Origin of the sequence: Paraburkholderia aspalathi, from assembly GCF_900116445.1 — a bacterium.
In the GTDB taxonomy this organism is placed as follows: domain Bacteria; phylum Pseudomonadota; class Gammaproteobacteria; order Burkholderiales; family Burkholderiaceae; genus Paraburkholderia; species Paraburkholderia aspalathi.
Map to the genome: position 1 here is coordinate 230686 of NZ_FPBH01000006.1, position 57671 is coordinate 288356.

General features: G+C 62.3%; 53 protein-coding genes and 2 tRNA genes (2 of these 55 only partly in view). 29 read left to right on the forward strand and 26 right to left on the reverse strand.

Features of this window, described 5'->3' with window-relative positions; translation table 11 throughout:
* Positions 1-324, forward strand: partial view of a pyridoxal phosphate-dependent aminotransferase gene (locus BM438_RS12745; RefSeq protein ID WP_093634611.1) — the final stretch only. The gene continues 831 nt to the left of window position 1, outside the view; only the last 324 of its 1155 coding nucleotides appear in the window; its start codon lies beyond the left edge, outside the window; its stop codon occupies positions 322-324.
* A 94-nt stretch (positions 325-418) separates the two neighbouring features.
* Positions 419-1213: an ABC transporter substrate-binding protein gene (locus tag BM438_RS12750; protein ID WP_093634612.1), complete on the forward strand. Its 795-nt coding sequence runs from the start codon at positions 419-421 to the stop codon at positions 1211-1213.
* Position 1214: 1 nt separating this feature from the next.
* Here BM438_RS12750 and BM438_RS12755 read toward each other — a convergent pair whose 3' ends face one another.
* On the reverse strand, positions 1215-2594 hold the full coding sequence (locus BM438_RS12755) for an FAD-dependent oxidoreductase (protein ID WP_093634613.1): 1380 nt from the start codon (positions 2592-2594) through the stop codon (positions 1215-1217).
* The gene (locus BM438_RS12760; protein WP_093634614.1) at positions 2591-3250 is read right to left on the reverse strand and encodes a PadR family transcriptional regulator; all 660 of its coding nucleotides are present in this window, start codon (positions 3248-3250) and stop codon (positions 2591-2593) included. The genes BM438_RS12755 and BM438_RS12760 overlap by 4 nt, the downstream gene beginning before the upstream one ends.
* 213 nt (positions 3251-3463) lie before the next feature.
* Between BM438_RS12760 and BM438_RS12765 the strand changes: the two genes are divergently transcribed.
* On the forward strand, positions 3464-4306 hold the full coding sequence (locus tag BM438_RS12765) for an AraC family transcriptional regulator (protein ID WP_093634615.1): 843 nt from the start codon (positions 3464-3466) through the stop codon (positions 4304-4306).
* A gap of 21 nt (positions 4307-4327) precedes the next feature.
* Here the strand turns inward: BM438_RS12765 and BM438_RS12770 are convergent, their stop codons facing one another.
* From BM438_RS12770 to BM438_RS12780, 3 genes are all read right to left on the reverse strand, one after another.
* Entirely contained in the window at positions 4328-4915 is a 588-nt protein-coding gene (locus BM438_RS12770) for a LysE family translocator (protein WP_093634616.1), read from the reverse strand.
* Between the two features lie 86 nt (positions 4916-5001).
* Positions 5002-5742 (reverse strand): UPF0149 family protein, encoded by a 741-nt coding sequence (locus BM438_RS12775; protein ID WP_093634617.1) that lies wholly within the window; start codon positions 5740-5742, stop codon positions 5002-5004.
* A 135-nt stretch (positions 5743-5877) separates the two neighbouring features.
* Positions 5878-5953, reverse strand: a tRNA-Lys gene (locus BM438_RS12780).
* Between the two features lie 202 nt (positions 5954-6155).
* Here BM438_RS12780 and BM438_RS12785 point away from each other — a divergent pair.
* Entirely contained in the window at positions 6156-6560 is a 405-nt protein-coding gene (locus BM438_RS12785) for a PaaI family thioesterase (protein ID WP_028197697.1), read from the forward strand.
* A gap of 44 nt (positions 6561-6604) precedes the next feature.
* Positions 6605-7480 (forward strand): patatin-like phospholipase family protein, encoded by an 876-nt coding sequence (locus BM438_RS12790; protein WP_093634618.1) that lies wholly within the window; start codon positions 6605-6607, stop codon positions 7478-7480.
* A gap of 46 nt (positions 7481-7526) precedes the next feature.
* Here the strand turns inward: BM438_RS12790 and BM438_RS12795 are convergent, their stop codons facing one another.
* Positions 7527-8540: a D-2-hydroxyacid dehydrogenase family protein gene (locus BM438_RS12795; protein ID WP_093634682.1), complete on the reverse strand. Its 1014-nt coding sequence runs from the start codon at positions 8538-8540 to the stop codon at positions 7527-7529.
* 377 nt (positions 8541-8917) lie between these two features.
* Between BM438_RS12795 and BM438_RS12800 the strand changes: the two genes are divergently transcribed.
* On the forward strand, positions 8918-10786 hold the full coding sequence (locus BM438_RS12800; protein ID WP_093634619.1) for a phosphoenolpyruvate carboxykinase (GTP): 1869 nt from the start codon (positions 8918-8920) through the stop codon (positions 10784-10786).
* A 341-nt stretch (positions 10787-11127) separates the two neighbouring features.
* Positions 11128-12228, forward strand: a complete 1101-nt coding sequence (locus BM438_RS12805; protein WP_093634620.1) for a LysR family transcriptional regulator — start codon at positions 11128-11130, stop codon at positions 12226-12228.
* Positions 12229-12375: 147 nt separating this feature from the next.
* Here the strand turns inward: BM438_RS12805 and BM438_RS12810 are convergent, their stop codons facing one another.
* The 3 genes from BM438_RS12810 to dprA form a co-directional block, all read right to left on the reverse strand.
* On the reverse strand, positions 12376-15051 hold the full coding sequence (locus tag BM438_RS12810) for a DNA topoisomerase III (RefSeq protein ID WP_093634621.1): 2676 nt from the start codon (positions 15049-15051) through the stop codon (positions 12376-12378).
* A 249-nt stretch (positions 15052-15300) separates the two neighbouring features.
* Positions 15301-15678 (reverse strand): thioredoxin family protein, encoded by a 378-nt coding sequence (locus BM438_RS12815; RefSeq protein ID WP_093634622.1) that lies wholly within the window; start codon positions 15676-15678, stop codon positions 15301-15303.
* 90 nt (positions 15679-15768) lie between these two features.
* Positions 15769-16890, reverse strand: a complete 1122-nt coding sequence (gene dprA, locus BM438_RS12820; RefSeq protein WP_093634623.1) for a DNA-processing protein DprA — start codon at positions 16888-16890, stop codon at positions 15769-15771.
* Between the two features lie 243 nt (positions 16891-17133).
* Between dprA and def the strand changes: the two genes are divergently transcribed.
* The 14 genes from def to BM438_RS12890 all read left to right on the forward strand — a co-directional run bounded on the left by def (position 17134) and on the right by BM438_RS12890 (position 29863).
* Positions 17134-17637, forward strand: coding sequence for a peptide deformylase (gene def, locus BM438_RS12825; RefSeq protein ID WP_054037103.1), 504 nt, complete (start codon positions 17134-17136; stop codon positions 17635-17637).
* Positions 17638-17666: 29 nt separating this feature from the next.
* On the forward strand, positions 17667-18653 hold the full coding sequence (fmt, locus tag BM438_RS12830; protein ID WP_093634624.1) for a methionyl-tRNA formyltransferase: 987 nt from the start codon (positions 17667-17669) through the stop codon (positions 18651-18653).
* 113 nt (positions 18654-18766) lie between these two features.
* On the forward strand, positions 18767-19408 hold the full coding sequence (locus BM438_RS12835) for a LysE family translocator (RefSeq protein ID WP_093634625.1): 642 nt from the start codon (positions 18767-18769) through the stop codon (positions 19406-19408).
* Between the two features lie 103 nt (positions 19409-19511).
* Positions 19512-20369, forward strand: coding sequence for a zinc metalloprotease HtpX (gene htpX / locus BM438_RS12840; protein ID WP_093634626.1), 858 nt, complete (start codon positions 19512-19514; stop codon positions 20367-20369).
* 167 nt (positions 20370-20536) lie between these two features.
* On the forward strand, positions 20537-21976 hold the full coding sequence (gene rsmB, locus BM438_RS12845; protein WP_093634627.1) for a 16S rRNA (cytosine(967)-C(5))-methyltransferase RsmB: 1440 nt from the start codon (positions 20537-20539) through the stop codon (positions 21974-21976).
* Positions 21973-22572 (forward strand): DUF4390 domain-containing protein, encoded by a 600-nt coding sequence (locus BM438_RS12850; RefSeq protein ID WP_054037187.1) that lies wholly within the window; start codon positions 21973-21975, stop codon positions 22570-22572. The genes rsmB and BM438_RS12850 overlap by 4 nt, the downstream gene beginning before the upstream one ends.
* A complete protein-coding gene (locus BM438_RS12855; protein WP_093634628.1) occupies positions 22562-24976 on the forward strand; it encodes a sensor histidine kinase in 2415 nt (804 codons plus the stop codon). Before BM438_RS12850 ends, BM438_RS12855 begins: the two co-directional genes overlap by 11 nt.
* Positions 24977-25666, forward strand: coding sequence for a response regulator transcription factor EsaR (esaR, locus tag BM438_RS12860; protein ID WP_093634629.1), 690 nt, complete (start codon positions 24977-24979; stop codon positions 25664-25666).
* 97 nt (positions 25667-25763) lie between these two features.
* A tRNA-Phe gene (locus BM438_RS12865) sits at positions 25764-25839 on the forward strand.
* A gap of 425 nt (positions 25840-26264) precedes the next feature.
* A complete protein-coding gene (gene queC / locus BM438_RS12870) occupies positions 26265-26996 on the forward strand; it encodes a 7-cyano-7-deazaguanine synthase QueC (protein WP_063494462.1) in 732 nt (243 codons plus the stop codon).
* Between the two features lie 85 nt (positions 26997-27081).
* Positions 27082-27714, forward strand: a complete 633-nt coding sequence (gene queE / locus BM438_RS12875) for a 7-carboxy-7-deazaguanine synthase (RefSeq protein WP_093634630.1) — start codon at positions 27082-27084, stop codon at positions 27712-27714.
* A 9-nt stretch (positions 27715-27723) separates the two neighbouring features.
* The gene (queD, locus tag BM438_RS12880) at positions 27724-28167 is read left to right on the forward strand and encodes a 6-carboxytetrahydropterin synthase QueD (RefSeq protein WP_093634683.1); all 444 of its coding nucleotides are present in this window, start codon (positions 27724-27726) and stop codon (positions 28165-28167) included.
* A gap of 212 nt (positions 28168-28379) precedes the next feature.
* Complete coding sequence (locus BM438_RS12885; RefSeq protein ID WP_093634631.1) at positions 28380-29162, forward strand: HpcH/HpaI aldolase family protein; 783 nt, start codon at positions 28380-28382, stop codon at positions 29160-29162.
* On the forward strand, positions 29159-29863 hold the full coding sequence (locus BM438_RS12890) for a tetratricopeptide repeat protein (protein WP_093634632.1): 705 nt from the start codon (positions 29159-29161) through the stop codon (positions 29861-29863). Before BM438_RS12885 ends, BM438_RS12890 begins: the two co-directional genes overlap by 4 nt.
* A 128-nt stretch (positions 29864-29991) precedes the next feature.
* Here BM438_RS12890 and rodA read toward each other — a convergent pair whose 3' ends face one another.
* The 5 genes from rodA to BM438_RS12915 form a co-directional block, all read right to left on the reverse strand.
* Positions 29992-31140 carry a rod shape-determining protein RodA gene (gene rodA, locus BM438_RS12895; RefSeq protein WP_054037121.1) on the reverse strand — a complete coding sequence of 383 codons (1149 nt, stop codon included), beginning with the start codon at positions 31138-31140 and terminating at the stop codon, positions 29992-29994.
* Positions 31141-31150: 10 nt separating this feature from the next.
* Positions 31151-33487, reverse strand: a complete 2337-nt coding sequence (gene mrdA, locus BM438_RS12900; protein WP_093634633.1) for a penicillin-binding protein 2 — start codon at positions 33485-33487, stop codon at positions 31151-31153.
* A gap of 141 nt (positions 33488-33628) precedes the next feature.
* Positions 33629-34141 carry a rod shape-determining protein MreD gene (mreD, locus tag BM438_RS12905; RefSeq protein ID WP_054037125.1) on the reverse strand — a complete coding sequence of 171 codons (513 nt, stop codon included), beginning with the start codon at positions 34139-34141 and terminating at the stop codon, positions 33629-33631.
* Positions 34138-35244 carry a rod shape-determining protein MreC gene (gene mreC, locus BM438_RS12910; RefSeq protein WP_093634634.1) on the reverse strand — a complete coding sequence of 369 codons (1107 nt, stop codon included), beginning with the start codon at positions 35242-35244 and terminating at the stop codon, positions 34138-34140. The genes mreD and mreC overlap by 4 nt, the downstream gene beginning before the upstream one ends.
* A gap of 153 nt (positions 35245-35397) precedes the next feature.
* Positions 35398-36441 carry a rod shape-determining protein gene (locus BM438_RS12915; protein ID WP_004189550.1) on the reverse strand — a complete coding sequence of 348 codons (1044 nt, stop codon included), beginning with the start codon at positions 36439-36441 and terminating at the stop codon, positions 35398-35400.
* A gap of 380 nt (positions 36442-36821) precedes the next feature.
* Between BM438_RS12915 and gatC the strand changes: the two genes are divergently transcribed.
* From gatC to BM438_RS12940, 5 genes are all read left to right on the forward strand, one after another.
* Complete coding sequence (gene gatC / locus BM438_RS12920) at positions 36822-37121, forward strand: Asp-tRNA(Asn)/Glu-tRNA(Gln) amidotransferase subunit GatC (RefSeq protein WP_093634635.1); 300 nt, start codon at positions 36822-36824, stop codon at positions 37119-37121.
* A 43-nt stretch (positions 37122-37164) separates the two neighbouring features.
* Complete coding sequence (gatA, locus tag BM438_RS12925) at positions 37165-38652, forward strand: Asp-tRNA(Asn)/Glu-tRNA(Gln) amidotransferase subunit GatA (RefSeq protein ID WP_093634636.1); 1488 nt, start codon at positions 37165-37167, stop codon at positions 38650-38652.
* 5 nt (positions 38653-38657) lie between these two features.
* On the forward strand, positions 38658-40133 hold the full coding sequence (gene gatB, locus BM438_RS12930) for an Asp-tRNA(Asn)/Glu-tRNA(Gln) amidotransferase subunit GatB (protein WP_093634637.1): 1476 nt from the start codon (positions 38658-38660) through the stop codon (positions 40131-40133).
* A 121-nt stretch (positions 40134-40254) separates the two neighbouring features.
* Complete coding sequence (locus BM438_RS12935; protein ID WP_093634638.1) at positions 40255-41094, forward strand: PPK2 family polyphosphate kinase; 840 nt, start codon at positions 40255-40257, stop codon at positions 41092-41094.
* A gap of 54 nt (positions 41095-41148) precedes the next feature.
* Positions 41149-41928 carry an exodeoxyribonuclease III gene (locus BM438_RS12940; protein WP_054037130.1) on the forward strand — a complete coding sequence of 260 codons (780 nt, stop codon included), beginning with the start codon at positions 41149-41151 and terminating at the stop codon, positions 41926-41928.
* Positions 41929-41988: 60 nt separating this feature from the next.
* On the opposite strand, the gene BM438_RS45495 is transcribed toward BM438_RS12940, so the two are convergent.
* The 7 genes from BM438_RS45495 to argB all read right to left on the reverse strand — a co-directional run bounded on the left by BM438_RS45495 (position 41989) and on the right by argB (position 49337).
* Positions 41989-43242, reverse strand: a complete 1254-nt coding sequence (locus tag BM438_RS45495) for a M48 family metallopeptidase (protein WP_167378382.1) — start codon at positions 43240-43242, stop codon at positions 41989-41991.
* A gap of 50 nt (positions 43243-43292) precedes the next feature.
* On the reverse strand, positions 43293-44687 hold the full coding sequence (locus BM438_RS12955) for an AmpG family muropeptide MFS transporter (RefSeq protein WP_093634641.1): 1395 nt from the start codon (positions 44685-44687) through the stop codon (positions 43293-43295).
* Positions 44688-44701: 14 nt separating this feature from the next.
* Positions 44702-45310: a methionine biosynthesis protein MetW gene (metW, locus tag BM438_RS12960; RefSeq protein ID WP_054037137.1), complete on the reverse strand. Its 609-nt coding sequence runs from the start codon at positions 45308-45310 to the stop codon at positions 44702-44704.
* Complete coding sequence (gene metX, locus BM438_RS12965) at positions 45307-46452, reverse strand: homoserine O-succinyltransferase MetX (protein WP_093634642.1); 1146 nt, start codon at positions 46450-46452, stop codon at positions 45307-45309. The genes metW and metX overlap by 4 nt, the downstream gene beginning before the upstream one ends.
* 300 nt (positions 46453-46752) lie before the next feature.
* The gene (gene slmA, locus BM438_RS12970) at positions 46753-47457 is read right to left on the reverse strand and encodes a nucleoid occlusion factor SlmA (protein WP_093634643.1); all 705 of its coding nucleotides are present in this window, start codon (positions 47455-47457) and stop codon (positions 46753-46755) included.
* 18 nt (positions 47458-47475) lie between these two features.
* On the reverse strand, positions 47476-48228 hold the full coding sequence (locus BM438_RS12975) for a pyrimidine 5'-nucleotidase (RefSeq protein ID WP_054037146.1): 753 nt from the start codon (positions 48226-48228) through the stop codon (positions 47476-47478).
* 209 nt (positions 48229-48437) lie between these two features.
* Positions 48438-49337: an acetylglutamate kinase gene (gene argB / locus BM438_RS12980; RefSeq protein WP_054037147.1), complete on the reverse strand. Its 900-nt coding sequence runs from the start codon at positions 49335-49337 to the stop codon at positions 48438-48440.
* 265 nt (positions 49338-49602) lie between these two features.
* Between argB and BM438_RS12985 the strand changes: the two genes are divergently transcribed.
* A complete protein-coding gene (locus BM438_RS12985; protein ID WP_093634644.1) occupies positions 49603-49824 on the forward strand; it encodes a cysteine-rich CWC family protein in 222 nt (73 codons plus the stop codon).
* A gap of 43 nt (positions 49825-49867) precedes the next feature.
* On the opposite strand, the gene BM438_RS12990 is transcribed toward BM438_RS12985, so the two are convergent.
* Positions 49868-51505: a tetratricopeptide repeat protein gene (locus tag BM438_RS12990; protein ID WP_093634645.1), complete on the reverse strand. Its 1638-nt coding sequence runs from the start codon at positions 51503-51505 to the stop codon at positions 49868-49870.
* A gap of 128 nt (positions 51506-51633) precedes the next feature.
* Here BM438_RS12990 and BM438_RS12995 point away from each other — a divergent pair, with 128 nt between their 5' ends.
* Complete coding sequence (locus tag BM438_RS12995) at positions 51634-52944, forward strand: ATP-binding protein (RefSeq protein WP_093634646.1); 1311 nt, start codon at positions 51634-51636, stop codon at positions 52942-52944.
* Positions 52941-53483: a response regulator transcription factor gene (locus BM438_RS13000; protein ID WP_093634647.1), complete on the forward strand. Its 543-nt coding sequence runs from the start codon at positions 52941-52943 to the stop codon at positions 53481-53483. The genes BM438_RS12995 and BM438_RS13000 overlap by 4 nt, the downstream gene beginning before the upstream one ends.
* A gap of 156 nt (positions 53484-53639) precedes the next feature.
* Here the strand turns inward: BM438_RS13000 and hslU are convergent, their stop codons facing one another.
* The 4 genes from hslU to BM438_RS13020 form a co-directional block, all read right to left on the reverse strand.
* Positions 53640-54986 (reverse strand): ATP-dependent protease ATPase subunit HslU, encoded by a 1347-nt coding sequence (gene hslU, locus BM438_RS13005; protein WP_093634648.1) that lies wholly within the window; start codon positions 54984-54986, stop codon positions 53640-53642.
* 9 nt (positions 54987-54995) lie between these two features.
* Positions 54996-55532, reverse strand: coding sequence for an ATP-dependent protease subunit HslV (gene hslV, locus BM438_RS13010; protein ID WP_028197737.1), 537 nt, complete (start codon positions 55530-55532; stop codon positions 54996-54998).
* 316 nt (positions 55533-55848) lie between these two features.
* Positions 55849-56268, reverse strand: a complete 420-nt coding sequence (dksA, locus tag BM438_RS13015; protein ID WP_054037155.1) for an RNA polymerase-binding protein DksA — start codon at positions 56266-56268, stop codon at positions 55849-55851.
* Between the two features lie 671 nt (positions 56269-56939).
* Positions 56940-57671 carry the 3' portion of a CobW family GTP-binding protein gene (locus BM438_RS13020; RefSeq protein ID WP_093634649.1) on the reverse strand. The gene runs 366 nt beyond the window's last position, so the window shows 732 of its 1098 coding nt (coding positions 367-1098); the start codon falls outside the window, past its right edge; the stop codon is at positions 56940-56942.

The following is a 57671-nucleotide window of genomic DNA, read 5'->3' on the forward strand; positions in this document are numbered from 1 at the left end:
GATGCGCTGGCCAATCGCGAGAGCTACCTCGGCCTGTCCGCGTTCTATCAGAAGAAGCGCGATCTGCTCGCCCATGCGTTGCGCGAGTCGCGCTTCGAATTGCTGCCGAGCGAAGGCAGCTTCTTCATGCTCGCGCGTTTCCGCGGTTTCTCCGAGGAAAGCGATAGCGACTTCGTGCTGCGCCTGATTCGCGATGCGCGTGTCGCGACGATTCCGCTGTCGGCGTTTTATACCGACGGCACGGATTCAGGTTTGATCCGCCTGAGCTTCTCGAAAGACGACGCGACCTTGATCGAAGGCGCGCGACGTCTGTGCGAAATCTAATTTGACAGCAGTATGATCGTCGCGCGGTCGCGTCGTTACGCATCAGCGCGCAGCATGCTGCGTTACAACAATATCGAAGGAAAAGGGACCCGTTATGAAATTGCTCAAGCCTCTCTTGGCGCTGGCCTGCGCATTCGCGTCGATCGCTGCATCGTCAGCCGCGATCGCCGCCGACACCTCGACGCTGCGTTTCGGACTCGAGGCGCAGTATCCGCCGTTCGAATCGAAAGGGCCGAACGGTGAGTTGCAAGGTCTCGACATCGACGTCGGCAATGCCGTGTGCGTCGCTGCGCACATGACGTGCAAATGGGTCGAAACCTCGTTCGACGGCTTGATTCCCGCGCTGCAAGGCCGCAAGTTCGACGCGATCAACTCAGCGATGAACGCCACCGAGCAGCGCCGTCAGGCGATCGATTTCACGACGGTCGTGTATCGCGTGCCGACGCAACTGATCGCGAAGCGTGACAGCGGTTTGCTGCCGACGCCGGAATCGTTGAAGGGCAAACGCGTCGGCGTGTTGCAGGCGTCGATTCAGGAAACCTTCGCGAAGGCGCATTGGGAACCGGCGGGTGTCACCGTCGTGCCGTATCAGGATCAGAACCAGGTCTATACGGATCTGCTGGCGGGCCGACTCGATGCGACGCTCGTTCTCGCGCCGGCCGGTCAGACGGGATTTCTGTCGAAGCCTACCGGCAAGGACTACGCGTTCGTCGGGCAGCCGGTGCGTGATGACAAGATTCTCGGCAGCGGCATCGCTTACGGGATCCGCAAGGGCGACACCGCGTTGCGTGATCAGCTGAACGCAGCGATCGCGAAGGTTCAGGCCGACGGCACGGTGAAGACGCTGGCGGCGAAGTATCTCGGCAATATCGACATCACGCCGAAGTAACTTATTGACCGTATTGCTGATCGTGCGCGGCGGGTGCCGCATTGCGATCGACGCCGCGAAATTCGTTCTCGGCGTCGATCATGCGGCGCTTGAGCATCGGCACGTTGTTGACTACGCGCAAGCTCGTGCGCATGGCGCTCAACGCCATTCTTCCGACCACCGGCCGATGCAACGCGCCGCGCGCGTCGAACTGCTTGCGCGATTCCGCGACCGCATGAAAACCGTAGCGGCGCATCTCCTCTTCGTAACCCGCGACGGCGTCGTAGCCCGACAGCTTGCCCTGTTGTGCGTCGGCTAGACGCGCAGCGAGTAGTGCGGCATCGCGCAGTGCGGTATTCGCACCGACGCCGCGTCCCGGCGTCATCAAATGCACTGCATCACCCAGAACCGTGACGTTGGTGGTCGGCCATGCATCGACAGGCACCGACGTGCGCACATCGACGCTGAAGGTGGTGGAAGGATCCGATGCGCGAATCAGGGCGCGCAGATTGGGATGCCAGCCATCGGTGATCTGCGTCGCGAGCGCGAGTAACGCGGCCGGTCCGAGCGATTTGGGATCGGCCGGCAAGTTGTGCAGTGCGCCCCAGACACCCCACATCAGATAGTCGCGCGTGTTGTCGTAGAGCAATCCGGGCCAGCCCGAGAGCAACTCGGCGTCGCTGCTGCCGATGCCCTCCTTCATTCCGCCGCCGTCCGCGCGCCACGGAAATTCCATCACATGGATGATCCCGCCATAGCCCTTCGGCGCGTTGATCAGCGTCATGCCGTCGAGCACCTTGGGCGGCAGCAGCGCGCGTGATGTTTCGTCCATCGGCACCTTCGCGCCGATGCTGACGATGCCGGTGTTTTCAAGCTTCGCGTGCGGCAGGAGTTGGCGACGCACCTTCGAACGCGCGCCGTCCGCACCGACCAGCAGATCGGCAGTCACATGCGTGCCGTCCGCGAAATGCGCGGTGACGCTGCCGTCGTCGTTCTGCTCGTACGACGTGAACGTCTTGTCGAAGTGCACTTGTGATTCGAGACCTGTCAGCAGGACTTGCCTGAGCGTCATCCGGCTGACCGATTTGCCGCCGCTCATCGATTCGTCTTCAAGCGGTAACGTGAGCAATTCGGTCATGCGCTCGGTCAGGATGTTGAAGCGGCCGGGTGTACGCGCGCAGGTCGCGAGAAAGGTCGCATAGAGTTCGGGCGGAAGACACGCTTCCAGCGACGCGAGCCCGTGCGGATTGATGCCGACGCGATAGCCCTGCAAACCGTCCGCGCGCGTGCGGTCGCGTTCGTAGACATTCACGTTGATGCCGGCGCGCTTCAAGCCGTGCGCCAGACAGAGGCCGCCCGTGCCGGCCCCGATCACGATCACCTCCATGGGTTCACGACTCATGACTTCGCCTCCTTCTTTGCGGCAGGTTGGACAAGCCGGTACTTGTATTCACCGGCCGGCAGCGTGAAACGTTGAGCGATTTCTTCTATCCATTCCTGGCTCCAGGTGAGCGTGCCAGCTTTCAGATCGGTCACCACGCTGCGAACCCATTCCAGCTCGACAACGAGTTGCGCGCGCACGAGTTCAACTTCGAGCAGGAACAGCCGCGGCACTTCCATCTGGGTGGCTTGTGCGGTGGCTTCATCGAGCCGGGCCAATTCCCGCTCAAGCGCGCCGATGCGGGTATCGAGCTGACGGCACACGTCTTCGGGCGAGAGCAGCGGCAGAAGCGAGAGCGCGGCCGGAAAGGCCGGGAAATCGCGGGTGCGCTGCGCAAGCTGTTCGCGCAGCCAAAGACGCCCGGTGTCACGGCCGGCTTCGGTGATTTCATAGACCGTGCGTTCGGGGAACGCGCCGTCGCGCTCCGTCTCGCGGATGGCGATCAGATCGCCGCGCACCAGGCGATCGATGGTCTGGTACAGGCTGTTGCGCTGGCCAACGTTGATGACCTCGTCCTTGCCGCGTGCCTTGATGAGCTGCTGCATCCGGTACGGATGCATCGGCGCTTCGGTAAGCATGGCGAGGACGGCGAGGGCGAGCGGAGAGTGGCGGACCATGGTTAAAGTGGCTGCAGGCTAGTCTTTGTTTGTCTAGTCATAATATAACTATGTGTTTTGAGATTGGCAAGCATGGAATTCCGGGATTTCCTGGGGATACGATGCGTTCGACGCTGGTCCGAGGCGGTTTGGACCGTTACGATGTGGTTCGCGCCGACTGTGCCGCGGCGACGAAGTTGCGACGGAATAAAGCGCCTGACCGAGGAGCACGAGATGAGCGGGACGAATGACCGGAGTGATTCAGCGGTGATGGCGGCGCCGAAATTCTGGCGCGATGACGCGTTGCCGTTCATCGAGGCGCGTTCCATCGAAGACGGCCGCGAGGTCTGCTATGCCAAGCACTCGCACGAGACGTTCTCGATCGGCGCCGTCACCGGCGGCCGTAGCGTGTATTTGAATCGTCACGCGAGTGAATGGATCGGCGCCGGTGCGGTCGTGATGATGAATCCGGACGACGTGCACGCGTGCAACCCGGTTGCCGACGAGCGCTGGTCGTATCGGATGCTGCATGTGGACGTTGATTGGCTCACGGGTCTGCAACACGACCTGGGTTTCAGCGACAACCACGCGTTTCGCGCTTTCTCGCAGACCATGACGACGGACCCGGCGTTGTTCGACGGTTTGAACCGTCTCTACGCGATTCTCGTCGACGATGACAGCGAGCCCATGCGCAAGGAAAGCGCAGCGCTCTCGTTCTTCTCGGAAGTCCAGCAAAAGTTGAATCCGGCGCCCTTGCCGGATCACGATGCGAGCGGCCAACTCGCGCGCGCCGCGGAATTCATCGCCGAGAATTGCACCCGTCCGCTGAAGCTCGAGGATGTGTGCGAGGCGGCTGAGCTATCCGCTTCGCACCTGATCCGCGCATTCAAACAGCGTTACGGCATGACGCCGCACGCGTATCTGATCAACCGACGCATCCAGTTCAGCCGCGCGCAACTCCGGCGCGGCCACCCGATCGCGGACGTCGCGCTCGATGCGGGCTTTGCCGATCAGGCGCATTTGCAGCGGACCTTCAAGCGGCTGGTTGCGGCGACACCGGGGCAGTATCGCAGTTGAATTGCGGACGCGTGTTTCGCGTCACGCTATCAGCAGATACAACGCGCTAGCCGCGAGCAAAGCCGCCATCACACGATTGAAAAACCTCACGCGCTTCGGCTCCTGCAAGTATCGACGCAGGAACGTGCCGGCATACGCCCAGCTGGCAATCGACAGATAGCAAACCACGAAGTACACGACGGTGAATTGCCAGACGAGCCGGCCGTCGCCATCGGCCGCGTAGGCACCCATGCCGGCTAGCGACGCGAGCCACGCTTTCGGATTGAGCCATTGCATCGCTGCGCCGTAGGCGAAGGAGGGTCCGCGGGTGGGCTTGTCCGCGCCGAGCTTGCCGTCATCAACGGCGAGTTTGTAGGCCATGTAAAGCAGGAACCCGACGCCGGCCCATTTGACGATGTCGATCAGATTGGGGAAATGCGCGAGCAACTCGTGCAGACCCAGACCGATGAGCAACAACAGCAGCGTGAACCCGACGGTCGCACCGGTCACGTGCCGCATGCTCGCGGAGAATCCATGTTGCGCGCCGGCGCTAAGCGCGACGACATTGACAGGCCCGGGAGAAATCGACGATGCCAACGCGAACGCGGCCATGGAGAGTAAGACGGTCATCTGATGCCTCGATACGTGAGTGCGCAGGATTTGCGGCGCTCAACGGTATCGTGCAGCGGGGTGGGGTGTATTGAAGGAAATGACTTTCAGTGAAGCTCCGCCGCAGCGCCGCAGCATTTCTTGAATTTCTTGCCGCTGCCGCAAGGACAGGGGTCGTTGCGTCCGACTTTGGGTTCAGTGCGCTGCATCGCGGCGGAGAGCTTTCGCTCATGGACTGCCTGACGGTGGGGCAGCCAGAAACGATAGATCGCGGCGATGCTGGCGGGAATCTGTTTGGTGAGGACTTCCCGCTGTTCTGCCGTGGCGATCAACTGCTGCTCTTCCGGCAGAATCTCGTCCGAGCCCATCAGATACAGCGGATTCAGCCATTCCCGGCCCTGCTCGTTATCGAACAGCGCTTGCCAATCTGCCCGAACCAGCATGAGGCCTTCCATGAAGCCCAAAGCCCACGCTTCGCCGTCGAGGTATTCGCGGTCGCCTATCCGCCTAAAGGCAAGCACTGGTTCGAAATCGTCCGGGTCGTCTTCGAGGCTGGTGATGATGCCGTTCATGTCCCGCAAGATCAGTCCGAGAATATGCTGCGCCTGATCCGTTGTCTCGAATTTGGGAGCGTCATCCTCGTTCGGGCCCCAGACTCGTGGCAGCCAGTAACTTGGCGGTACGGTAGTGGGGCCGATGGCCAAGGCGGTCAGATAGCCGTCCAGGCCCATGATTGTTAGGGTCTCGTCCGACGTCTGGTCGGAAGTCAGAAAGTCATCGAGTTCTTCGAACTCTTTTTCGGAGAGCGGGGCACCCAGATCCCCGGGGCGTAATTTTGACTTGGACATAGTGCGATTCCGGCGTTTTGGATCGTGGGTTCCCGATGGCATGTCGGGGGAATGCGGAGCCGGTATTTTCGCACCGCACCGGCGCTGAAAAGCAAAAAGCCCAGTCGCAAGGACCGGGCTTTTTGTTGAATGCTTTGGTGGGGCGTGAGTGACTCGAACACTCGACCTACGGATTAAGAGTCCGCTGCTCTACCAACTGAGCTAACGCCCCCAACAGAAGCGAAATTATGCCGAAACTTTCCGAGATTGCCAAGCCCCTTTAGCAGATTTCTTAAAAAATCTGGAAGGGCGGCGACCCGGCACTCGAGCTGCCAGCCTTGAGGCAGCGGGAAGGCGCGCGGTTCTCCGTGCCGGTATCATGTCGCGGATACCTGCCGCGCGAAGCGTCGCGCGGCTTTCGACCGGGGACCGCCATGGATGATAAAGAGATTAACGAGCTGCTCGACCGCATCCTCGCACCCTGGGTCCGCGCGCTTACGCTGACTCCGGTCAAGGTCGACGAAGAAAGTGCGACCTTGCGCCTGCCGTTTTCCGGTGGACTGCGCCACTCCGGCGGCGTGATCTGCGGCCAGGTATTCATGGCGGCCGCCGACACGGCAATGATCGTCGCGATTTCGGCCGCGCTCGGCGGTTTCAAGCCGATGAGCACCGTCTCGCTCAACATCAGTTTCATGCGCGCGGTCCGCAACGGCGACGTGCTGATCACCGCGCGCGTGCTGCGCATGGGCCGTAATCTCGTGTTCGGCGAAGTCGAGTTATTCGACGAAGCCGGCAACATGGCCGTCCACGCCACCACCACCTACGCGCTGCTCGACTGACACCTGAAACGGGCCAGCAAGCTGTATTAGAGGAAAAAGCCAAGATGTTCGATCAGGTCGTATTCGCCGGCGGCGGCAATCGCTGCTGGTGGCAGGCGGGATTTTGGGACGTGGTGCAGCCGGAGCTGGATATCCGTCCGCGCGTCATCGCCGGCATTTCGGCCGGCGCCGCCACTGCGTGCATGCTCTACACGCGCGATTCCGACTGGGTCATGCGCTACTACGAAGACGCGCTGCGCCACAACACTCGCAATGCCTACTGGGGCAATCTGCTGCGTGGCGAATCGGTTTTCCCGCACTATCGGATCTACCGGCAGGCGCTGCTCGATATCTATCGCGACAAATTTTCTACGCTCGCCGACGCGCCCGAAATCCGCATCGGCGTGTCGCACCTGCCGCGCTGGCTTGGCGCGCGCAGCGCCGTTGCCGCGGGCCTGATCGCGTACAACATCGAGAAATACGTGCGCAAAACGCTGCATCCGACCTTGGGTCAGACGCTTGGCTTTCATCCGGAATTCGTGCGCGCGCAGGATTGCGCGAGCGTCGAGGACCTCGCCGATCTGATCCTGCAATCGTCGAGTACGCCGCCGTTCACGCCGGTTTTACGGCGCAATGGCCGGCCGGTGCTCGACGGCGGGATGGTCGACAACGTGCCGGTCGGCGCGCTCGACGCCGATGCGCCCGGCAACGTGCTGGTGATGGTCACGCGTCTTTATCCGCGGCCGCAGATGTTCGTCGTGCCGCACGGCGTGCAGCAACGGCTCTACGTGCAGCCGTCGCGCAAGGTGCCCATTTCGAGTTGGGACTACACGAGCCCCTCGCAGATGGTGCACGCGTACAACCTCGGCCGCGCCGACGGCGAGACCTTTCTGGAACGCATGCCCGATCTGCTGGAAGCCGGCGCGCACGAAGCGCGCTGAGGTGAACTGAGGTGAGCAACGGCGGGCGCGAGACTAACGCCGAAAATTAACGCCGGCGCCCGCCCTGCAACGCTTCCGGATTCGCCACGCTGGACGTATCGCCGGCGTCGAAAGCCAGAATGTTCTGGAATGCAGCGGTGAAATACAGCTCGTAGCTCTCGCGTTCCACGTAGCCGATGTGCGGCGTGCAGATCACGTTCTCCATGCGCAGCAGGCTGTAGCCCTGCAGAATCGGCTCGCTTTCGTAGACGTCGATCGCGACCATCCCCGGACGGTTGTGCGACAACGCATTGACGAGCGCATTGTCGTCGAGCAATTCGGCCCGGCTCGTGTTCACGAGCAACGCGGTCGGCTTCATCCGCATCAGGTCTTCCTGCTTGACGATGCCGCGCGTGTCGTCATGCAGTCGCAGGTGCAACGACAGCACGTCGCTCTGCTCGAACAAGGCCTCGCGGCTCTCGGCCACGCCAAAGCCGTCCGCGCGAGCCGCTTCACGCGAATGCTCGCGGCCCCAGATCAGCACGTTCATGCCGAATGCCTTGCCGTACCCGGCAAGCAAGCGGCCGATCTTGCCGTAACCCCAAATCCCCAGCGTCTGGCCGCGCAGCACCTGGCCCAAACCGAAGTTCGGCGGCAGCGCAGATGTCTTCAAACCGGACTGCTGCCAGGCCCCTTGCTTAAGGTTTGCTACGTATTGCGGAATCCGCCGTTGAGCGGCCATGATGAGAGCCCACGTCAGTTCGGCCGGCGCGGTCGGTGAGCCGCTGCCTTCCAGCACGGCAATGCCGCGCTCGGTACAAGCTGCCAGATCGATATGGCTGGAGACTTTGCCGGTTTGGCTGATCATGCGCAAACGCGGCAATTTATCGAGTAGTTGCGAGTTGATGCGGGTACGTTCGCGAATCAGGACGAGTGCATCGACTTCGGAAAGGCGGCTCGCCAGCTGGCCGAGACCGCGGACGGTGTTGTTGAAAACCTTGACCTCATGGTCGGCCAGCAGTTGAAAGCAGTCGAGCTTGCGGACGGCGTCCTGGTAATCGTCGAGGATGGCAATCTTCATGGTATGTGTCTTGCGGTGCACCATAGCGGTGCGGAACCGAGTGTTATGCTGACTGTCCCACCATGTGACCCAGGTCACATGCCGGTCTGGCTGAATGCCTTACTGTAGAAGCTGCCGCGTAGAACGGCAGCGCCACGGCAAGGCCGATTGACATCGTTTTTAACAGTTTGTTGCGTGTTGAGGCAAGTCGCTTTACAGACGGTTGCAGACGACCGTCGGCTGGAACCTCCGTGCAACAGGCTGTGTAGCCCATGATGACCTGCACAAATTACGCGTCGGCTTGCAGGAATGTCGTCGCGATGAATTGAACGCCTCTCGCATGCAGCGTCACTGGGCTTGTACCGTTTTTCTATTGCTTTCAAAACGGAGACAGGTCGATGAATCATCCCTCATTCGAAGGACAGCCCACTATCGAGGCGTCCGCAGGGGCGCCCGAGTGGGTCAAGCACCGAAAACTGATCGAGTGGGTCCAGCGCGTTGCCGCCGTGACCCAGCCCGATCGAATCGTCTGGTGCGACGGTTCACAGGAAGAGTACGACCGCCTGTGTGCCCAGATGGTCGAAGCCGGCACCCTCAAGAAGCTCAATCCCGCCAAACGTCCCAATTCCTATCTCGCATGGTCCGATCCGTCGGACGTGGCGCGTGTCGAAGATCGCACTTACATCTGCTCGCAGCGTCGTGAAGATGCCGGGCCAACCAATAACTGGATCGAACCGGCTGAGATGCGTGCGACGCTCAACGGCCTCTTCGACGGCGCCATGCGCGGCCGCACCATGTACGTGGTGCCGTTCTCGATGGGGCCGCTCGGTTCGCCGATCGCGCACATCGGCGTCGAGTTGAGCGACAGCCCGTACGTGGTCACCAACATGCGCATCATGACGCGCATGGGTCGCAAGGTGTACGAGGTGCTGGGCGAAGATGGCGAGTTCGTGCCGTGCGTGCATTCCGTCGGCGCGCCGCTCGCGGCGGGCGAGAAAGACGTGCCGTGGCCGTGCAACGACACCAAATACATCGTTCATTTCCCCGAATCGCGCGAAATCTGGAGTTACGGCTCGGGCTATGGCGGCAACGCGTTGCTCGGCAAGAAGTGCTTTGCGTTGCGTATCGCGTCCACGATGGGCCGTGCCGAAGGCTGGCTCGCCGAACACATGCTGATTCTCGGCGTGACGTCGCCGCAAGGACAGAAGCATCACGTCGCGGCGGCGTTTCCGTCGGCGTGCGGCAAGACCAACTTTGCGATGCTGATTCCGCCGGAAGGCCTGAACGGCTGGAAAATCTCCACGATCGGCGACGATATTGCATGGATCAAGCCGGGTAAGGACGGCCGTCTCTACGCGATCAACCCGGAGGCGGGGTATTTCGGCGTCGCGCCGGGCACAAGCGAAAAGACCAACTTCAACGCGATGGCCACGCTGAAGGAAAACGTCATCTTCACGAACGTCGCGCTGACCGACGACGGCGACGTCTGGTGGGAAGGCATGACCGACGAGCCGCCCGCGCACCTGATCGACTGGCAGGGCAAGGACTGGACGCCGGCGAGCGCGAAGGAGAGCGGGCGCAAGGCCGCGCATCCGAACGCGCGCTTCACAGCGCCGGCTTCGCAATGTCCGTCGATCGATGCCGACTGGGAGAACCCGGCGGGCGTGGCGATTGACGCGTTCATTTTCGGCGGCCGCCGTTCGACGACCGTGCCGCTCGTCACCGAAGCGCGCAACTGGGTTGAAGGCGTCTACATGGCGGCCACCATGGGCTCGGAAACGACCGCAGCGGCGGCGGGGCAGCAGGGCGTGGTGCGCCGCGACCCGTTCGCGATGCTGCCGTTCTGCGGCTACAACATGAGCGACTACTTCGGCCACTGGCTGAAAACCGGCGAGCGTCTCGAGAAACTGAACGCGAAGCTGCCGAAAATCTTCTGTGTCAACTGGTTCCGCAAGGGCGCGGATGGCAAGTTCGTCTGGCCGGGCTTCGGCGAGAACATGCGCGTGCTGAGTTGGATGGTCGGACGTATCGAAGGCAAGGCGCAAGGTGAAGAACACGCGTTCGGCGTGTCGCCGCACTACGAAGACCTCGACTGGAGCGGCCTGGATTTCAGCCGCGAGCAATTCCAGCAGGTAATCTCGGTCGACGACGCAGCCTGGCGCGCCGAACTCGCGCTCCATACCGAGCTATTTGACACGTTGCAGCAAGGTCTGCCGCCGGCTTTGGCAGAGACCAAGCTCGCACTCGAAGGAAAGCTCGCTGCCTGATTAGGTGAGTGGTCACTTCGCACGGAAGCCGCCTTCGGGCGGTTTTTCTTTTCCGATCCGGCCCCGCATTGCGACTTTTTAGCATTTCACAATGCCGGACGACCGTTGCATCTGTTCGAACAAAAAAGGCAGTGCAAGCTGCGCTGCAGCAGATTGTTGCTCTTGTCGGAACAATCGAAGGTCGTGCCCCGCACTGGGGAACACAGTCGCACAAATTTCGACAATATTTCGTCTTTCGCGGGCAACTTCTGCACGATTTCGCGAGTCGTAGGAGAATTCCAAGTTCGCTTCACTGGTTTTCACTAATTGTCAGGAAGCTGTAACACGGCAGGAGTTGTCTTATGGATCATTTGCAGTCGATGCGAGTTTTCGTCAAAGTGGCGGATCTCGGCAGTTTTGCCCGCGCTGCGAGCGCGATGGATATTTCCAACGCAGTTGCCACCCGTCACGTTGCCGATCTCGAAGGCCGTCTTGGTACGCGGCTGCTCAATCGCACAACCCGCAGCTTGTCTCTGACCGAATCCGGTCAGGTTTATCTCGAGCGCGCGCGCCAGATTCTCGACGAACTGGAAGACGTCGAGCAGATGGTGGTCGCGCGCAATCACGAACCCGTCGGCACGTTGCGGATAGTTGCGCCGGTCGTGTTCGGGTTGCATAACCTCGCGCCTGTGCTGCAAACCTACGCAGAGCGCTATCCGAAAGTCATTCCCGATGTCACGCTGGTCGACCGTCAGGTTGATCTGGTCGAAGAAGGTTTCGACGTTGGCGTGGTGGTCACACGGCAGATGCGCAGCGCGAGCATTGTCACGCGGCGTTTGACCACTGGCTGCATGACGGTGTGCGCGACGCCTGCGTATCTGGAAAAGCACGGCACGCCCACGCGTCCCGAGCATCTGCTCGAGCACCCGTGCCTGAGCTTGCCGTCCGAGTATTGGGGTGACGAGCGCGTGTTCACGGGTTCGGAAGGCGAAGTGCGCGTGCGGCCGGTCAACGTTATCGTGGCGAACAACACGGAGATGCTGCGGCAGTTCGCGCTGCTCGGCATGGGTATCGCGATTCTGCCGAGTTACCTGATCGGCCGCGACATGACGCGCGGCAGGCTCGTGCGTTTGCTCGGCGATTTCCGTTTGCCGCAGGTCGAGATCAACATCGCGTATCCGAGCCGCCGTCATTTGCCGGCGAAGGTGCGTACGTTCATCGATCATCTGGTCGAGCATTTCAGCCAGACGCCGAACAGTCTGCTCGGTGAGCAGTGGATCAAGGACGGGCTTGGCAGGCCCGCCACGTCCGCCGCGCTCGATTCAGCGGACCCCATGCCGCCGGAAGCATTCGATGGCGCTGAGCCGCTGTCACGGCTGTTGGATAGCGAGTTATCGCCGCTGCCGAAGACTTTGACGAAGACGACGAATCGTCCGCGGCCTACCGCTGTGTCGCCGCTGTAACGATTCGGGCGAAGGTGCCGGCGGCGTTTGAGCTAAGCGCAGTCGGGCCGACAAATAAAAAGGCGCAGTCACGTAAGTGACTGCGCCTTTTTTATCGGCAAGTTCGAAGCTGGCCGGAAGCTGAATACCTTCCAGCTTCCGCCCGAATTACGAGCCTGTCTTGCGCGCTACCGCTTTCTTGGCCGGCGCCTTCTTGGCTGCGGCGGTTTTCGCTGCCGCAGTCTTCGTGGCCGGTGCTTTCTTCGCCGCGGCCTTCTTCGTGGGCGCCGCCTTTACTGCGACCGGTGCGTCTTCGTCATCAGACTCCGGCGCTGCCTTCGCTGCCGTCTTCGCCGCCGCGGTTTTCGCTGCGGTCTTGGCCGACGGCTCTTTCTTCTCGAATTCGAAGCCGATCTTGCCGTCGTTCTGCTTGACGAGGAACGCCTTAAAGTTGCGGCCGGTGCGCGACGACTTGAAGTTCGTCAGCAGGTCGGTGCGTCCTTCCTCGAGCAACTTCGACATCTGCTCACGCGCGATTTCCTGCTGCAGAATCACCTTGCCCGAGCGGAAGTCGCAAGTCTTCGGATTGGCAACCGAGTTCTCGCAGACATAGCTCATGCCATGTTCGAACACGCGACCCTTGCACTTCGGGCATGAGCCGACTGCCTCCTGATCGGAGAAGTCAGGCGGTTCGCCGTCTTCGCCGCCGGAGTCCTGGCCGAAGTCGAATTCGAGCTTGTAGTTCTTGATCTCGTCATCGAGCGAGAGCTTGAGGATCGCCGAGAACGGACGGCCCATCTTGCTGCGGAAACCCGACAGCGGTCCGATGGTCTTGTTCTGCAGCAGCTCTTCAACTTCCGGGATTTCGAACTGACGGCCGCCCGGAATCTTCGAGATCGAAAACTCGCACTTCGAGCACGCAAAGCGCCGGTAGTTTTCCTTCACCTGACCGCCGCAATTCGGACACGGCGTTTGCAACGTCGCGTAATCGCCCGGGATCGTGTCGGAATCGTATTCCTTCGCGCGCTTGACGATGGTTTGCGTCATGCGGGCGATTTCCTGCATGAACGCGTCGCGCGGCAGGTTGCCACGCTCCATTTGCGAGAGCTTGTATTCCCACTCGCCGGTCAATTCCGGCGCGGTCAGTTCCTTCACGCCGAGGCCGCGCAGCAGTGTCATCAGCTGGAATGCCTTGGCGGTCGGAATCAGATCGCGGCCTTCGCGGATCAGATACTTTTCGCCAAGCAGGCCTTCGATGATGGCGGCGCGCGTGGCCGGCGTGCCGAGCCCCTTGGCCGCCATGGCTTCGCGCAACTCGTCGTCTTCGACCAGTTTGCCCGCGCCTTCCATGGCCGAGAGCAAGGTCGCTTCGTTGTAGCGTGCGGGCGGTTTCGTCACCAGTTGCTGGGCGGCGATCTTGTCCGTCTTGACCTTCTCGTCCTTCTGAACCGGCACGAGGTTCGCGTCTTCACCGCTGATTTCGCGGCCGTAGACCTGCAACCAGCCCGGTTCGACCAGCACCTTGCCTTCAGTCTTGAAGTGATGACCGACCACTTCCGTGATCCGCGTCGTCACCCGGTACTCAGCGGCCGGGAAGAACACCGACAGGAAGCGCTTCACGACCAGGTCGTAGAGCTTCTGTTCCGGCTCGGACAGATTCTTCGGCGCCTGCGCCGTCGGGATGATTGCGAAGTGGTCGCTGATTTTCGAGTTATCGAAGATGCGCTTGTTCGGTTTCACCCAGCCCTTGTCGAGCACCTGCTTGGCGTACGGGAGATAGTTGTTGCTCTCCTTGAGCATGCCCAGCGTTTCCTTGACCGTATCCATATAGTCTTCCGGCAACGCGCGCGCGTCGGTCCGGGGATAGGTCAGCACCTTGTGCTTTTCGTACAGCGCCTGAGCGAGGCCCAGCGTGTTCTTCGCCGAGAAGCCGAAGCGGCCGTTGGCCTCACGCTGCAAGCTGGTCAGGTCGAACAGCGCCGGCGACAGTTGCGTGGACGGCTTCGATTCTTCGGTTACCTTGCCGATCTGGCCGCGGCAGGCAGCGACGATCGTCTCGGCCGCGGGCAGTGCCCACAGGCGCGAATCGCGTTTTTCAGGATCGAACTCGTCGCGCTTGAATTGCGGATCGAACCAGCGGCCTTCGTAGAAACCGGCTGCGCAGACGAACTCCGCCTTCACTTCCCAGTAATCGCGCGGCACGAAGCGGCGAATCTTTTCTTCGCGCTCGACGACGATCGACAGCGTCGGCGTCTGCACTCGCCCGACCGTGGTCAGGAAGAAGCCGCCGCCCTTGCTGTTGAACGCGGTCATGGCGCGCGTGCCGTTGATGCCGACCAGCCAGTCCGCTTCCGAGCGGCAGCGCGCCGCATCGGCGAGTGGCTGCATTTCTTCGTCGCTGCGCAGACGGGCAAAGCCGTCGCGAATCGAGCCGGCTGTCATCGACTGAAGCCACAGGCGCTGTACCGGTTGCTTGGCTTTCGCGTGTTGCGCGATCAGGCGGAAAATCAGCTCGCCCTCGCGCCCCGCGTCACATGCGTTAATCAGGCGATCGACGTCTTTACGCTTGAGCAGCTTGGTCAGCACCTTCAGGCGCGACTCGCTCTTGGCGATCGGATTCAGATCGAAATGCGGCGGAATGACGGGCAGGTTGGCGAAGCTCCACTTGCCGCGCTTGACTTCATAGTCTTCGGGCGCGGCAATTTCCAGCAAGTGGCCGACTGCCGAGGAAAGGACGTACTCGTCGCTTTCGTAGTATTCGTCATGCTTGGTAAAGCCGCCCAAAGCCCGCGCGATGTCGTTCGCGACGGAAGGCTTTTCGGCGATGATCAGTGCTTTGGACATGACTCGATGTGAGGTTGGTAGATCCGGGTTGATGGCCTTGAGTGCGCATTTATTAGCGCGACCCTCGTTTGCGACCTTTGCGACCCAATAACGACCGCTTTATAGCACACGGCGCCAACGCGGCGTGTCAAGTGCCATAAAAAGCGCGCCATGATAATTGCGCGCTCAGTAACTGGGCAAGCTGCGGAAAACGCGCTGTGTGTCGCTCGCAACGCCCGTGCCGCAAGGTTCAGCGGCCGGCGGCCACAGTCACGCGACGGCGAGCGCGGGCCGCAGTTTGGGTGCGCCGCTGACGCCGGGCACGGCCGTCAGATCGGACAACATCCGCTCCACAATCGCCGCCTGCGGCAAAACCGTGCCAAAAAAACGTGTCGTTACTGAGTCTTCGATCAGGATGGTCGGGAAATTCTCGACATCCAGATCGTCGAAGCGGTCCGCATGCGTTTCGATGTCGATCCATGCGAAACAGATCTCCGGATGCTTATCGGCCAGCTGGTCGAAGGCATCCCGATACTCACGGCACGTCCCGCACCACTCCGCGCACAGGCAGGCAACGAACAGCGTGTCGGGTTCGTTGACGCGCTCGGCGATCCGGTCTTGGTCGGTGTCGAGATTCAGCGCGGGCATGGTCGTTCCTTGCGTACTTTTGTCAGGTGCTTTGGCGCGAATGTAGCATGGCCGATCCCGAATGGTGGTCAACCCATGGTCCATGCGGGGTCAGCCGTGGGTGGCTCGCGTGAAGCGGCCGCCGGGCAGCGCGGTCACCTGGCCGGCGAGTTCGAGCTGCAGCAGCGTGTTTTGCAATGCCGCGTCCCCCATCTCGGTACGGGTGGCAAGAATTTCAAGCGTGGCGGGGGCGTGGCCGAGTGCGTCGAGGAGTTGCAACGCCTCTGCGCTCATGGCCGGCGGGGCTGTGGGTGATGCCGGCGCAGTTGCTACGGGCTTCGCGATGCCCAATTCTTCCAGCACCTCATCGGGCGTTTCCACCAGCTTGGCGCCCTGCTTGATGATTCGATGACAACCGCGCGACAAGGGCGCATGGATCGAGCCGGGCAGGGCGAAGATATCGCGCCCCATTTCATTGGCAAGCCGAGCTGTGATCAGCGAGCCCGAGCGCATGGCGGCCTCGACGATCACAACCCCGCTGACGAGGCCGGCGATCAAACGGTTGCGTTGCGGAAAATTGGCGGCGCGCGCCGGCGTGCCGAGCGGCCATTCCGAAAGGATCGCGCCTTGCGTTGCAATCTGCCGCGCCAGTGCATGATGCGCGGCCGGATACACGAGGTCAGCTCCGGTGCCGATCACGGCCACCGTACTACCGGCGCCTTCCAGGCCGCCTCGATGCGCGGCACCGTCGATGCCCAGCGCGAGCCCGGAAACGATCGTGACACCGGCCTGCGAAAGCTCACGCGCAAAGCGCTCCGCGTCCTCCGCGCCTTGCGGCGTCGCGCTGCGGCTGCCCACCAGCGCGACCGCCTTCGTATGCAACAGCTCGAGCCGGCCCTTTATATATAGTAGTGGCGGCGGATCGGGCATGGTCAGCAGCGCGGGCGGGTAGGCGGGGTCGTCGAGTGTCACCACGTGGTTGCCGGGCAGCTCGCTCCATGCGATCACCGCGTCGAGTTGCGCGTCGAAATCCGGGCCGGACGGCGCCAGCACGGCGCGCGCCGCGGCCTCGCCTGCGAACTCGGCAAGCGCCTCGGGCGATTGATTGAAGATCGCTTCCGGCAGTCCGAAAGCACCCAGCAGTAGGCGCAGGGCAGCGGGCTTCAGCCCCGGCGCGAGCGAAAGCCGCAGCCAGGCGGCGAGTTCAATATGGGTTGCGGGTAAGGTATCCATTGACGGTCGATCCTCTTACTGGGCCAGCGGGCAGGCGGGCGCCATGCTAAAATTTTCATCATCCGAAATAACTGCAGCGCCGCGCCCACCCGCGCGGGCTCGTCGTTTGGCGCACGTGGCGCGTTGAATCGAACCGGTTCGACAGCCTCTATCCTCTGCGTAACGCGATGTGCCCACAACCTGGCCGAATGGCCAACGCTAGCCTTCCACCGGCAGCGGCGCCGAAAAAACACACTCAAGATCATGGCTTTACTGAACATTCTCAATTACCCGGACAAGCGGCTGCACAAGATTGCGAAGCCGGTCGAAGTCGTCAACGACCGCATCCGCCGGCTCGTCGCCGACATGTCCGAAACGATGTACGCCGCGCCCGGCGTCGGCCTCGCTGCGACCCAGGTGGACGTGCATGAACGCGTGATCGTGATCGACGTGTCGGAAACGCACGACGAACTGCTCGCCTTCATCAATCCGGAAATCATCTGGTCGAGCGACGAGAAGAAGTTATCGGAAGAGGGCTGCCTCTCGGTACCGGGCATTTACGACAACGTCGAGCGTGCCGAGAAAGTGCGCGTGCGGGCGCTGAACGAGAAGGGCGAAACCTTCGAGCTGGATTGCGAAGGCTTGCTGGCCGTGTGCATTCAACACGAAATGGATCACCTGATGGGCCGCGTGTTCGTCGAGTACCTGTCGTCGCTCAAGCAGACGCGCATCAAGAGCAAGATGAAGAAGCTCGCCCACGCGATGTAACGCGCGTCCACCTCGCCTACTGCCCCTTCATGAGTCATTCGTTGCGCGTCATCTTTGCCGGTACGCCGGAGTTCGCCGCGGCCGCGCTGGCCGCGATTCACAGCGCCGGTTTTCCGGTGCCGCTCGTGCTGACGCAGCCCGACCGGCCCGCGGGGCGCGGGATGAAATTGCAGGCGAGTCCGGTCAAGCGCTACGCGCAGGAACACGGGCTTGCCGTGGCGCAGCCGCCTTCGCTGCGCCGCGTCGGCAAATATCCGGCCGAAGCCGCCGCCGCGATCGACCAACTGCGTGCCACGCCACACGACGTAATGGTGGTGGCCGCTTACGGTCTGATCCTGCCGCAGGAAGTGCTCGATATTCCACCACTGGGCTGTATCAACATTCACGGGTCGTTGCTGCCGCGCTGGCGCGGCGCCGCGCCGATCCACCGCGCGATCGAGGCGGGCGACACGGAAACCGGCATCACGCTGATGCAGATGGACGTTGGTCTCGATACCGGCGCGATGATTTCCGAAGCGCGCACGCCGATCTCCGCCGACGACACCACGGCCACCCTCCACGATCGTCTCGCACAGGACGGCGCGAAGCTGATCGTCGAAGCGCTGATCGAACTCGAGCGCAGCGGCAAGCTGGCGGCAACGCCGCAACCCGCGGACGGCGTGACTTACGCGGAAAAGATCGGCAAGCACGAGGCTGCGCTCGACTGGCGTAAGCCGGCTGCGGTCCTCGCGCGTCAGGTACGTGCGTTCGACCCGTTCCCCGGTGGCGTGGGCACGCTGGAAGACGGTACGTCGATCAAGATCTGGGCAGCCGTCCCGGTCGAGGCACAAGGCAACACAGCGCCCGGCACGATCGCCGACGTTTCTCCGGAAGGTGTCGTGGTTGCCTGCGGCGAAGGCGCCCTGCGTCTCACGCAATTGCAAAAACCCGGCGGCAAGCGCTTGCCGGTGCGCGAATTCCTGGCCGGCGCCACGCTGGCCGCGGGTCAGCGTTTCCAGCTGCCCGAAGCAAAATAACCGCCTTGCGCATAGCTTGAACATCGTCCGTTCGGCCGATGTTCAACAGCCACGCTGCAAGCCACCAGCGCGTTAGAATCCTCTATGCAACAGCCCGCGTTTAGAGGATCTTCATGTTTGGCATCACCCATTTCGAGTTTTTCGTCGTCGCCGTCTTTCTGCTGAATGTGACGCCCGGTCCCGATACGGCATACATCGTCGGGCGTAGCGTCGCTCAGGGGCGTGGCGCAGGGCTGATGTCCGCGCTCGGCATTTCCGCCGGTTGCTGCGTTCATTCGCTTGCCTGCGCGTTCGGCTTGACGGCGCTTCTGGCCGCTTCAGCCACGGCATTCACGGTCATCAAGTTCGTCGGTGCTATTTATCTGATGTATCTCGGCGTGCGCCTGATTTTCGTCAAACCGGCGGCGGATCAGGCGGCGGGCGAAGCGCGCGCGGCCGGCGCGCCGAAATCGTTGCGTCAGTTGTTCTTGCAAGGCTTCTGGACCAATGTGCTGAATCCCAAGGTCGTGCTGTTCTTCGTGTCGTTCTTTCCGCAATTCGTCACAACCGGCAGCGACCATAAGGCATTGGCGTTCCTCACGCTCGGCGGGGTGTTCGTCGTGATGAGCATGATCTGGAACAGTTTTGTCGCGTGGGTTGCCGGCAGCGTGACCCAGCGCTTCTCCGGCCAGCCGCTGGTGAAGCGGTGGCTGGATCGCGGCGTCGGCGGCGCATTCGTCGGCTTGGGTATCAAGCTCGCCACTGCATCAAGATGATTGAATTTTCCTCGCGCGCCCATATCTAACATTTCGCTTACAATCAGCCGCCGCGATCACGCGGCGCAGATATGAACCCGCGTTAGGGCAAGGAGTAGCAGACATGTTCAATTGGGTCAAAACCGCGATGTTGATGGCCGCGATCACGGCCCTTTTCATCGTGATCGGCGGGATGATCGGCGGATCGCGCGGTATGACAATCGCGCTCGTGATCGCCCTTGGGATGAATTTCTTTTCGTACTGGTTCTCGGACAAGATGGTTCTGCGCATGTACAACGCGCAGGAAGTCGACGAAAACAGTGCGCCGCAGTTCTATCGCATGGTGCGCGAGCTTTCCACGCGTGCCGGCCTGCCCATGCCGCGCGTCTACCTGATCAACGAAGACGCACCGAACGCGTTCGCCACCGGCCGCAATCCGGAGCACGCGGCGGTTGCCGCCACCACTGGCATCTTGCGTGTGCTGTCCGAGCGCGAAATGCGTGGCGTGATGGCGCACGAACTGGCGCACGTGAAGCACCGTGACATCCTGATCTCCACGGTGTCGGCGACCATGGCCGGCGCCATTTCCGCACTGGCGAACTTCGCGATGTTCTTCGGCAGCCGTGACGAAAACGGCCGTCCCACGAACCCGATTGCGGGCATCGCTGTGGCGTTGCTCGCACCGATCGCCGGTGCGCTGATTCAGATGGCGATTTCGCGTGCGCGTGAATTCGAAGCGGACCGTGGCGGCGCGCAGATTTCCGGCGATCCGCAGGCGCTCGCCTCGGCGCTCGACAAGATCCATCGCTACGCGAGCGGCATTCCGTTCCCCACCGCCGAGCAGCATCCGGCCACCGCGCAGATGATGATCATGAATCCGCTGGCGGGCGGCGGCATCGCGAATCTGTTCTCGACGCACCCGGCCACCGAGGAACGCATCGCGCGTTTGATGGAAATGGCGCGTACGGGGCGCTTCGAGTAACGGTGAGCTGACCTGGCGATCCGGCGTGAAGAAAGGCGAGTCTGCGGGCTCGCCTTTTTTGTTCAAGCGCCACCGCCAGTCCGCCTTCGGCGGTCTCCAACCCGCGCCACGCTACAATGTGTGCTGATTGCGCTGCGCGTACCGCACGGCCTGCCTTTGCCTTTTTCATGACTCCAAAGCCTTCTTCGCGTTCTGCTTCCCCATCGACGCGTCCGCGTGAATCCCGTTTGACGATGCTGCATCTCGCGCCAGAATCGCTCGGTTTCGCGCTCGACTGCGCGGGCCAGGCCGTCGGCGCCGTGAGCCTCGGCGCGGCCTTGCCGGCCGCGCTGCAATCCGTATTCGTTTCCGCGCCTGAAGGCAGCGCCGCCGCGGCGCGCGGCGCGGTGCAGGACATCGCGTACCGCACCATGCGGCGTTTGGCAACTGCCGAGTGGCTGATCGCGAAGTTGGTGAAGAAGGCGCCGCCGCCGCACGTCGGTCATGTGCTCGCCTGCGCGCTCGCTTTGCTCGTCGACGATGAAGCGAACGCCGCCTACACGCCGTTCACGGTTGTCGACCAGGCGGTGAGCGCCATCGCCGCGCGTCGTGAATTCGCGTTCGCAAAGGGTCTCGTCAACGCCGTGCTACGTAATTTCCTACGTGAGCGTGAGGCGCTGCTGAGCGCAGCGCAAGCGGACGAAGTCGCGCGCTGGAACTACCCGGCGTGGTGGATCGATGCTGTGAAGCGCGCGTGGCCCGACGCATGGCAAGCCGTGCTCGCCTCCGGCAACACGCAAGGTCCGCTAACATTGCGCGTCAACGTGCGCCGCTCGACAGTCGACGCCTATCTGCAGGTACTGCAGGCCCATCACATTCCCGCGAGCAGGGCCGGCGAATACGCCGTCAAGCTCGCCACGGCGATGCCCGTCGACCGGATCCCCGGCTTTAACGACGGCGTGGTGTCCGTGCAAGACGCCGGCGCGCAACTCGCTGCGCAACTGCTCGGCGTGCGTGACGGCATGCGTGTGCTTGACGCGTGCGCGGCGCCTGGCGGCAAAACCGGCCATCTGCTCGAACTCGCCAACCTGCAGCTTGTGGCGCTCGAAAGCGACGCGTCGCGCGCGCGTCGCATCGGTGAAAACTTGCAGCGGCTCAAGCTCGAAGCGGAAGTGCGTATCGGCGACGCGGGTGCGCCCGCAAAATGGCACGACGACATCGACCAGCCGTTCGACCGCATTCTGGCCGACGTGCCGTGTTCGGCGTCCGGCATCGTGCGGCGTCATCCGGATATTCGCTGGCTGCGTCGCGCGTCGGATATTCCCGCACTGGTTGCCGAGCAGCGCCGCATTCTCGAGGCGCTATGGCCACTCGTGAAGCCAGGCGGCGAGTTGCTCTACGTAACGTGTTCGATCTTCCCCGAAGAAGGCGAGTTGCAGGCGCAGTGGTTTGGAAACAAGTACCAGGATGCGGTACGATTGGACGCGCCGGGGCAACTTTTACCTTCAGTTGCCCGCGCGCCCGCCGACACATCGGCCGGGTCCCATGCCGGACATGCCGCTGAAGATAGCGCCGGCTCGAACTCAGACCACGACGGATTTTTCTACGCGCGCTTTCAGAAACGGTGACCATCAAACGCTTCTTCCCGCTTCGGCTCGCTGCCGTGCTCTGGATCGTGCTGGCCGTGTGGCTCGCCGTACCGGGCGCGGCGTATGCCGATTCGATCGCGGTGCAGCGCGCGTCGCTGCAATCGGACAACACCGGCTGGAGCATCGACGCGCGTTTCGACTTTGACCTGAACAGCAATCTCGAAGACGCCGTCAACAAAGGCATTCCGCTGTACTTCACGACAGACTTCGAACTGAGCCGGCCGCGCTGGTACTGGTTCGACGAACAGCCGGTGAGCGTGTCGCAGAGCATTCGCCTGTCGTTCCAGCCGCTCACGCGTGAATATCGTGTGTCGAGCGTGTCGTCGGGTGGCTTGCAGCTCGGCTTCACGACGCTGAAAGATGCGCTCGCGGTGATCAAGCACATCACGTCGTGGCACGTGATCGACCGCAATCAGGTGCATGTCGGGGAGACGTACAACGCGTCGGTGCGCATGCAACTCGACATCGCGCTGATGCCCAAGCCGTTCCAGATCGATGCGGTGAACAACCGCGACTGGAGCCTTTCGTCGGAGTGGAAACGCTTTACCTTCACGGTGACCGAACGTGCTAAATAGAGTGCGCCGAGCCACCAGCGTCAGCAGCATCGTCGTGCGCGTGCTGGTGTCCACGGTCGCCGTGACGGCCGTGCTGCTGCTCGTCCTGCTTGCAGCGGCGAGCGCGAATACCGAATTTTTCGACCGCTATTACCAGTGGCTGTACGCGGCCAACCTCGTGGTCGCGATGATCTTTTTGCTGGTGGTGGCGACGCTCGTCATCATCATCATTGCGCGGCTTAGAAAAGGTAAGTTCGGCACCCGGCTGTTAGCGAAACTCGCGTTCTTCATGGCGCTGGTCGGCGTGGTGCCGGGCGGCATCATTTACGTGGTCTCGTATCAGTTCGTCTCGCGCAGTATCGAGTCGTGGTTCGATGTGAACGTCGAAACTGCGTTGACCTCGGGCCTGAATCTCGGCCGCGGCATGCTCGACGCGTCGCTATCCGATCTGCAGACCAAGGGGCGCCTGATGTCTGAACAGCTGGCGAGCGCTGATGCCGCCGGCACCACGCTCACGCTGCTGCGCTTGCGCGATCAGTTCGGCGTGCAGGACGCGACGATCGTCGAACCCACGCGCAGCATGTCGGGCGCGACACCGGATATGCACGTGGTCGCGCAGGCATCCGGCAATTACGCGACGCTCGTGTCGAACGACTTGCCCACGCCGTTGATGATCGATCAGGCGCGTGGCCGCGGCTATGCGGCGATCGAAGGGGAAGTCGACGGCGATCCGCGCGCGCATGGCAGCAAGGGCGCGTTGCGGCTGCGCGTCGTGCAGCGCATTCCCGATTCGAACGCGGCGCTGTTGCAGCCGACCGAACGCTTCCTGCAGCTCACGCAGCCGGTGTCGCCGTCGCTCGCGCGAAACGCCGATGCAGTGCAGCGGGCCTATCGCGAATATCAGGAAAAGGCGCTGGGCCGTACCGGCTTGCGCAAGATGTACATCGGCACGCTGACGCTTGCGCTGTTCCTCGCCACCTTCATCGCGATGATGCTGGCGCTCGCGCTCGGCAATCAGCTTGCGCGGCCGTTGTTCCTGCTCGCGCAGGGCACCAAGGAAGTGACTGAGGGCGACTACACGCCGAAGCGCGAAATCAAATCGCGCGACGAACTGGGCTTCCTCACGCAGTCGTTCAATGCCATGACGCGGCAGCTCTCCGAAGCGCGTGCCGCGGTCGAGAACAACCGGATCGCGCTCGAACATTCGAAGGCCTATCTGGAAAGCATTCTTGCGAACCTCACCGCGGGCGTGTTTGTGTTCGACCGGCAGTTCCGTCTCACCACCGCAAACCGCGGCGCCGAACGGATTTTCCGTCAGCAGTTCCAGGAGGTGCTGGGTTCGGCGCTCGAGCAGATTGGCGTGTTGAGCGAATTCGGCGGCATGGTGCGCAAGGCCTTCGCCGATCGCGAGGCCGCAAGCGGCGACGGTCACGACGACCGTGGTCACTGGCAGCAGCAGTTCTCGGTGCAGGTGCCGGGCGAAACCGAGCCGCTCACCTTGCTCGTGCGCGGCGCGCGCCTTGTATCCGCCGCCGACCGCGATGCGGAAGACATGCAGACTTCCGGCTACGTCGTCGTGTTCGACGATATTTCGGATGTGATCTCCGCGCAGCGTTCGATCGCCTGGGGCGAGGTCGCGCGGCGTCTCGCGCACGAGATCAAGAACCCGCTCACGCCGATCCAGCTCTCCGCCGAGCGTTTGCAGATGAAACTCGCGGACAAGCTGTCGCCATCGGATGCCGATGTGCTGAAGCGCGGCGCGACCACCATCGTCAATCAGGTCGCGGCGATGAAGCAGATGGTCGACAATTTCCGCGACTATGCGCGCACGCCGCCGGCGGTGCTCGCGCATCTGCAACTGAACGAACTGGTCAGCGAAGTGCTCACGTTGTACGGTATCGAAGAAGGTAAAGGCGCGATTCAGGTAGAGCTCGCGGATTTGCCGGCGATTCGCGGCGACGCGACACAATTGCGACAGGTGATTCACAACCTGCTGCAGAATGCACAGGATGCCGTGGCCGACGTCGAACAACCGCGTGTGTTGCTCGAGACGAGGACAGTAGAATACGGAGACCCCGACGCGGAAGGCAAAGTACACGTCGCGGTGCGTCTGACAGTGTCGGATAACGGACCGGGCTTCCCCGCGCGTATCCTGACACGTGCATTCGAACCTTACGTGACGACCAAGGCCAAAGGTACGGGCCTCGGTCTTGCGATGGTCAAGAAGATCGTCGACGAACACGGCGCGCGCATCGACATTCGCAACCGCATGAAAGCGGGCGATGTGATCGAGGGCGCGCAGATATCGATCCTCTTCCTTCAACTGGCAGACGATGCCGCGGCACCTGGAGCAGGGTCGCGGCCGGCGCATGGCAATGCGCCGCAGGGAACGACTAAAGCAACAGTGCAGACAAGGGCAGCGTAAATGGCAACCATCCTGGTGGTAGATGATGAAATGGGCATCCGGGAATTGCTCTCGGAGATCCTGAGCGACGAGGGGCATGTCGTGGAGGCCGCGGAAAACGCGCAGGAAGCGCGCGAATTCCGCTTGCGCCAGGCGCCGGACCTGGTGCTGCTCGACATCTGGATGCCCGATACGGACGGCGTGACCTTGCTCAAAGAATGGGCCGCGCAGGGGCAACTGACCATGCCGGTGATCATGATGTCCGGTCACGCAACGATCGATACGGCAGTTGAAGCGACCAAGATCGGCGCACTCAATTTCCTCGAGAAGCCGATTGCGTTGCAGAAGCTGCTGAAGGCCGTCGAGCAGGGCCTCGCCCGCGGCAATGCGGTCGGAGCACCGGGCGGCGCGGTCGCCAAGCCGGTGTTGCCGGTCAGCGCTTCGGCTGTGGCTTCGGCGGCTGCGTTGCCGATGCTGTCGTCGGATGGCATGGGTAGCGGCGCGTTGGCTGCGCAAACGGCGTCGATCTCGTTCGACATCCCGTTGCGCGATGCGCGCGATGCGTTCGAGCGTGCTTACTTCGAATATCACCTCGCGCGTGAGAATGGCAGCATGACGCGTGTCGCGGAAAAGACGGGTCTCGAGCGCACGCACTTGTATCGCAAGCTCAAGCAACTCGGTGTCGATCTCGGTAAGAACAAAGGCGAGTGAACGGCCGGCGCAATGCGTGCAGGCTCGGGCGCGGTAGATTTTTTCGAGAGGGGGCTTGCCGAGCAGCTGACCCTTTGATATCATTTCGTTCTTCGTTGGCCCGGTAGCTCAGTTGGTAGAGCAGCGGATTGAAAATCCGCGTGTCGATGGTTCGATTCCGTCCCAGGCCACCAGGATTCAGCCCCAGGAAATCGCAAGATTCCTGGGGCTTTTCCTTTTCTGATGGGTATGGGCAGCTTGCCCCACGGCGGGTGTGTTCGGCGGCATTGGGCGTCGCGTGATAAAATCGCGCCAGTTCAAGGACTTGCATGCGAGGGTGCTGTCGGCGTTCCACTTGCGCGCCACCGTGCCAAACGCGTCTTTTCGTATCCTGAAGCGGCGCCTTTTGCGCACTCTGCCGCAACACGGCAAGGCCGCAACAGGTGCCGAACCCTTCGCCCGACGATTAACGGTATAAGCGCCCAGCGACTCTGCATGCGGAAGGCGCGGCCTATACTGCTTTGGGCCGGCAGCAGTGCCGGCACGCGTCGCGCCGCGTTGCTTGCATGGCGCACCTCGCGCAGCGCGACGTGGCACTCATCATTCACGGAGTTTCACGGTGATCCGCAAAGACGCTAAACGTAGCGCTCTGGTGCTGTTTTCCGGCGGCCAGGATTCCGCCACGTGCCTCGCCTGGGCCCTCGAACGTTATGAAACAGTCGAGACGCTGGGCTTCGATTATGGTCAGCGGCACCGAGTCGAACTCGAATGCCGCGAAGGGTTTCGCAACGCGGTGACGCGGGCATTTCCAGCTTGGGCCGACCGCCTCGGCGAAGATCACATGATCGATCTGTCGGTGCTCGGCTCGATCAGCGATACCGCGATGACGCGCGAGATCGAGATTCACGCCACGGCCAACGGTTTGCCGAATACGTTCGTGCCGGGCCGCAATCTGATGTTCATGACGATCGCCGCGGCCATCGCGTATCGGCGCGGTTTGCAGGTGCTGGTCGGCGGCATGTGCGAGACGGACTTCTCGGGCTACCCCGATTGCCGCGACGACACGATGAAGGCATTGCAGGTCGCGCTGAACCTCGGCATGGATACGCGCTTCCTGCTCGAAACGCCGCTGATGTGGCTCGATAAGGCCGATACGTGGCGTCTCGCGCATGAGCTGGGCGGTGACGAACTGGTCGAACTGGTGCGCGTCGAAACGCACACCTGCTATGTCGGCGAGCGCGCCGAGTTGCATGCATGGGGTTTCGGCTGCGGCGAATGCCCGGCGTGCCGCTTGCGCAAGCGCGGTTACGAAGCGTATCTGGCCGGTGAGAAGGTGACCGAGCCGGTTTGACGCTCACCGAAGTTTTGCGCTGGCGCACCGTGCGAACGGGCGCCGCGCAGGCAATTATTTTCAGGAACACAAGGCAGAAAGCAGCATGACTTACGCGGTCAAGGAAATCTTCTACACATTGCAGGGCGAGGGCGCGAATGCTGGGCGTCCGGCCGTGTTCTGCCGGTTCGCCGGCTGCAATCTGTGGTCGGGCCGCGAAGAAGATCGTGCGGATGCGGTCTGCCGTTTCTGCGATACGGACTTCGTCGGCACTGACGGCGAGAACGGCGGCAAGTACCGTACACCCGAAGAGCTGGTGCAGATGATTGCGTCGCAATGGCCGGAAGGCGAGGGCGAACGCTTCGTGGTCTGCACGGGCGGTGAACCGATGTTGCAGATCGATCAGCCGTTCGTCGACGCGCTGCATGCCGCCGGCTTCGAAATCGCCATTGAAACCAACGGCTCGTTGCCGGTGCTCGAGACGATCGACTGGATCTGCGTGAGCCCGAAGGCCGACGCGCCGCTCGTCGTCACCAAGGGCAACGAACTGAAGGTCGTGATTCCGCAGGACAACCAGCGTTTGTCCGAGTATGCGAAGCTCGACTTCGAGTATTTCCTCGTCCAGCCGATGGACGGCCCGTCGCGCGATCTCAACACCAAGCTCGCGATCGACTGGTGCAAACGCCATCCGCAATGGCGCCTGTCGATGCAGACCCACAAGTATCTGAACATTCCCTGATTTGCCGTGCTGACGATTACACGAAAACTCGAATTCGACGCGGGCCACCGCATCCCCGATCACCGCAGCCAGTGCCGTAATCTGCACGGCCATCGCTATGTGCTCGAAATCACGCTGCAAGGCGACCTGGTCGATACCGAAGGCGCGCCGGATCGCGGCATGGTGATGGACTTCGCCGACGTGAAGTCGCTCGCGGTCGAGCATCTGGTCGACAAGTGGGACCATGCGTTCCTCGTCTACGAAGGCGACACGCAGGTGCGGGGTTTTCTGGAAACCATGGCGGGGCACAAGACGGTCGTGCTCGATCGCATCCCGACCGTTGAAAATCTCGCTGCCGTCGCGTTCGATATCCTCGCGAACGTCTACGACGCGCATTACGGCGTGAATCTGCGTTTGCATAAGGTGCGTCTGTTCGAGACACCGAACTGCTGGGCCGACGTAGTCCGCGATTAAGTTCAGGGCCGCGCGACTCGAGCCCGCGGCCCAACCCCCGCGTTATTGTCACGGTATGATCGCTCCGATAACCACATGGAGCGAGACATGCCGGTCACCGCATTGCGTCGCAGCAGGCATTCAGGCCGTCACGGCCCGGGCGTTGGCCTGTTCGGCTGCGCCATCCTCACCCGCGTTTCAGGCGATGTATTCCATCGCCAGGGAGCGCGGCAATGAGCACCTTCACAAATCCCCTCAAGCAACGTCTGAAAGAAGCCGATACATTGTTCGGCCTGTGGCTTTCGCTCGGCAGCGATTCCGCAGCCGAGGCGCTCGCGCACGCCGGTTTCGACTGGCTGCTGATCGACATGGAGCATGCGCCGAACGATAGCGGCGACGTCACGTCGCAATTGCGCGCGATCGCCGCTGCGCATTTGCCGAGCGAACCGGTCGTACGCGTGCCTGCCAGCGAGGCGTGGCTCGTCAAGCGCGTGCTCGACGCCGGCGCCCGTACGCTGATGTTCCCGAATATCGAAACCGCGGACGAGGCGGCACAGGCCGTGCGTTTGACGCAGTACCCGACCGCCGATGCACTCGACGGTCAGCGCGGTGTGGCCGGCGCGGTGCGTGCGGCCGCGTACGGCATGCGGCGCGACTACGTGCAATCCGCCAACGCGCAGCTCGCGACCATCGTGCAGATCGAGTCGGCGCGCGGTTTGCAGGAGGTGGAGAAGATTGCGGCGACGCCGGGCGTCGATTGCCTGTTCGTCGGACCGGCCGATCTGGCCGCGAGCCTCGGCCACCTCGGCGATTCGAAGCACGCCGACGTGCAGGCGGCGATGGCGCGCATAGTCAGCGCTGCCGACAAGGCTGGTATCGCCGCAGGAATTTTTGCTATGGATGTCGCGAGCGCCAAGCAGCATCGCGATGCGGGTTTTCGTTTTATCGCCCTGGCCGCCGACGTCATGTGGATGTTGCGCGCGACCCGCCAGGCGTTGCAGGAGGTGAGGACATGAAGGGGATGGTGCAGTGCGTCGTGGTGCGTCTGGCGGTTACAGCGGCCTTGATGGCGAATGTGACGGCGTATGCGCAGGACAACCGCGTCGCGAAGTCGAACGATCCGGAGACGCAAACCGCGGTCGCCGACTACAACGCCGGCAATCTGGGCGCGGCGCTCGCCGAGTTCCGCAAAGCCGCGCAGCGCGGCAGCCGGCTGGCCGAGTTCAACTACGCAATGATGTTGCTCAACGGTGAAGGCACCACAGCCAATGTCGATGAAGGCAAGAAGTGGCTGCGCAAAGCCGCCGACGCCAACATGTCGCACGCGCAGTATGTGTACGGCAAGATGTACGACGATGGCGAGTTCGTCGGGCGTGATCCGGTCGAAGCGCACCGGTGGTTCCTGAAGGCCGCGCAGCAGGGGCACGTGCAGGCAGAGCTCGCGTTGGCCAACCAGTTTCTCGATGGCCGTGGCACGACTCGCGACAACCAGCAGGCGTTCGTCTGGTACAAGAAGGCCGCGCAAGGCGGCGACATGACTGCGCAGTATGTGACCGGCTCGTTCTACGAACGTGGCGGTGACGGCGTGGACAAGAATCTGAACGTGGCGCGCGCGTACTACGCTGCTGCGGCGGCACAGGGCGATCCGGCGGCGAAGCTCAAGTATCAGCAACTCAGCGCGCAGTTGCGGGATCAGAAGGAAGTGAAGCCGCAGTAGACGAGACCGTATTAAATGAAAAGGGGCGCTCCTGACGGTGCGCCCCTTTTCTTTATCGGGCCTGCTACGGTCTGCTGCGACTTTGCTGCAATCGGCTCCGCAGTCTGAGACCTACGCCCAGCCCCACTCTAACTCTGCATCAGCCGCTTCTGCCGCGCGACGCTCATGATGAGGCCGATCGCGACCCCCAGCGTAGTCAGCGCAGTGCCCCCGTAGCTCATGAACGGCAAGGGCACGCCCACCACCGGCAAGATCCCGCTCACCATACCGATGTTGACGAACGCATAGGTGAAGAACGCCATCGTCAGCGATCCGGCCAGTAGCCGTCCAAACAGCGTCGCCCCATTGGCGGCGATATACAAACCGCGCGCGATCAGCAGCATATAAAGCGTGAGCAGCACGATCCCGCCCGCCAGCCCGAACTCCTCGGAGAACACGGCGAAGATGAAGTCAGTGTGCTTCTCGGGGATGAACTCCAGGTGCGCCTGGGTACCCTTCAGCCAGCCCTTGCCGAGCGGGCCACCCGAGCCGATTGCAATCACCGCCTGAATCGTGTGGAAACCCTTGCCGAGCGGATCGGAAGTCGGATCCAGCAGCGTACAGATACGGTGCTTCTGATAATCGTGCATCAGCGGCCACTGCACTTCTGGCTGACAGATCTTGTCCTGGAACGCCGCGATCGAGCCGACCGCGATCACGCCGGCAATCAGCACCGGCACGATCAGCTTGAAACTCAGCCCCGCGAAGTAAATCACGAAGAGGCCGGCCGCGAACACCAGTACGGCGGTGCCGAGGTCAGGCTGCTTGGCGATCAAACCGACCGGCACGATCAGGATCAGGAAGCCGACCAGAAAGTCGTACCAGCGCATCACGCCTTCGCGGCGCTGGTAGTACCAGGCGAGCATCAGCGGTGTAGCGATCTTCAGGATTTCCGATGGCTGGATCACCACGCCGACGTTGATCCAGCGCTTCGCGCCCTTGCGTGTGAGGCCGAACAGCGCCACGGCCACCAGTAACGCGATCCCGAACGTATAGAGCGGGACCGCGAAGCGCATCAGTGTGGTGGGTGGCACATTGGCCAGCGCCCACATCAGCACGAACGTCAGCATGATGTTGCGCAACTGGTCTTCCACGCGGCCGGGCATGTCCAGCGTCGCGCTGTATAGCGTGATGATGCCGACGCACAGCAGCAGAAATACGATCAGGGCGAGCGGCCGATCGAAGCCCACGAACATCCGCTTGATGCGGTCGAGCCAGGCGCGCTTGTCGAATTGCATGCCTTTCTCCTTACTCGTCGATGCCGCCGGAAACCGGCTGGCGTGGCGACGTAGGCTGAATGCTGTCATCCCGCGACGGAGCGGCGGCAGTCGGTACCGACTCGCTGCTCGGGCGGGGTTTGTGCGGGACGCCGGATTTACGCGGCGTCGGAATCTTTGTGGAGGCGGACGCGGAGGCAGCGACGGCCGCCGACGCGCCGGATGCCGAAGCAGCCGCCGCAGCTGGCGATGTCGCAGCCGTGGCCGCCGATGCAGCAGCCGAAGCTGATGCAGCCGCCGCAGCGGAAGCTGCCGCCGCGGCCGAAGCAGCACCCGGCATCGGCAATGCCGTGAAGCCCGCCGCGACCTTGACCGGCTGCGCCGCGTCCTGCGGCGCCGGTGCGCTGCCCACTTCGGGCGCGGACGCATCCTCCGTCGCCGAGGCCGCTGCCGCGACGGCCGCCGCTTCAGCGCCGGGCTTGTTCTTGCCGACCAGGTAGTAATCGAGCACGCGCCGCGCGATCGGACCGGCCGCTTCCGCGCCCCAGCCGCCGTTTTCGACGATCAGCGCGAGCGCGATCTTCGGTTGCTCGGCCGGCGCAAACGCGATGAAGAGCGCGTGGTCGCGCAGGTGCTCGGCGATCGCATGGCCCTTGTAGTTCGCGCCTTGCAGCGAGTAGACCTGCGCCGTACCGGTCTTGCCGGCGGCCAGGTAGGGGGCGCCGATGAACAGCTTCGACGCCGTACCGTTGGTCACGACGCCTTCCATCGCGCGCTTGATGATGTCGATGTCCGATTGCTTCACCGCGATCTTGTCGCTCGGATCGCGCACGACCGGGCGCGTATCTTTGGTGATCGGATTTTCGATGTCGCGTACGAGGTGCGGCTTCATCACGACGCCGTTATTCGCGAGCGTGGCGGTGGCGTGGGCGAGTTGCAGAATGGTGAACGAGTTATAGCCTTGGCCGATGCCCAGACTGATCGTTTCGCCTTCATACCAGCGCTGCTGCTCGGGCTTGCGGTACGCCTTGCGCTTCCAGTCCGTCGACGGCAGGATGCCGCGCGCTTCGCCCGAAATGTCGATGCCGGTGATCTGGCCGAAGCCCCACGGCTTCATGAAGCCGGCGATCGCGTTGACGCCGAGATCGTGCGCGAGCATGTAGAAATACGTGTCGTTCGACACCACGATCGCGCGGTTCATGTCGACCCAGCCCTGGCCCGAGCGCACGTCGTTGCGGAACGTATGGCCGCCGAACGTGTATGAGCCCGGATCCTGGAAGCCCCAGCCCGGCGTGCGCTTATGCAGCGTCAGCGCGGCGAGCGCCATGAACGGCTTGTAGGTCGAACCCGGCGGATAGGTGCCGTGCAGCGGACGGTTCAGCAGCGGATGGTCGGGCGAGTTGTTGAGCTCGTCCCAGGTCTGCTGATCGATACCGTCGACAAACGAATTCGGATCGAAGCTCGGCGCCGAGACGAACGCGAGCACATCGCCGCTTGCCGGTTCGATCGCGACCAGTGCCCCACGGCGGCCCGCAAACGCCTGTTCGGCGACCTGCTGCAGACCGATATCGATCGACAGTTCAAGGTTGTTGCCCGGCGTTGCCTGGGTGCGTGACAGCGTGCGCACAGGCCGGCCGCCGGCGGTGACTTCGACTTCCTCAAAACCGGTCTGGCCGTGCAGTTCCGTTTCGTAGCTCTGTTCGACGCCGATCTTGCCGATGTAGTCGGTGCCCTTGTAGTTGTTTGCGTCGAGGCGCGGATCGTAGTGATCCGGATCGCTGTCGTTCTGATCGCTGGCGTCGTCGATGCGGTCCTGATCGCGCTGCGAAATTCGCCCGATATAGCCGATCACGTGTGCCGCGGTGGGCCCGAGCGGATATTGGCGGAACAGGCGCGCGCGCACTTCCACGCCCGGAAAGCGGAACCGTTGTGCGGTGAAGCGCGCAACTTCGTCGTCGGTGAGTCGGGTGCGGATCGGCAGGCTCTCGAAGTTCTTCGAGTCTTCCTGCAGCTTCTTGAAGCGGCGCCGGTCGCGTGCGTCGATCGAGACCACGGTGGCCAGATTGTCGATCACGTTTTCGAGCGTGTCGTTCAGCTTCGACGGAGTGATTTCCAGCGTGTACGCCGAGTAGTTCTTGGCCAGCACCACGCCGTTACGGTCGGTGATGATGCCCCGGTTCGGCACGATCGGCGCGACCGAGATGCGGTTTTCGTCGGCTTGCAGCGAGTACTTGCTGTAATGCCAGACCTGCAGGACCAGGAAACGGAAACCGATCAGCCCGAAGCAGACGAACACGAACACGCCCGCCGCCGCTACGCGCAGGCGGAACTTCGAGAGCTGTTGCTGAGTGTCCTTGAATTCGGTCATGCGATTCTGCAAAAGGCCGCGTGACGGCCATCATGAGTGTGCGCCCAAACCGGCCGGAACCGGGAGGCATGAACAGCGATGCGCGTCGAGCGGGCCGGGAGCGTGGATTCCATCGGAACGGCCGGCGGGCTCGATGCGTGATTAAATCGGCCGCGTATCGTCCGGATCGGCCGGACGACGCTGCGGCATCAGCAGCAGCATGCTGGCGACCGGCCACAGCGCGGCTTCGACGAAGCCGTCAATCAGGTAACTCCAGCCCGGAAACGCTGCGCCCGTCAGCAGACGGATCACGAACGGCACCAGTTGCGCGACAACGAGGAGCGGCATCACCGCGAAAGTCTGCACGCCGAGCGACATCCACAGCACCCGGCGATGGATCGTAATCGCGCCATACGACAACAACGTATACGCCAGCGCGTGCTCACCGAGCAGGCTGGCGTTGTGTACGTCCATCAACAGGCCGAGAAAGAACGCGATGCCCATGCCGACCTTGCGCGGCTGGTGCACGTTCCAGAACAGCAACACGAGCGCTACGAAGTCCGGCACACCGGCGAGGCGCCCCCACGGCATCAGGTTCAGCAGGAACGCCGCAGCGAGGCTGAACGAAATGAAGTAGGGATTGACCGGCTGCAGGATGTATTGCGGACGGTTCATGGCTGGGCCCCCGGCGTGGCTTGCGGCTTCGCGTTCTTGTCAGCGGCCGGTTTCTTTTCGGTGGTAGCTTTCTTCTCTGCGGCCGCGCCCGTGGCCTTGGCCGACGGCTTTTCAGCGGGCTTGGCAGTAGCGGCGGCGGGCTTTTCGGCAGGCTTGGCAGCGGATTTATCCGCCGCGGCCTTGTTGTCCGCGGGCTTGCTGCCTTTCTTCGCTTTCGCGTCCTTGGCGGTCGTAGCCGCATCGGGCTCTTCCGCCGGACGCGGCGGCACGTTGTTCAGATAGTGCAGCACGAGCAACTGACGCGCGCCGCGCACGGGCGCAACCGGCAAGCAGATCACGCGCGCGAACGCCGTATCGGCCTGTTTGTCGACCCGCACGACCTTCGCGACTGGCAGCCCCGGCGGATAAACGCCGTCGAGTCCGCTAGTGACGAGTTCGTCGCCGGTCTGCACATCAGCGCTGATCGGCACGAAACGCAGATCGAGCGTGTCGCCCTTCGGCGTGCCGTAGATCACGCTGCGCAAGCCGGTGCGCACGATCTGCACGGGCACCGCCTGATCCTTGTCGGTGAGCAGCGTCACTTCGGCTTGCAGCGGGAACACGCGCGTCACCTGACCGATCACGCCGTCTTCGTTGACGACCGGCGATCCGTCCTGGACGCCTTGCTGGGCGCCGCGGCCGATCACGACCTTCTGCGTGAACGGGTCGCGCGTGTCGTACTGGATTTCAGCCGGCAGCGATTGCGTGGTGGAGCGCTGCGAGAGTTGTAGCAGCGCGCGCAAATGGGTGTTTTCGGCAGCCAGTTCGGCAGCTGTATTGGCTTGCTGCGAGAGCTGGAGATCTTTGGTGCGCAGTTTGTCGTTCTCGCTGCGCAAGGTTGCGCTGGTCACGGCCAGGTCGGCAGCGCCCATGAAAACGTCGCGCGGCACGAGGGCTGCGCGTTGCAACGGATAAAGACCCGCGCCGAGCACGCCGCGAACGATTTCGAGCGTCTTGAAGCGTGCATCGGAGATCAGCAGGGCGAGCGCCAGCACGACGAAAAACACCAGCCGTGCGAGGGCGGACGGGCCTTGCTTGAACAGGGGCGGCGGACTGTATTCCATGGTCGGCGCCGGGGGCGTGAGCGGTTGGGTGAGACGGCGGCGCGCGAGGGACGCGCGTTCAGCGCGCGGAGGCTGGCAGGCCCAGCCAACGGCAAACCGGCCCGCAAGGGGCCGTTTGCCAGATCCGCGCTACTGACATGGAGACGGGCTCGCTTACTCGTACGAGAAGATGCTGCCCAGCTTGTCCATGCGTTCGAGCGCCATGCCCGAGCCGCGCACAACACAGGTCAGCGGGTCTTCGGCGACGAGTACCGGCAGGCCGGTTTCTTCGGCGAGCAGGCGGTCCAGATCGCGCAGCAGTGCGCCACCGCCGGTGAGCATCATGCCGCGCTCGGCGATGTCGGCGCCCAGTTCCGGCGGCGTTTGTTCGAGCGCGATCTTCACCGACGACACGATCTGATTCAGCGGATCCGTGAGGGCTTCGAGGATTTCGTTGCTGGAGATCGTGAAGCTGCGCGGAATACCTTCCGACAGATTACGGCCCTTCACTTCCATTTCCTTGACTTCGGAACCCGGGAACGCGGAGCCGATTTCTTTCTTGATGGCCTCGGCGGTTTGTTCGCCGATCAGCATGCCGTAGTTGCGGCGGATGTAGTTGACGATGGCCTCGTCGAACTTGTCGCCGCCTACGCGGACCGAACCCTTGTACACGATGCCGCCGAGCGAGATCACGCCGACTTCGGTCGTGCCGCCGCCGATATCGACGACCATCGAGCCGGTGGCTTCCGACACCGGCAGGCCCGCGCCGATTGCCGCTGCCATGGGTTCTTCAATGAGGTAAACCTGCGAAGCGCCCGCACCGTGAGCGGCTTCTTTAATCGCGCGACGCTCGACCTGGGTCGAACCGCACGGCACGCAGATGATGATGCGCGGCGACGGCGAGAACATGCGCGATTCGTGAGCAGTTTTGATGAACTGCTTGATCATCTGTTCGGTGACGGTGAAGTCGGCGATCACGCCGTCTTTCATCGGGCGGATCGCCTCGATGTTGCCCGGCACCTTGCCAAGCATCTGCTTGGCTTCCTTGCCGACCGCCTGAATGGTTTTCTTACCGTTGGGACCGCCTTCCTGGCGGATCGAGACCACCGACGGTTCATCAAGAACGATACCCTTGCCACGCATGTAAATGAGCGTGTTGGCAGTGCCGAGGTCAATCGCCAGGTCGTTGGAGAAGTAGCTGCGCAGAAAACCGAACATTCAAAATCCTGTCTCGCTTGGGGCCAGCCCTCGCAACGTATGCGCAGGGCGGCAGCGGAAAAAATAACAGCTTCAACCGGGCGGAAGCGGCGCCACAGGAACTTGAAGCTGCGAGGGAGTCTACCGGAGGCCGGTGCAAGGCCTAGTCAGAAAAATCCGAACTATCTTTGGGAATTGTTCAGAAAGGCCTTGGTAAGTCGGTCCGGGTTTGGGTCGAACGCGTAATGATACCTTATAATTTTGGATGTTTTGAAGGAAACGGACGGCACTTTTTGCCGCCGCTGGCCCCTTTTTCGAGGTCTTCCTCCAGTGTCGTAACCCGCTGTCGCAGCATCGTTTTTCCCGCGCTGCGGCGGTCCACCACATTTTCCGGTGACTGCATGGCTCTGACCCTGACCGATGTTAAACGCATCGCGCACCTCGCGCGGCTCGAACTGGCTGACGCCGAAGCTGAGCACACGCTTACCCAGCTCAACGATTTCTTCGGCTTAGTCGAGCAAATGCAGGCGGTCGATACCACCGGCATCGCCCCGCTTGCCCATCCGATCGAGCAGATCGAAGACGTCGCGCTGCGTCTGCGTAACGACGCGGTGACCGAAACGGTCGACCGTGAAGCCTTCCAGCGCCCGGCGCCGGCCGTTCAGGACGGCCTGTACCTCGTGCCGAAGGTGATCGAGTAAGTGATCCACCAAGACTCGCGAATCAAGCCCAGGATAAAACGCAATGCATGAAAAAAGCTTGACCGAACTGCGCGCCGCACTGGCAGCCAAGGAATGCTCCGCAGTCGAGCTGGCGCAGCTCTATCTGAAGCGGATCGACGCGGCCAACAGCCTGAACGCCTTCATTCAGGTCGACGCCGACCTGACGCTCGCGCAGGCGAAAGCGGCCGACGCGCTGCTTCACACCGGCCACGCCGGCCCGCTGGTCGGCCTGCCGATCGCGCATAAAGACGTGTTCGTCACCAAGGGCTGGCGCTCCACGGCCGGCTCGAAGATGCTGTCGAACTACGAAAGCCCGTTCGACGCAACCGTGGTCGCGCGTCTGCAGCACGCCGGCATGGTGTGCGTGGGCAAAACCAATATGGACGAGTTCGCGATGGGCTCGTCCAACGAGAATTCGTACTTTGGCCCCGTGCAGAATCCGTGGGATCGTCTGGCTGTGCCGGGCGGCTCATCCGGCGGCTCGGCTGCTGCAGTGGCGGCGCGCCTCGCGCCTGCTGCCACCGGCACGGATACCGGCGGCTCGATTCGTCAGCCGGCATCGTTTTCCGGCGTCACCGGCATCAAACCGACGTATGGCCGCGTGTCGCGTTACGGGATGATCGCGTTCGCATCGTCGCTGGATCAAGGCGGTCCGTTGGCCCAAACGGCCGCGGATTGCGCCACGCTGCTCAACGCCATGGCCGGTTTCGACGAGCGCGATTCGACCAGCCTCACGCGCGAAGACGAAGACTTCACGCGCTACATCGGCAAAACGTGGAAGGAAGACGGCGCGGACAAACCGCTCGCCGGCCTGCGCATCGGCCTGCCGAAAGAGTATTTCGGCGCAGGCCTTGCCGATGACGTGCGCGCTTCGATCGACGCTGCCTTGAAGCAATACGAAGCGTTGGGCGCCACGCTGGTGGAAGTCTCGCTGCCGAAAACCGAGCTGTCGATCCCGGTGTACTACGTGATTGCGCCGGCGGAAGCCTCGTCGAACCTGTCGCGTTTCGACGGCGTGCGCTTCGGCCATCGCGCCGCGGAATACCGCGATCTGCTCGACATGTACAAGAAGTCGCGTGCCGAAGGCTTCGGTCCGGAAGTGAAGCGCCGTATTCTGGTGGGCGCCTATGTGCTGTCGCACGGTTATTACGACGCGTACTACCTGCAGGCGCAAAAGATCCGCCGCATCATCGCGCAGGACTTCCAGGAAGCGTTCAAGCAGTGTGACGTGATCATGGGCCCGGTGGCGCCCTCGGTGGCGTGGGACCTCGGCGCGAAGGGCGACGATCCGGTGCAGATGTATCTGGCCGACATCTACACGCTGTCGGTGAGCCTCGCCGGTCTGCCGGGTATGAGCGTGCCGTGCGGCTTCGGCGCGGGCGCGAATGCGCAGCGCCCGGTGGGTCTGCAGATCATCGGCAACTATTTCAATGAAGCCCGGATGCTGCAAGTGGCCGACGCGTTCCAGCGCGCGACCGACTGGCATCGCAAAGCACCGGCAGGAGTGTGAGCACCATGGCCAAGCAATGGGAAGTCGTGATCGGTCTGGAGACCCACGCGCAACTGTCGACCCAATCGAAGATTTTCTCGGGCACTGCCACGCAATTCGGCGCTGCACCGAACACGCAGGCCAGCCCCGTTGATCTGGCATTGCCGGGCACGCTGCCGGTGATGAACCGCGGCGCCGTGGAACGTGCGATTCAGTTCGGCCTTGCGATTGGCTCGACGATCGCGCCGCGCAGCATCTTCGCGCGCAAGAATTACTTTTACCCCGATCTGCCGAAGGGCTATCAGATCAGCCAATACGAAATCCCCGTCGTGCAGGGCGGCCAGGTGACGATTCAGGTTCCGGCTAACGAAAAGGCGGGTAAGGAAGCGTACGAGAAGGTCGTCAACCTGACGCGCGCTCACCTCGAAGAAGACGCGGGCAAGTCGCTGCACGAAGACTTCGCGGGCATGACCGGCATCGACCTGAATCGCGCCGGCACGCCGCTGCTCGAAATCGTCACCGAGCCGGAAATGCGCAGCGCGGCCGAAGCGGTCGCGTATGCCAAGACGCTGCATACGCTGGTCACATGGCTCGGTATCTGCGACGGCAACATGCAGGAAGGCTCGTTCCGTTGCGACGCGAACGTGTCGGTGCGTCCGGTCGGGCAGGCGGAATTCGGTACGCGTGCCGAGATCAAGAACCTGAATTCGTTCCGCTTCCTCGAAGAAGCGATCCAGTACGAGGTGCGCCGTCAGATCGAATTGATCGAAGACGGCGGCACGGTGGTGCAGGAAACGCGTCTGTACGATCCGGACAAGCGCGAAACGCGGTCGATGCGCAGCAAGGAAGACGCGCACGATTACCGCTATTTCCCCGATCCGGATCTGATGCCGCTCGTGATCGACGCGGCGTGGGTCGAGCGCGTGAAGGGTGAAATGCCGGAACTGCCGGTCGCGATTCAACAGCGCTTCGTCACGCAATACGGCCTGACGCCGTACGACGCGAACGTGCTGACGTCGAGCAAGGCCATGGCTGCCTACTACGAAGCGGTCGTCCTCAAGGTCGGTCCGTCGAACGCGAAGGTCGCGGCGAACTGGCTGATGGGCGAGGTGTCGTCGCAACTGAATCGCGAAGGCCTGGACATCGCTGACAGCCCGGTTTCGTCCGCACAACTTTCGTTGTTGCTGCAGCGTATCGCCGACGGCACGATCTCGAACAAGATCGCCAAGGAAATTTTCCTCGCGATCTGGGAAGAGAAAGCCACGGACGAAGCCGCTGCCGATCGCATCATCGAAGCGAAGGGTTTGAAGCAGATTTCGGACACGGGCGCACTGGAAGCGATCATCGACGAAGTGCTCGCCGCGAACCCGAAGTCGGTTGAGGAATTCCGCGCGGGCAAGGAAAAGGCGTTCAACGCACTGATCGGTCAGGCGATGAAAGCGACCAAGGGCAAAGCCAATCCGGCGCAGATGAACGAACTGCTGAAGAAGAAGCTGTCCTGAGTTGAAGTCATGTGACCGGCGCGAGTGCGCCGGTCATCGCGGGCTGTTGCCGGAAACGAAAGTGGGGCAACGGCCCGTTTCATTTTGCGGGCAATGTTTTAACGCAGATCACGGAGTGTGAATGGCGAAGCAACCCGAACTCGACGATTTCCGCGTGCCGTATTTCGACGACGGCAAGAAGAGCAGCAAATTCTCACTCGACGCTTTCGACCCGTCCGCGAAGCCTTTTTCGAGCGGTTCGAAAGATGCTGACCGGGCGCGCTTGTCGGAGATCGGCGCGATCCTCGATACGCAGCAGGAGTGCCTGCACGCGCAGCAGAAACGCCGGGTATTGCTGGTGTTGCAAGGCATGGACACGAGCGGCAAAGACGGCACGATCCGCGCGGTGTTTCATGAGGTCGACCCGCTTGGTTTGCGCATCGTGCCGTTCAAAGCGCCTACGCCTGTGGAGCTGGCGCACGATTTTCTCTGGCGCGTGCATGCGCAGGCGCCCGCTGCCGGCGAGTTGACCATCTTCAATCGTAGCCACTACGAAGATCTGCTGGTGCCGACCGTGCTCGGCAATCTGGATGCCGAAGCATTTGAACAGCGCTGTGGCCACATTCGCCAGTTCGAAAAGCTGCTGGCCGACAGCGGTACGGCCATCGTCAAGTGCATGCTGCATATTTCGAAAGACGAGCAGCGCGAGCGTCTGCAGGCTCGCATCGACGATCCGAACAAGCACTGGAAATTCGACGTCGCCGACCTCGAAGCCCGCAAGCAGTGGGACCAATATCAGGCGGCGTACCGCGATATGCTGGCCGTGACGTCGACCGACTACGCACCGTGGTACGTGGTGCCGGCCGATTCGAAAACCCATCGCAATGTGATGGTCGCCGAGTTGTTGCTACGTACGTTCGAAGCGTTAAAGCTCGAATATCCGCCTGCCAAAGAATCGCTGAAGGGCGTCAAGGTCGAATGACCCTGCGCCTTTGGTCTTGTGCTCCAGAAACGAATTGAACATAAAGGGAACGACATGTTGCGTGTGATTACCGCCAACCTGAACGGCATCCGCTCAGCGGCAAAGAAGGGTTTTTTCGACTGGTTCGGCGAACAGAAAGCCGACGTGGTGTGCGTGCAGGAAATCAAATGTTCGCAAGACGATCTGACGCCGGAGTTTATGTCGCCGCACGGTTTCACCGGCTATTTCCAGCATGCGGTGAAGAAGGGGTATAGCGGCGCGGGCGTGTACACGCGCCACGAACCGGATGAAGTGGTAATCGGCTTCGGCAGCGAAGAGTTCGATCCGGAAGGGCGCTATGTCGAATTGCGCTTCGGCAAACTTTCGGTGATTTCGGTGTATGTGCCGTCGGGATCGAGCGGAGAAGATCGCCAGCAGGCCAAGTTCCGCTTCATGGACGAGTTCATGCCGCATCTCGCGGAACTGGCCAAGGAGCGTGAAGTGATCGTGTGCGGCGACGTGAACATCGTCCACAAAGAGATCGACATCAAGAACTGGAAGAGCAACCAGAAGAATTCAGGCTGCCTGCCGGAAGAGCGCGAGTGGCTCACCAAGCTGTTTGACGAAGTGGGTTACGTCGACGTATTTCGCACGCTCGATCAGCGGCCCGAGCAATACACGTGGTGGAGCAATCGCGGTCAGGCGTACGCGAAGAACGTAGGGTGGCGGATCGATTACCAGATTGCGACGCAGGGCATCGCCGGCAAGGCGAAACGCACCGACGTGTTCCGCGATATCAAGTTCAGCGACCATGCGCCGCTGACGGTCGATTACGACCACAAGGTCAAGAAGTAAGCACGGCTAGCCCGAGCCGCAAGGAACCGTGCAAGCCGCAAGCGCCGCGGCTTGCGCGCCTCACTCGCTACTGATGGGTTTGCGGCGCGGGCGGCCCATGCCGGCATAGTCCGGTAGCGCATCAACGGTCTTGCCGATTGCCTTTGCATAGAGCGGCAACATATCCGGCAAACGCTTGATGATGTCCTGACGCCGCGCCGGCGTGTACGGGTGCACGTAGATATAGCCCTGATCGCGATTGCTGCGCGTCGCCGTGGCCAGCTTGTCCCACAGCGTGACGGCCGCGCGCGGATCGAAGCCGGCGCGAGAGGCGATATCGCTGCCGATCACGTCGGCCTCGGTTTCGTCGGTGCCCTCGTACTTCATCTCGAGCAAGCGCGAACCGATGCCGAGCGGCGCTGCGCCCAGATCGGCGAGCCCGAAGAGCTGCGGGATCGTGCCGGACGAGTCGAGCTGGCTCGACTGCAGTTCGCCGAGCCGCTCACGTGCATGTTCGCGCAGTGCATGTGCGATCTCGTGACCGATCAGCATGCCGAGTTCGTTGTCGTTCAGATGCGTGCGGTCGAGCAGGCCGCTATACACCACGATCTTGCCGCCCGGCAGGCAGTACATTCGGATGTCGGGCGAGCGCACCACCGCTACATCCCACTTCCAGCCCTTGGCCCGCTCGTTCCACTTTAGCGAGTAGGGAATCATCTTGTCGACGATCGACCGCACCCGCGTGACGTGGGCGTCGGTGTCGCCGTACAGGCGGTTTGCGTGCTCCGCGCCGTACGTGATCTGGTTGAACTCTTCGGCCGCTTGCGCCTCGAGCATCGGCGATGGGATCAGGTTGCGGAACACGAGGTAGCCGCCGTAGCGCAACTGCGTGTTCGGCGCACTGTAGGTCGGCGGCGTGGGAGTGTTGGCGGCTGCGGGCGTCGATGTCGCGGCAGGCGCTTTTGCGGCCGCAGCCGGGCTCGAAGTGGCGGCCGGCGTTTTAGCCGTTACGGGTGCCGGTGGCGGTTGCGTTGAAGCGGGCGGCATGGCGGCCGCAGGTGCGCTGCCGGCGTTCGTGGCGCTGGTCGCGCCGGTCGCCGCCGATGTCGCGTTTTCGGGGCTTGAGGTGTTCGGTGCCGATTTTGCCGTCGCTGCCGGCGTCGTTGTCGGCGCTGCTGCCGGAGCCGGTGTGTTGGTGGTCGCCGCTGCTGCGCTGGAGCCGGCCGCAGGCATCGCGGTCGCGTAGGCGCTCAACGGCGCCGCCAACACCAGGCTCGCGCAACCGAGCGCCAACACCGCACGTCGAACTGCGCGTCCGGCCTTGAGCGAAGACATCCCGGAGGCATCCGAAACCGGGCGCGCCCCGCGCTTTGACTGGCGCATCGTCACGACCGGGTTCTCCAGGGCGCGATGCGCAGCAGAAGCAGCATGCCGGGCAGCCCCAGCGCGGTACACACGATGAAATAGTCGAACCAGCCGATCTTTGCGACCACATAGCCGCTTGCCGCCGATGCCAACGTGCGCGGCACCGAAGCCAGGCTCGTGAAGAGCGCGAACTGCGTGGCGGTGTAACGCGGATCGGTGGTGCTGGCGATGTAAGCGGTAAAGGCCGCCATCGTCAGACCGGTCGCGAAGGTTTCGAGGCCATAGACCAGCGCCAGCGCGACCGAGCGTGGATCGAGCTGCACGGTCCAGTCGACGCCGACTAGCGCGAGCAGCTTTGAGGTGCCCTCGCTCAGCCAGACGGCGATGTCGTAAATCACGGTCAAACCGGGCGATGCCGGGCCGAGATGCGCAAGCCATGCAAAGCCGAGCGTCGACACCATCTGCAGAACGCCGAAGATCCAGAGCCCGCGGCCGATGCCGACTTTCATCAGCCAGATCCCGCCGACGATCCCGCCCGCCAGACTCGCGCCAAACGCGGTGGTCTTGGCGATCACGCCAATCTGCGTGCGCGAAAAACCGATGTCGAGAAAGAACGACGTGGACAGCGTAGTCGCCATCGTGTCGCCGAGCTTGTAGAGGAAGATGAAGCCGAGCACGAACAGCGCGCCGCGCCAGCCGTCGCGTTGAATAAATTCACTGAACGGCTGCACGATCGCTTCGCGCAGATTCTTCGGCGGCGTGCCGTGCACCAGGGGCTCGCGCACCACAAGCGTCATGATCATACCGGGCAGCATGAAGGCGGCGGTGACGATGAAAACGGTGGTCCACGGCAAATGGTCAGACAGAATCAGCGCCAGCGAGCCCGGCACCAGTGCGGCGATCTTGTAGGCATTTACATGCACCGCATTGCCGAGACCCTGCTGCGTGTCGCTCAGCAACTCACGCCGGTAGGCGTCGATCACAATGTCCTGGCTCGCGCCGAAAAACGCGACCAACGCCGTCAAAGCCGCTACCGTCCAGATGGAATCCTTTGGTGACACGAAACCGAGCGTGGCAATCGCGCCCGCCACCAGAATCTGCGTGACCAGCATCCAGCCGCGCCGTCTGCCCGGACGCCAGCCCGGAAAACGCGGCACGTAGCGGTCCATCAGCGGCGCCCAGATGAATTTCCAGGTGTACGGGAACTGAATCAGCGCAAAAAGGCCGATTTCCTTCAGATTGACGCCTTCGGAGCGTAGCCACGCCTGCACCAGATAGACGAGCGTGAACAGCGGCAGTCCCGACGTAAAGCCGAGAAAGACGCAGATCAGCATGCGCGTATTCAGGAACGCGCGCCAGCCGGGATGTTCTTCGTGAGCGGTAAGTGCAGGCGCCTCGTGCGGCGGGTTCGACATGTGGATAAGTGGCGTTAGCTTTTCTTGACGCGATAGACCGCAAGACTACCACGCCAGTTCACGCCCCATCGCACCACCTGGCCTTCGTGCAGCACCACGCGGTCGAGGATCTCGATGCCGACTTCCGGCGCCAGCGCCTCGAAATCCTTGATTGTCAGCACCCGCACGTTCGGCGTGTTGTGCCACTGGAAAGGCAACGACTTCGAGACCGGCATGCGGCCCTGCAGTACGGACAGCCGATGCGCCCAGTAGCCGAAATTCGGGAACGAGACGATGCATTCCTTGCCCACCCGCACCGTCTCGCGCAGGATCGCGGCGGTCTGATGAATGGTTTGCAGCGTCTGCGACAGAACCGCAAAGTCGAAGCTGCCGTCTTCGAACAGGCGCAGGCCGTCTTCCAGATTCTGCTGGATCACGTTGACGCCGTTTTGCGTTGACGCCAGCACGCCGGCGTCGTTGATTTCGATGCCGTAGCCCTGCACGTCCAGTTCTTCGGTCAGGAGCGACAGCAGCGAGCCGTCGCCGCAGCCCAGATCGAGCACGGTGGCGCGCGGTTCGACCCAACGGGCGATCGCGCGGAAGTCCGGGCGCAGGGCCAGGTAATCGAGTGCTCGCTGGTTCATGCGTTCACCTCGTTCGCAATACGTTCGTAATAGGCGCGCATCAGGTTGTGATAACGCGCGTCGTCGAGCAGGAAGGCGTCGTGGCCATGAGGCGCGTCGATTTCCGCGTACGTCACGGTGCGCTTATGGTCGAGCAGCGCCTTCACCAGTTCGCGCGAGCGGGCCGGCGCGAAACGCCAGTCGGTCGAGAAACTGGCGATCAGGTATTTCGCCGTGGTGTGCGCGACGGCGGCGGTTAGATCGCCGTCGAAGGCCTTGGCCGGATCGAAATAGTCGAGCGCGCGGGTGATCAGCAGGTATGTGTTCGCGTCGAAGTAGTCGGCGAATTTGTCGCCTTGATACCGCAGATACGACTCCACTTCGAATTCCACGTCGAAGTTGAAGTTGTACGCGTCCACCGCGCCTTCCGCGCGGCGCAGCGAGCGGCCGAATTTCTCGGCCATGTCGTCGTCCGAGAGATACGTGATGTGGCCGATCATGCGCGCGACGCGCAAGCCGCGCTTCGGCTTCACGTTGTGCGCGTAGTAGTTGCCGCCGTGGAAATCCGGGTCCGACAGGATCGCCGAGCGCGCCACCTCGTTGAACGCGATGTTCTGCGCGGACAGCTTCGGCGTGGACGCGACCACGATGCAGTGACCCACGCGCTCCGGATACATCATGCTCCACGCGAGCGCCTGCATGCCGCCGAGGCTGCCGCCCATCACCGCCGCGAAACGCGCGATGCCGAATTCATCGGCGACGCGCGCCTGCGCGTTCACCCAGTCTTCAACCGTGACGACAGGAAAGGCCGCGCCATACGGTTTGCCGGTCGCCGGATCGATGCTCATCGGCCCGGTCGAGCCGAAGCACGAACCCAGGTTGTTCACGCCGATCACGAAGAACCTGTCAGTGTCGAGCGGCTTGCCCGGGCCGACCATGTTGTCCCACCAGCCGATGTCCTTCGGGTCGTCGGCGTAGACGCCCGCCACGTGGTGCGACGCGTTGAGCGCGTGGCACACCAGCACGGCATTGCTGCGCGCGGCGTTGAGCGTGCCGTAGGTCTCGACCATCAGGTCGTAACCGGCCAGCGAGCTGCCGTTCTGCAGCAGCAGCGGCTCGGTGAAATGCATTTTTTGGGGAGCGACGATACCGATCGATTCCATTCATTCCGCCATTTAACAAATACAGGGCGGCTAGATTGGCGTCGGCGAAGCACGGAGGAGAAGCGGTGTGCGCGGCTGACGACCTCTTTAGCCGCATTTATAGTGAACCGCGGGATCGTAGTTCCCGCTGGTTCGCGCGCCCGCAATCGAGTCAGCAAATCGGCGCGTGATAGGTGTTCAGGGTGCTCCGGACAGCGGTCTCAGGTAATTCGGCGAGCCGTAGTCAGGCGCAAAGTATAGCGGAAAATTTCATGCGGCAGCGTCGCGGGCGCTGCCGCACCACTGCGCCTGCCGCGCGGATTACTGAAGAATCAGCAGCAGTTGCGCGTCGGCGTGTTCGGCGGGCGGTCGCACAAAGCCGCTGCGTACATATCGATGCCAGCGGCCGATGATGTAGCTCAGCAGCAGGCTCGCGCGGATCGCGGGATCGTAGCCGGCGGGCAGCGGGGCGGCGTGTGCATTTGCGCTCGGACCTGTGGTTTCGTCCGCGCCCGCGCTTGCGTTTGCTTCCGTCTGAGCCAGCCGCAAACACTGCTTCAACGACGCCTCGACTCGCTCCAGCATCTGATTGACCCGCTCGGTCAGCCGTTCGTGCTCGCCGACCAGCGCCTCGCAGGTCAGCACACGCGTCATGCCGGGATTCTTCGCGGGGAAGTTGAGCAGCATCAGCGCAATCGCGCGGGCTTGCAGCACGCCATTGCTTTCCTTGTCGGCGATCTGGTTGATCAGGCCGAAGATGGTCTGCTCGATGAACTCGATGAGTCCTTCGAACATTTGCGCCTTGCTGGCGAAATGGCGGTACAGCGCCGCTTCCGAGACGCCGAGCCGGGCGGCGAGCGCCGCCGTGGTGATCTTTTCGCTTTTCGGCGCCTCCAGCATTGCGGCAAGCGTCTGCAGGATATGCACGCGGCGCTCGCCCGGCTTCAGGCGCGGCGCGCGCGGGGCGCCCGACGGGGCGGGTTCGTGTTCGGCTACGGCTTCGTCCGGCTTGTCGATCGGCTGCATGGCTGTCGCCCTGTTCTGCTATCTCTTCAAACGAACCGAGCGGTTGCCCAGTCGTAGCGATTTTAACGAACGAATGCATCGATCGACATAGTGCGGCCGACCGGTGCCCGGCAGGCGCGTCGGCACGCCGTCCGCGTGCGGTTTGCGCGGCAGATGGCCGGTAATCCACACGGTGCGGATGCCGAGCCGCCTGTAGTTCTTCAGATGCGAGCGCGTGTCTTCCACGAGGATCACGTCTTTGAGCGAAACGTGCGCGTCGCGCATCGCCTTGCGCAGCATCGAATGGTCAGGTTTGGCGCGCCAGCTGCGGCGATCGCGCATATGTTCGATCGCAATCACCTGCTCGAACAGACGCTCGATGCGCAGCTTCTGGAGCACCGCGCGCGCGTAGGTCTCGGGCGCGTTGGTCAACACGATTTTGCGGCCGGGCAGCGAGGCGACGAGGCGCGCAACGCCACGTTCGTGACGGATCATCGAGCCGAGATCGGAGAACGTGTGAACCACTTTCAGAAAGTCGTTCGGGTCGAGCGGATGGTGGCGTGCCAGACCGAGCAGCGTTGCGCCGTAGCGTTGCGTGTAGCCGGTACGCAGGCGGTTGGCTTCGTCGATGTCGACTCCCAGCGAGTCGATGATGTACTGCGTCATGCCCTGATTGATCGCCGGAAAGATCGCGTGCGAGGCGTGATGCAGCGTGTTGTCGAGATCGAACAGCCAGACCGGACTGCCGCCTGCAATGTGCGGACGACGGCGTCGGGAAGTGGGGGTGCGCATGATGGAGGACGCCGTTCAGGCGTGGGCAGTCGCTTCACGCAGCGAACGCGGATGACGCTTCGCGATGCGGAAGGCGATAAAAGAAGGGGGAGTGCTTTTGCGCCAGAGGGTGGCGCGTGGTGCGCCGCTGGGCGCAGCGGTAGAGCAACTGCACGGCCCACATGGCACGCCTCGCTGGCGTACCGTGTGGGCCGGGTTTGAGGCAGGAATCAATGCGAGCGGATCATCGTGCCGAACGGCTGTTCGGTGAGAATTTCCAGCAGCACCGAGTGCTCGATGCGGCCGTCGATGATGTGTACCGAACGCACGCCGCTTTTCGCAGCATCCAGCGCCGACGAGATTTTCGGCAGCATGCCGCCGGAGATCGTGCCGTCTGCGAACAGGCCGTCGATTTCGCGCGCCGACAGATCGGTCAGCAGATTGCCTTCCTTATCCATCACGCCCGGGATGTTGGTCATGATCACGAGCTTTTCGGCGTTTAGCACAACCGCCAGTTTGCCCGCGACCAGATCCGCGTTGATGTTGTACGACAGACCGTCTTCGCCGAAGCCGATGGGCGAGATCACCGGAATGAAGGCGTCGTCCTGCAGCGCTTTCACAACCGCGGGATTGATCGCCTCGACTTCGCCCACCTGGCCGATATCCAGGTATTGGCCAGGATTGTCGCGATCCGGCATCTGCATCTTGCGCGCGTGGATCAGGCCGCCGTCTTTACCCGTCAGACCGACCGCGTGGCCGCCGAAATGGTTGATCAGCGTGACGATGTCCTGCTGCACTTCGCCGCCGAGCACCCATTCGACGACTTCCATCGTCTCTTCGTCGGTGACGCGCATGCCCTGAATGAATGTGCCCTGCTTGCCGATTTTCTTCAGCGCCTGGTCGATTTGCGGACCGCCGCCGTGCACGATGACCGGATTGATACCGACCAGTTTCAGCAGAATGACGTCGCGCGCGAAGCCTTGCTTGAGCCGCTCCTCGGTCATGGCGTTGCCGCCGTATTTGATGACCACGGTCTTACCGTGATACTGGCGAATGTAAGGCAGCGCCTCGGCCAGGATTTCAGCCTTCAGGGTGGGCGCGATCTGCGAAAGGTCAGGGATCTCGGACATGGCGGCAGGCTCAGGCACGGAACAGTTAAAACAGGGCGAATTGTACAGGACTGGCGCGCTGCAACAGGGTTTTCGATAGCGGCGCCGGTGACGGGCGGCACCGGCTTTGCGCACTGCGCAACGAGCGGGCCGAAGCGGCGGGTGACAATGAAGCTTAGCGCCGTTCAGAGCTGCCTGTGAATTGGCCGAATGGCCGGCTCACGGCGGCGCGCCAGTCGTGGCATCATTTCCTGATCCAGGCTGAAGCGAGGTCATCCGGCCCCTCATGAAACCGTCAGCTTCCCGCTCTGCAAGCGCGCTTTGCCCGCGCTGCGGCCATGCATTCGATTGCGCCATGCATGGGGTGCCATTCGACTGCTGGTGCCGTGAGATGCCGGCTCTGCCAGCAGACCGGCTCGATCCGTCTGGCCGCTGTTTGTGTCCTGAATGTCTTGCGGCGGAGATTGCGCGAGCCGTGCAACCGGGGCCGGGAGCCGGGTCACTTTGAACGCGGCGCGGCCTTGGTGGCCGCGTTGCCGGTCAATGGCGGCCTATGCCGCGTGGTGCCGGGTTGCAAGTGCACTCAGATCACGTGCAACAGCCGCCAGCGCCGGATCCCATTGGCCGAACTGCGGCTGCCGGTACAGCGTCGCGCTTGGATACCAAGGGCTGTCGGGTCGGTCGAGCAGCCAGACCCAATGCGGATTGACGTCGAGCAGCACCCATGTACGCTGGCCGAGTGCGCCGCTCAGGTGCGCCACGGATGTGCAAACCGTAATGACGAGATCGAGCGCGCTGACAAATGCCGCCGTGTCGTCGAAGGTGGTGAATTCGGCGGTGAGGTCCGACATTGACAGGCCCGCTGCCCGGGCCGCCGCGACATCCGCCCCGGCGCCCGGTTGCAGCGAATAGAACGCCACGTTTTGCATGCCGCCGAAGTGTTTTGCATAGCGCTCCCAACCTGCCCGTCGGAATGGGTTGCGCTGATGGCCAAGGCTGCCGGTCCATGCCAACCCGACTTTGAGCCTTGTTTCGCCGGCAAGCCTCTGTTGCCACGACGCGCGCGCTGCAGCGTCCGCACGCAAATAGAAAGTCGCAGCGGGGATCGTCTCCTCGCGCGTGTCGAATATCAAAGGCAGACTGAGCAACGGGATTTCGTAGTCGAACGGCGGCAAAGATTCGACGCCACCGCCAACTGAGAAATCGTCCACATGATCGCCGAGGCTGCGCGCGAGCAATGCCCCCATCTGCGGAAATGAATTCCAGACGAGGCGGCCACCCTCGCGATGAACACGTTCGGCCAGCAGCGGGATATAGCGGCTGAACTGCAAGACATCGCCCATGCCCTGTTCGCCCCAGACCAGCAGTGTTTTGCCGGCCAGCGGTTCGCCGCGCCAGGTCGGCGCCGGCATGGCGGGGCGGTTGCCGCCCAATTCCAACGAGCCGTCCCAGCGCGCTTCGTGGGCTTCCCAGCCGTGCGTGTAATCGCCGCGCATGAGTTGCAGCATGCCGAGATTGGAGCGCATGCTCGCGTCGTTGGGTGCGAATGTACAGGCCGTTCTTTCGGCGCGCTCCGCTTCGTCCCAGCGTTGCGCTTCACGTAGCGCCAGCGCATAGTTGTTATGCGCAAGCGGGCTATTCGGCGCGCATTGAACGGCTCTTGCGCCGGCTTCGAGCGCGCGTGGCAGATTCAAATTGGCGCGGCTCGCCTGAGTGAGATTGGTCCAGGCGTCGGCGTGGCTGGGATCCTGATGAACGGCACTTTCCAGCAGGGCGATTTGCTCGTTCAGGTCACCACCAGTGAACGCGAGGGCGCCAGCGAGATTGTTGCGTAACTGCGGCAATGTCGGTTCGATGGCGAGTGCGCGACGATATGGCGCGATTGCCTCACTATGCCGATTTGCCATCTGCAGTGCGTAGCCGAAGCGGAAGTGCGCAAGCGCCCGATGCGGATCGAGTTGAGCAATAATGGCGGCGAGTTCGAGCGCGTCGTCGTGACGATGTTTTTCGAGCAAATTGATGACGAGCGAATCGATGGACTCGTCGTCGAGCGGATGGCGTTGTGCAGCGGCATCGAGCCATCTGGCCTCTGCTTCCGCAGTGCCGTTTTGCCGGGCTGCGGCGGCATGTCGCAGGAAAGTCAGGAAAGCTGAAGAGGCAGCGGTTTCGCTATCAGAGATTGGCAGCATGGTTGAGTTTGGATGGCGCGAGAACCGATGTTGGGCAACCGGTTCGCGCAACGTTGTCGCAAAATTCCATGTTACCGGCGCAAGGCGGTGAGGTAAGTCAGACCGGTCCGAACAGTTAAACTAAAGTCATGCATCGTATAACTAACACCGGCCGCGTCAACCTCGGCCATCTGTTCTGGTTGCGCAGCCTCGCCATCATCGGCCAACTGGTGACGATTGCGTTTGTGCAGACCTTCTTCGGCGTGCACCTGCCGTTGCCCGCGATGTTGCTCGTGATCGCTCTTGAAGTGATCTTCAACGCGCTGACATGGTGGCGGGTCTCGCAGCAGCGGCCCGAGTCCAATCTCGAACTGTTCGGCCAGATCTGGGTCGATCTCGGCGCGTTGTCGGCGCTGCTGTTCCTCTCCGGTGGCACCACCAATCCATTCGTTTCGCTGTACCTGCCATCGCTCGCCATTGCTGCCGCTGTGTTGCCATGGCATCTGATGGCGTGGCTCGCCGCGTTCGCCGTGGCCTGCTACGCCGTGCTCGGTTTTGATTCCGTCCCGCTCAATCTCGACAACCCCGCGAACCTGTTCGACTATTTTCGCGCCGGCATGTGGGTAAACTTCATGGTCAGCGTTGGCCTGATTGCGTGGTTCGTCGCGCGTATGTCACGCGCTCTGCGACTACGTGACGCAGCGCTCGGAGAGGCGCAGCAGCGCTTGCTTCACGATGAACGCGCCGTCGCGCTCGGCGTCCAGGCCGCCACTGTCGCGCACGAAATCGGCACGCCGCTGTCTACAATTGCGATGTTGTCCGAAGAGTTACGCGATGCCGCGCGAACCGACAAGGGGCTCGCGCCATACAGTGCCGATCTGGAGCTGCTCGAACAGCAAATGGCGCTTTGTACTTCGGCGCTTGCACGGCTGCGCAGTCGTGCATCGACCGCGACTAACCGGCAAACGGTCAGCGAATGGCTCGAGTCGTTTGGAGAACAATGGCGCTTGCGTCACCCGCATGTGAAGTTCGAACGGATCGGCGTGCCGCCTGCGGACGTTAGTCTTGACGATACGGTTGCCGTCAGTCAGATTCTCACGATTCTGCTCGACAACGCCGCGCGTGCGAGTCGCGATCACGTCACGCTATCGTGCACGCTCACCGCTCGCGGCGACCAGATCGCATTCGAGGTATGCGATGCGGGCCCTGGCATTCCCGCCGCGTTGCGCGGGTCGCTCGGCGCGATGCCGGTCGACAGCACGCAGGGTGGGCACGGCGTGGGCCTGTATCTGGCGTTTTCAGCGGCGGCACGTCTGAAGGGATCGATCGAGCTGGCCGATGTCAGCGAGATCAAGCCGCGTGGCACGCGCGCAGTGTTGAGACTGCCGCTTGCGGCGCGCAAATTATCAGGTGCGGGCCGTCAAGGCACTACGCCATCCAACACGGAGAAGCAGGCATGAGCGATATGAATTTTCTGGTGATCGACGACGATGAGGTGTTCTCCGGCATCCTCGCCCGTGGTTTGACGCGGCGCGGTTATACAGTGGCCGAAGCGCACAACGCGGATGAGGCGATCAAGTTGGCGAACCAGCAGAAGTTCAGCCAGATCACGGTTGACCTGCATCTCGGCAATGATTCCGGTCTCACGCTCGTTGCTCCCTTGCGTGATTTGCAGCCTGACGCGCGCATGCTGGTGTTGACCGGTTACGCCAGCATTGCCACGGCGGTACAGGCGGTGAAAGACGGTGCCGATAACTACCTGGCGAAGCCCGCGAACGTGGAGACGATCTTGTCGGCGCTGCAAAGCGAAGCGAGCGCGCTGCAAGCTGAAGATGCGATTGAGCATCCCACGCCGTTGTCGGTTGCACGCCTGGAGTGGGAGCATATTCAACGCGTGCTCGCGGAGCACGGCGGCAATATTTCGGCTACTGCGCGCGCGTTGAACATGCATCGTCGAACGTTGCAGCGGAAGTTGGCGAAGCGGCCGGTGAAGCAGTAAGCGCTGACGCCTGCCCGCACTCGCGGGCCGGAAAGCAAAACGGGCTGTCTTTCACGAGACAGCCCGTTTTTTTACGCCTCACACGTGATCGACTGCATGCAAGGCGCGCGGCTTTAATGCGGCGTCAGTGTCGACGCCAGCATCAACATATCAACATCACAGCACGTAGCGCGACAGATCCTCATCTTCCGCCACTTCGTTCAGCGCGCGATCGACATACGCCGCATCGATCTGCACCGTCTTGCCCGAGTGATTGCCTGCTGCGAACGAGACATCTTCGAGCAGTTTTTCAATCACCGTGTACAGACGGCGCGCGCCGATGTTTTCAGTCTTCTCGTTGACCGAGTACGCGATTTCGGCCATACGGCGAATGCCGTCGTCGGCGAATTCGAGGTGCACGTCTTCGGTGGCCAGCAATGCCTGGTATTGCTTCACGAGACTCGCGTCGGTCGACACCAGGATCGATTCGAAATCGCCCACCGACAGCGAATCCAGTTCGACCCGAATCGGGAAGCGGCCTTGCAGTTCCGGAATCAGATCGCTCGGCTTGGACAGATGAAACGCGCCGCTTGCGATGAACAGAATGTGGTCGGTCTTCACCATGCCGTACTTGGTGTTGATCGTGGTGCCTTCGACGAGCGGCAGCAGATCGCGCTGCACGCCCTGACGCGACACTTCGCCGCCGCCAGCTTCATTGCGCGACGCGATCTTGTCGATTTCGTCGAGGAACACGATACCGTTCTGCTCGACGTTCTGCACAGCCTTGGCTTTCACCTCTTCGTCGTTGAGCATCTTGCCGGCTTCTTCGTCGGTGAGGACCTTCAGCGCTTCCTTCACCTTCAGCTTGCGGCGCGTTTTCTTGCCGCCGCCGATGTTCGCGAACATCGAACGGATCTGCTCGGTCATGTCTTCCATGCCCGGCGGCCCCATGATGTCCATACCCACTTGCGGCTGTTCGACGTCGAGTTCGATTTCCTTGTCGTCGAGCAGGCCTTCGCGCAGGCGCTTGCGGAAGGTCTGGCGCGTGGTGCTGCCTTCGTCGGCAGTATCCGCGGCGCTTGAGCTCGCACCGAAACCAACGGGGCGTGCGCTCGGCAGCAGGATGTCGAGAATGCGATCTTCAGCTTGATCTTCAGCCTTGGTCCGCACTTTGCGCATTTCCGTTTCGCGCGTCTGCTTGACCGAGATTTCGATCAGATCGCGCACGATGCTGTCGACGTCGCGGCCCACGTAACCGACTTCGGTGAACTTGGTGGCTTCGATCTTGATGAACGGTGCATCGGCCAGTTTCGCTAGACGCCGCGCGATTTCGGTTTTACCGACGCCGGTCGGTCCGATCATCAGAATGTTTTTTGGCGTGATTTCCTGACGCAGCGGATCTTCAACCTGCTGGCGGCGCCAGCGGTTGCGCAGCGCCACGGCAACCGCTTTCTTCGCGCGGCCTTGGCCGATGATGTGTTTGTCGAGTTCCGAGACGATCTCGGCAGGGGTCATGGTGCTCATCGTGGGTCCTTACTCGATCGTCTCGATGACGCGGTTATGGTTCGTATAGATGCACATGTCGCCGGCAATCTCCAGCGACTTCTCCACGATCTCGCGCGGCGACAGCTCGGTGTTGTCAACGAGCGCTTTCGCGGCGGCTTGCGCGTAAGCGCCGCCCGAACCGATCGCGCAGATGCCGCCTTCCGGATCGAGCACGTCGCCGTTACCGGTAATCACGAGGGTAGTGGTGGCGTCCGCCGCGATCAGCATGGCTTCGAGGCGACGCAGCATGCGGTCGGTGCGCCAGTCTTTGGCGAGTTCGACGGCGGCGCGGGTCAGATTGCCCTGGTGTTTTTCCAGCTTCGCTTCGAAGCGGTCGAGCAGCGAGAAGGCGTCGGCCGTGCCGCCGGCGAAGCCGACCATCACCTTGCCGTTATAGATGCGCCGGACTTTCTTCGCACCGCCTTTCATGACGATGTTGCCCAGTGTCACCTGGCCGTCGCCGCCAAGCGCGACCTTGTCGCCGCGGCGCACGGAAACGATCGTTGTGCCGTGAAATTGCTCCATATGCGTTCCTCTTTGCAAAACGGGTAGGACACGGCAGCACAATGGAATGCACCACCGCATGAATCCTGAAAGCGGACGGCGCGCAACGCTGAAACGATCAACCGGCCGGCGCGCGCTCGTGCAACGCATGTCCGGCTTATTTTAGGGCGTGCGCGGTCATATCAAGAGCCGGCAAACGGCATAAGACAAAAACACGGGATTCGGAGCGGAGGACTGTGCGCAGGGGCACACAAAAGAAAAAAGGCGCACAGATCACCGTGCGCCTCTCGACGAAGCAGCTTAAAAGGGCGCGGAGCCGAAGCCGCGCCGTTGGCGTTCAGTCGCCGAACAGCTTCTGGCGCAGTTCGCGGCGTTCCTGCGCTTCGAGCGACAGGGTTGCCGTGGGCCGTGCGAGCAGACGCGGAACACCAATCGGCTCGCCGGTTTCTTCGCACCAGCCGTAATCACCCGAATCGATGCGCGCGATCGATTGCTGCACCTTCTTCAGCAGCTTGCGTTCGCGGTCGCGCGTGCGCAGTTCCAGCGCATGCTCTTCTTCGATCGTTGCACGGTCGGCCGGGTCCGGCACGATTACTGTTTCGCGCAGGTTCTCGGTCGTCTGGCCGGCATTGCGGAGAATGTCCGCCTGCAGCTGTTCGAGCTTGTTCTTGAAGAAAGCGAGCTGATCCTCATTCATGTAATCCTTGTCGCTCATCTTCAGGATTTCGGCTTCAGTCAAGAGTCGTTTCGTCGTCATCTGGCTTGCTTCTTCAATGTGAGGCAAAACTCTTACATAGTGCCCGCACTTTCGTATTGCCCGCAAAGGCGCCACGAGGACGCTGAGCGCTGGGCGGGCACGGACGATGGGCTGTCGGTGACGCCGAAGCGCCTTGCGCCCACGCGCCGGGCGTCGCTACGCCAATGCGGGGCCGAACTCCTCTGGAAACCGTTTCTCAAATGCTCCTGAGGCATTGCTTGCCGGCAGCGAGCATTGTCTGCTGTGCCAGCCGGCATTGTCGGCGTGAGTTCCGGATAAGATTTTCCGGCGCCGTTTTAGCCCGGCGCGGGATACGCGCTGACCGGGCAATTCGTTGTCATTCTCCAGTGGGCACGTATTGTAACTGAATCACAATCCGGCACCGCAACTGGTGGAAATACCCCGGCGGCGCACTGATATCCCGAAAATATAACGCGCGCACGGTCAAAAAGCGATGGTCGTGCACGCTTTAATACAGCAGGGTTTTCACGTGCTTTTCACACGGCCGACATTTCAGCAGGCTTTCGGGGCGCTCCTCCGCACCGTATTCTGCAGACGATTACTGCGGTGCCCGCCGGACATGCGCCCGTGATAAGCGCGCTCCAGCATGCCGCGTGCCGCGCCATTTGCCCGGCACGGCACGAGCCGGCATTTGCGACGACTTGTGGCGCTTAGGCCAGGCAGGCGTCCAGACCGTCGGTGATCAGGTCTTGCGGCAGCTCGATGCCGATGAACACCATCTTGTTGGTCTTCTTCTCGATCGGCTGCCATTTCGCGGCCAGATCGCTGCCCATCATCTGGTGCACGCCCTGGAACACCACCTTACGGTCGACGCCCTTCATATACAGCACGCCCTTGTAGCGCAGCAGGCGTTCGCCGTAGATCTGCAGGATGCCGCCGAGGAAGTCCTCGAGCTTGTTCGGATCGAACGGACGGTCGCTGCGGTAGACGAACGATTTGATCTTGTCGTCGTGGTGCGCGTGATGGTGATGCGCGTGGTCGTGGCCTTCGTGGTCGCACTTGCCGTGGTCGTGATCGCAGTTTTCGTGATCGTCGTGATCGGCATGGGTGTGGCCGTGCTCGTCGTGCGCGTGAGCGTGGCTGTGCGCATGTTCGTCTTCAGCGAGGAAGTCCGGGTCGATTTCGAGCTTCGAATTGAGGTTGAAGCCGCGCAGGTCGAAGATTTCCTTGATGTCCGCTTCGCCGAAATTGACGACCTTGATTGCCGCCCGCGGGTTCATGTGCAGCAGGCGATGGCGCAGATCGTCCAGATGCTTTTCGTCGACCAGGTCGGACTTGGTGATGAACAGGCGATCGGCGAAACCGACCTGGCGCTGCACCACTTCATGCTCGTCCAGTTGGTGGTTCGCGTGCTTCGCGTCGACCAGCGTGATGATCGCGTC

Coding starts and splice junctions, on each gene's coding strand:
- BM438_RS12750 (WP_093634612.1), top strand. CDS start 419: ATGAAATTGCTCAAGCCTCTCTTGGCGCTGGCCTGCGCATTCGCGTCG.
- BM438_RS12755 (WP_093634613.1), bottom strand. CDS start 2,594: ATGAGTCGTGAACCCATGGAGGTGATCGTGATCGGGGCCGGCACGGGC.
- BM438_RS12760 (WP_093634614.1), bottom strand. CDS start 3,250: ATGGTCCGCCACTCTCCGCTCGCCCTCGCCGTCCTCGCCATGCTTACC.
- BM438_RS12765 (WP_093634615.1), top strand. CDS start 3,464: ATGAGCGGGACGAATGACCGGAGTGATTCAGCGGTGATGGCGGCGCCG.
- BM438_RS12770 (WP_093634616.1), bottom strand. CDS start 4,915: ATGACCGTCTTACTCTCCATGGCCGCGTTCGCGTTGGCATCGTCGATT.
- BM438_RS12775 (WP_093634617.1), bottom strand. CDS start 5,742: ATGTCCAAGTCAAAATTACGCCCCGGGGATCTGGGTGCCCCGCTCTCC.
- BM438_RS12785 (WP_028197697.1), top strand. CDS start 6,156: ATGGATGATAAAGAGATTAACGAGCTGCTCGACCGCATCCTCGCACCC.
- BM438_RS12790 (WP_093634618.1), top strand. CDS start 6,605: ATGTTCGATCAGGTCGTATTCGCCGGCGGCGGCAATCGCTGCTGGTGG.
- BM438_RS12795 (WP_093634682.1), bottom strand. CDS start 8,540: ATGAAGATTGCCATCCTCGACGATTACCAGGACGCCGTCCGCAAGCTC.
- BM438_RS12800 (WP_093634619.1), top strand. CDS start 8,918: ATGAATCATCCCTCATTCGAAGGACAGCCCACTATCGAGGCGTCCGCA.
- BM438_RS12805 (WP_093634620.1), top strand. CDS start 11,128: ATGGATCATTTGCAGTCGATGCGAGTTTTCGTCAAAGTGGCGGATCTC.
- BM438_RS12810 (WP_093634621.1), bottom strand. CDS start 15,051: ATGTCCAAAGCACTGATCATCGCCGAAAAGCCTTCCGTCGCGAACGAC.
- BM438_RS12815 (WP_093634622.1), bottom strand. CDS start 15,678: ATGCCCGCGCTGAATCTCGACACCGACCAAGACCGGATCGCCGAGCGC.
- dprA (WP_093634623.1), bottom strand. CDS start 16,890: ATGGATACCTTACCCGCAACCCATATTGAACTCGCCGCCTGGCTGCGG.
- def (WP_054037103.1), top strand. CDS start 17,134: ATGGCTTTACTGAACATTCTCAATTACCCGGACAAGCGGCTGCACAAG.
- fmt (WP_093634624.1), top strand. CDS start 17,667: ATGAGTCATTCGTTGCGCGTCATCTTTGCCGGTACGCCGGAGTTCGCC.
- BM438_RS12835 (WP_093634625.1), top strand. CDS start 18,767: ATGTTTGGCATCACCCATTTCGAGTTTTTCGTCGTCGCCGTCTTTCTG.
- htpX (WP_093634626.1), top strand. CDS start 19,512: ATGTTCAATTGGGTCAAAACCGCGATGTTGATGGCCGCGATCACGGCC.
- rsmB (WP_093634627.1), top strand. CDS start 20,537: ATGACTCCAAAGCCTTCTTCGCGTTCTGCTTCCCCATCGACGCGTCCG.
- esaR (WP_093634629.1), top strand. CDS start 24,977: ATGGCAACCATCCTGGTGGTAGATGATGAAATGGGCATCCGGGAATTG.
- queE (WP_093634630.1), top strand. CDS start 27,082: ATGACTTACGCGGTCAAGGAAATCTTCTACACATTGCAGGGCGAGGGC.
- BM438_RS12885 (WP_093634631.1), top strand. CDS start 28,380: ATGAGCACCTTCACAAATCCCCTCAAGCAACGTCTGAAAGAAGCCGAT.
- BM438_RS12890 (WP_093634632.1), top strand. CDS start 29,159: ATGAAGGGGATGGTGCAGTGCGTCGTGGTGCGTCTGGCGGTTACAGCG.
- rodA (WP_054037121.1), bottom strand. CDS start 31,140: ATGCAATTCGACAAGCGCGCCTGGCTCGACCGCATCAAGCGGATGTTC.
- mrdA (WP_093634633.1), bottom strand. CDS start 33,487: ATGACCGAATTCAAGGACACTCAGCAACAGCTCTCGAAGTTCCGCCTG.
- mreD (WP_054037125.1), bottom strand. CDS start 34,141: ATGAACCGTCCGCAATACATCCTGCAGCCGGTCAATCCCTACTTCATT.
- mreC (WP_093634634.1), bottom strand. CDS start 35,244: ATGGAATACAGTCCGCCGCCCCTGTTCAAGCAAGGCCCGTCCGCCCTC.
- BM438_RS12915 (WP_004189550.1), bottom strand. CDS start 36,441: ATGTTCGGTTTTCTGCGCAGCTACTTCTCCAACGACCTGGCGATTGAC.
- gatC (WP_093634635.1), top strand. CDS start 36,822: ATGGCTCTGACCCTGACCGATGTTAAACGCATCGCGCACCTCGCGCGG.
- gatA (WP_093634636.1), top strand. CDS start 37,165: ATGCATGAAAAAAGCTTGACCGAACTGCGCGCCGCACTGGCAGCCAAG.
- gatB (WP_093634637.1), top strand. CDS start 38,658: ATGGCCAAGCAATGGGAAGTCGTGATCGGTCTGGAGACCCACGCGCAA.
- BM438_RS12935 (WP_093634638.1), top strand. CDS start 40,255: ATGGCGAAGCAACCCGAACTCGACGATTTCCGCGTGCCGTATTTCGAC.
- BM438_RS12940 (WP_054037130.1), top strand. CDS start 41,149: ATGTTGCGTGTGATTACCGCCAACCTGAACGGCATCCGCTCAGCGGCA.
- BM438_RS45495 (WP_167378382.1), bottom strand. CDS start 43,242: ATGTCTTCGCTCAAGGCCGGACGCGCAGTTCGACGTGCGGTGTTGGCG.
- BM438_RS12955 (WP_093634641.1), bottom strand. CDS start 44,687: ATGTCGAACCCGCCGCACGAGGCGCCTGCACTTACCGCTCACGAAGAA.
- metW (WP_054037137.1), bottom strand. CDS start 45,310: ATGAACCAGCGAGCACTCGATTACCTGGCCCTGCGCCCGGACTTCCGC.
- metX (WP_093634642.1), bottom strand. CDS start 46,452: ATGGAATCGATCGGTATCGTCGCTCCCCAAAAAATGCATTTCACCGAG.
- slmA (WP_093634643.1), bottom strand. CDS start 47,457: ATGCAGCCGATCGACAAGCCGGACGAAGCCGTAGCCGAACACGAACCC.
- BM438_RS12975 (WP_054037146.1), bottom strand. CDS start 48,228: ATGCGCACCCCCACTTCCCGACGCCGTCGTCCGCACATTGCAGGCGGC.
- argB (WP_054037147.1), bottom strand. CDS start 49,337: ATGTCCGAGATCCCTGACCTTTCGCAGATCGCGCCCACCCTGAAGGCT.
- BM438_RS12985 (WP_093634644.1), top strand. CDS start 49,603: ATGAAACCGTCAGCTTCCCGCTCTGCAAGCGCGCTTTGCCCGCGCTGC.
- BM438_RS12990 (WP_093634645.1), bottom strand. CDS start 51,505: ATGCTGCCAATCTCTGATAGCGAAACCGCTGCCTCTTCAGCTTTCCTG.
- BM438_RS12995 (WP_093634646.1), top strand. CDS start 51,634: ATGCATCGTATAACTAACACCGGCCGCGTCAACCTCGGCCATCTGTTC.
- BM438_RS13000 (WP_093634647.1), top strand. CDS start 52,941: ATGAGCGATATGAATTTTCTGGTGATCGACGACGATGAGGTGTTCTCC.
- hslU (WP_093634648.1), bottom strand. CDS start 54,986: ATGAGCACCATGACCCCTGCCGAGATCGTCTCGGAACTCGACAAACAC.
- hslV (WP_028197737.1), bottom strand. CDS start 55,532: ATGGAGCAATTTCACGGCACAACGATCGTTTCCGTGCGCCGCGGCGAC.
- dksA (WP_054037155.1), bottom strand. CDS start 56,268: ATGACGACGAAACGACTCTTGACTGAAGCCGAAATCCTGAAGATGAGC.